Here is a 55,150-nt window from a genome sequence, read left to right on the forward strand (position 1 = left end):
TCACGCGGCTCGTGTCGCGCGCCGTGACGATCAGCGCCGCGCGCCGGTAGGCGGGCCGTTCGATCAGCGCGGCGGCCCGCTCGTCGTCGGCGGCGGGCAGGATCGTCCGGTGCACGACCACGCGCCGATCGAGCATCTGCAGCGAGCGCTGCAGCGCCAGCTGCAGCCGCTTGAAGAAAGCCGCGTCGGTATCCGGCAGCAGTACGTCGACGTGGAGCAACCCGTGTCGCGTGTCGGGCAGCTGGCGCGGCACGCCGAGCTGCCGCGCGGCCGCCACCACACGCTCGCGCGCCTGCGCCGAGACGCTGCCGCGCTCGTTCAGCACGCGGTCGACGGTGGTCGTGCTGACGCCGGCAAGCGCCGCGATCTCGTCGAAGCGTGCGGTGCGCTTGCGCCAGCGCGGCCCGGATTCGCCTGCCATGGTTGTCTCCATCGTGGGGTCGCCATCGAGACGTGGCGATGCGGGGAACGCTAAAGCGATGGCGAAATTTCGTCAACGTTTCGATTGAGCGGGGGAGGCCGCGGGCCTAATTTTGATTCCATGCCGAAGCGCTTGCCGCGCTTCCTACGAACAAGGAATCCAGGAGACGCACGTGGCTCATATCGACGACCAGGCGCACGACCGCACGGTGGCGCGCCGTCAGGCATACCGGATGATCGGCGGCGCCGGCGAGCGCGCGCAGGCGGCCGGGCTCGCCAACGCGGAGTGGTACCGATGCCCGGTGCCGCGGCCGCTGATGAAGCAGCTGATGCAGCGCGGCGACGCGCGCGCGATCCGCGACACGCTGATCTGGTACGCGGCGATCGCGATCAGCGGGGGGCTCGCATGGCTGGCGTGGCGCGCACATTCGGCGTGGGCGATCCCTGCGTTCTTCGTGTACGGCACGCTCTACTGCAGCCCGGCCGACTCGCGCTGGCACGAATGCGGGCACGGCACCGCGTTCCGCACGCGCTGGATGAACGACGTGCTGTACCAGGTCGCGTCGTTCCAGGTGTTCCGCCGCGCGACGGCGTGGCGCTGGAGCCATGCACGTCACCACACCGATACGCTGGTCGTCGGGCGCGATCCGGAAATCGCCGCACCGAAGCCGACCGACTGGGCCTCGCTCGCGCTGAACATCGTCGCGCTGAAGCACGTGGCCGGCGAGCTGCGCAAGATGATCGCGACTGCCTTCACCGGCCGGCTCGACGACGAGGAGTGCACCTACGTGCCCGAATCGGAGCGGCCGAAGGTGGTGCGCGAGTCTCGCATCCATCTCGCGGTGTACGCGCTCGTGACCGGTGCTTCACTCTACTGGCACACGATCCTGCCGCTGCTCTACATCGGGCTGCCGAGCCTCTACGGCGCGTGGCTGTACCTGTATTTCGGCCTCACGCAGCATGCGGGCATGCCCGAGAACGTGCTCGATCACCGGCGCAACTGCCGGACCGTGATGATGAATCCGGTGTTCCGCTTCCTGTACTGGAACATGAACTACCACGTCGAGCACCACATGTTCCCGATGGTGCCGTTCCACGCGCTGCCGAAGCTGCACGAGGCGGTGAAGGCCGACATGCCGCCGCCGTACCGCAGCACGCTGGCCGCGTATGCGGAGATCGTGCCGGCGCTGGTCCGGCAGACGCGCGACCCGACCGATTACGTCGTGCGGCCCGTGCCGGATGCCGCGCGCGCGTGACCGACATCGACGCTTCCAACCCAGGAGACATGCAACATGACGCAATGGATCGACACCGGCGCGCTCGACGACATCGATGACGAAGACGTCGCGCGCTTCGACCATGCCGGCCACACGTACGCGATCTACCGCATCGACGGCGAAGTCTATGCGAGCGACGGCCTGTGCACGCACGAGCAAGTACATCTCGCGGACGGGCTCGTGATCGACCACGTGATCGAATGCCCGAAGCACAACGGGCGCTTCGACGTGCGCGACGGCCGGCCGCTGTCCGCGCCCGCCTGCGAGAAGCTGCGCACGTACCGCGCGAAGATCGAAGACGGCCGCATCCTGATCGAGGTGTGACGCGATGACGAACGACCGGGTGATGGCGATCGTCGGTGCGGGCCACGCGGGTGGCCGCGCGGCGCAGGTGCTGCGCGAATCAGGCTGGGGCGGGCGGATCGTGCTGATCGGCGCGGAGGCGCACCTGCCGTACGAGCGGCCGCCGTTGTCGAAGGGCGTGCTGACCGGCGAACGCAGCGCGGCGCAGTGCCGGCTGCGCGATCCGGAAGCGTGGGCGGCCGATCGCATCGAGCCCGTCGTCGCGACGGTCGAGCGCATCGATCCGGGCGCACGCGAAGTGCGCCTGTCAGATGGCAGCGTGGTCGGCTACGACGCGCTGCTGCTCGCGACCGGCGGCCGCGCGCGTCGCTTGACGATTCCAGGTGCGAGGTTAGACGGCGTGTTTGCATTGCGCACGCTCGACGATGCGGCGGCGCTCGGCACGCGGCTCGTGCCCGATGCACGGGTCGTGCTGATCGGCGGCGGTTTCATCGGCCTCGAAGTCGCGGCGTCGGCGCGACTGCGCGGGTGCCGCGTGACGGTGCTCGATGCGGCGCCGCGCCTGCTCGGGCGTGCGGTGCCGGAAGCGATCGCGGCGCGCGTGCACGCGCTTCACGAACGGCAGGGCGTGGCCATTCGCGTGAAGCGGAAGCCGGTTGCAATCGAGCGAACGACGGGCGGCGCGCTGGCCGTCATGCTCGACGACGGCGACACGCTGATCGCCGACACGGTCGTCGCCGGCATCGGCATCGAGCCGGCCGACGAGCTGGCGCGTGAGGCGGGCCTCGCCGTCGAGCGCGGCATCGTCGTGAACGAGCGGCTCGAGACGTCGGCGCGCGGCATCTACGCAGCGGGCGACGTGGCGGTGTTCCCGAGTGCGTTGTCGGGCCGGCCCGTCCGGCAGGAGACGTGGCACGGCGCCGAGACCCAGGCACGCGTTGCCGCGCGCAACATGCTCGGCGCCGACGAGCCATATCGCGAGACACCGTGGTTCTGGTCGGATCAATACGACGCGCAGTTGCAGGTGGCCGGTGAGCCGGCGCTTGGCGAGCGATCGGTCGCGCGCGTGCTCGTCGACGACGCGGAAATCCATTTCCATTTCGACGCCGGAGCGCGGCTCGTCGCTGCAAGCGGTTTCGGCCGCGCGTCGGGGTTCGTCAAGGACATGCGGGTGGCGAGAATGCTGGTCGAGCGCGGGATCGACGTGAGCCCGTCGGCTGTCGCGGATACGGGGGTGAAGCTGAAGTCGCTGGTCTCGGCCGAGGATGACCGGTAGCGAAAACGAAGCGGCGAAGCGCGAGGGAAGGAGCGTAAAACGCGCGGCGAGGATCGCCGCGCGTTTCGGTCAAGCGACGATCAGATCGTCGTGTGCAGGTGCAGGTACAGGCCGGCCGCCGCGGCGCCGCCGAGCAGCGGACCGACGACGGGCACCCATGCATAGCGCCAGTCGCTGTCGCGCTTGCCGGGGATCGGCAGCAGCGCGTGCATGATGCGCGGCGACAGGTCGCGCGCGGGGCTCATCGCATAGCCGGTCGGGCCGCCGAGCGAGATGCCGATGCCGAGCACGAGCAGGCCGACGGGCAGTGCGTCGAGCGCGCCGAGGCCGACTTGCGGCGACGCGAGGTACAGCACGCCGAGGATCAGCACGAACGTGCAGATCGCTTCGGTCAGCACGTTGTGCGTGACGCTGCGGATCGCGGGCGCCGTGCAGAACACCGCGAGCTTCAGGTCCGCATCGGCTTCCTTCGCGAAGTGCTGGCGATAGGCGAGCCACACGAGCAGCGCGCCGGCCATCCCGCCGAGCATCTGCGCGAGGACGTAGCCGCCGACTTTCGACCACGCGAACTTGCCCGCGAGCGCGAGACTGATGGTGACGATCGGGTTCAGGTGCGCGCCGCTGAACGATGCGGTCACGTAGACGGCGACGAACACGGCCATCGCCCAGCCCATCACGATCACGATCAGGTCCGCGCCTTTGCCCTTGGTCTTTGCAAGCAGCACGTTGGCGACCGCGCCGTTGCCGAGCAGCACGAGGATCGCTGTGCCGATGAATTCCGCAATATAAGGTGACATGTTTGTCTCTCTTGAATCACGGCGGACTCGCGCAGAGCGCGGTCCGCCGGTGTTGTTGTATTTCGTCCGGATGCCTGACGGTTACTGCGCGTCGTCGGCCCATGCCTTCGCGGCACGCACCGCACGCTGCCAGCCCGACATGCAGCGTTCGACGTGCTCCTTCGGCATCGACGGCGAGAAGCGGCGATCGAGCTGCCACTGGTCGCGCACTTCGTCGAGGTTCTTCCAGTACCCGATCGCGAGGCCCGCGAGGTAGGCCGCGCCAAGCGCGGTCGTCTCGGTGATCTGCGGACGCACCGCGTCGACGCCGAGCAGGTCCGCCTGGAACTGCATCAGCAGGTCGTTCGCGCTCGCGCCGCCGTCCACGCGCAGCTCGCCGATGCTGATGCCCGAATCGGCTTCCATCGCGGCCAGCACGTCGAGCGACTGGTACGCGATCGAATCGAGCGCCGCACGTGCGAGGTGCGCGGAGGTCGTGCCGCGCGTGACGCCGAACACCGAGCCGCGCGCCCGCGCGTTCCAGTGCGGTGCGCCGAGGCCGGCGAACGCGGGCACCAGGTAGACGCCGTCGGTGTGCGGCACGCTCGCGGCGAGCGCTTCGATTTCAGCGGCCGACTTGATGATGCCGACGCCGTCGCGCAGCCACTGCACCACCGCGCCCGCGATGAAGATGCTGCCTTCGAGCGCGTACTGCACGTCGTCGCCGATCTGCCAGGCGATCGTCGTGACGAGGTTGTTCTTCGACTCGATCGGCTTGTCGCCGGTGTTCATCATCAGGAAGCAGCCGGTGCCGTAGGTGTTCTTCACCATGCCCGACGTCGTGCACATCTGGCCGAACAGCGCCGCGTGCTGATCGCCCGCGATGCCCGCGAGGGGGATCTTCGATGCGAACACGGTGGTCTTCGTGTGGCCGTAGATTTCCGACGATGCCTTCACTTCCGGCAGCATGCTGCGCGGGATGTCGAGCATGTCGAGCAGTTCGTTGTCCCACTCGCGCGTGTGGATGTTGAACAGCATCGTGCGCGACGCGTTCGTCACGTCGGTCACGTGCAGCTCGTGCTTCGTGAAGTTCCACACGAGCCAGCTGTCGACGGTGCCGAACGCGAGCTTGCCCTGCTTCGCCTTCTCGCGTGCGCCCGGCACGTTGTCGAGAATCCAGCGGATCTTGGTCCCGGAGAAGTACGAATCGATCGGCAGGCCGGTCTTCGCGCGCACCTTCGCCTCGAAGCCTTGTGCCTTCAGCGAATCGCAGAAGTCGGCCGTGCGGCGATCCTGCCAGACGATCGCGTTGTAGACGGGCTGGCCCGTCTCGCGATCCCAGACGATCGTGGTTTCGCGCTGGTTGGTGATGCCGATCGCGGCGATCGACGTGCCGTTCAGGCCCGTGCGCGTGACGGCTTCGGCGGCGACGCCGGCTTGCGTCGACCAGATTTCCTGCGGATCGTGCTCGACCCAGCCGGGTTGCGGGTAGATCTGCTCGAATTCCTTCTGGGCGATCGAAACGATATTGCCCTGGCGATCGAACAGCATCGCGCGGGAACTCGTGGTGCCCTGGTCAAGCGCGAGGATGTACTGATCCTGCATGTCTCTCATCTCCATCCGTGGATTTGGCTTAGTTGTGATGCGCGCCGCATGTGGGGCGGCGCGTCGGTGAGTCAACGTCGGTCAAGCAACTGCAACTGCATTCCGGTCAGGCGTGCGGCGCGTGCGCGGCGGCGAACCACGCGTCGACCGCGGCGGTCACCGCGTCGAGCGTGCCGGGCGCGACGTGCAGGCCGAGCTTCGAGCGGCGCCACAGCACGTCCTGCGCGCAGGTCGCCCATTCGGCGTCGCGCAGGTAGCGCAGTTCGGCGTCGTAGATGCCCGGTGCGATTTCGGTGCCGAGATCGGCGAGCGACTTCGCGCCGTCGATCACGCGTTCCGCGCGCGTGCCGTATGCACGGGCATAGCGGCGGGCGAGCGCGGCGGGCAGCCACGCATGGCGTTTGGCGAACGTATCGGCGAATGCGTCGAACTTCGCGTTCGCGATGTCGCCGCCCGGCAGCGCGACGCCGGCCGTCCAGGTCTTCGCGTCGCGGCCGAGTGCGCGGCACAGCATGTCGCCGGCTTCTTCCGCGAGCTTGCGGAACGTCGTGATCTTGCCGCCGAACACCGACAGCAGCGGGGCGCCCGCACCGTCGTCCAGCTCGAGGCGGTAGTCGCGCGTGACGGCCGATGCGTTCGCGGCGTTTTCGTCTTCCAGCAGCGGGCGCACGCCCGAGTAGGTCCAGTGCACGTCGGCCGGCGAGATCTTGCGCTTGAAGTAGCGGTTGATCGAATCGCACAGGTACTGCGTCTCGTCGCGATCGATCGCGACCTTCGCGGGATCGTTCGTGTATTCGACGTCGGTCGTGCCGATCAGCGTGAAATCGTGCTCGTACGGAATCGCGAAGATGATCCGCTTGTCCGGGTTCTGGAAGATGTACGCGTGGTCGTGATCGAACAGGCGGCGCGTGATGATGTGGCTGCCCTTCACGAGCCGCACGCTGTGGTGCGCACCGCGGCCGAGCGCGCCTTTCAGCACGTCGCCGACCCACGGGCCGGCCGCGTTCGCGATCGCGCGGGCATGCACGACGCGGATCGAGCCGTCGGCGTGCTGCAGTCGCGCTTCCCATTCGTCGCCGCGGCGTTCGGCGGACACCAGCTTCGTGCGCGTCAGGATCTGGGCGCCGCGCTCCTTCGCATCCATCGCGTTCAGCACGACGAGGCGCGCGTCGTCGACCCAGCCGTCCGAATAGACGAAGCCGCGCTTGATCGAATCGATCAGCGGCGCGCCGGCCGCATGGCGGCGCATGTCGATGCCGCGCGAGCCGGGCAGCAGCTCGCGTTTCGCGAGGTGATCGTAAAGGAACAGGCCGATGCGGATCAGCCAGGCCGGACGCAGGTTCGGCATGTGCGGCATCACGAAGCGCAGCGGCCACATGATGTGCGGCGCCGCGCGCAGCAGCGTCTCGCGCTCCTGCAGCGCCTTGCGCACGAGCCCGAACTCGTTGTACTCGAGGTAGCGCAGGCCGCCGTGAATCAGCTTCGTGCTGGACGACGACGTGTGCGACGCGAGATCGTCCTGCTCGCAGAGCATGACCGACAGGCCGCGGCCGGCCGCATCGCGCGCGATGCCCGCGCCGTTGATGCCGCCGCCGACGACGAGCAGATCGTAGCGATTCGGTTGGGTCACCTGCTGTCCTTATCGTCTGAGGGAAAGGGTTGAACAGAAAATGTTCGAATTCGAAATTTAACGAACGAAATCGAAAAAGTAAAGTTCGATAAAGCGGGGCCAGTAGCGCGCGGCGCGATCCCGGACGATACTGGCGAAATCGACCGTTTCACGAGGTGAATCATGCGTATTGGGATGTGGGCCGGCGTATGCGCCGTCCTTCTGGCGGGGTGCACTGCCGGGATGCCGCCGCTCGCCGGCAACTGGCGCACGCCGTCGTTCGTCGACCTGCAGACGTCATGCGGAGGCACGGCGCGGGACTGGGGCGCGGACGCGCAGCCGGTCTACGCGACGCTGTATGACGCGTACGTGGCGAAGCGATATCGCGGGCTGACCGATGCGAACTATTGTGCGTTCGTAAACGAACTTTCGACGCACTATGCGGCACCGGACGCGGCGGCGCGTGCCGGCTGGATCGCGTATTTCAACGGCGCGCGTGCACAGGCCATCAGCTGGCGGGCGGCGGTCGATCCGACGCTGCGCGGCGGCTGAAGCAGGCTGCGGCGGGGCGGTGGGCGGGAAGCGGGAATGGCCGCGCGGCCCGGCATCCGGGCGGCGCGGTCAGGTCAGGAACGGTGTGGTTTTACGAATAGCGGTACTTGATGGATCGCAGCGCGGCGTCGCCGGTTTCGGTCACGCAGTATTTGCGCCCCGAACCGAGTCCTTCCAGACGGACGAGCTGCTGTTCGAGCAGTGCGTCGATTTCGTCCCGATCCATGTGGGTTTGATCGGGAGCGTCCTTCACAAGCAATAGCGTGGCGAATTCATGCGGACTCAGCATCGTTCTCTCCATGGCGACCAGTCAGCCCGCGCGGCCGGCGCACGGGCCGACGCGCGATACCCATCGGGGTATGGCTTGGGGGGAAAGCTGTATTCGCCGGCCATGCCATTCGTCCGCGCCCTGGCACAGGCGGAACGGTCGAAATGGGCCGGGGAACTGGAGTCTAGTCGAGCGCGCGGGCAACGACAAATCGGGCCCCGTTAATTTTCCGTTTGACAGCCGGGCTACGCGCAAGCGGTTTGCTCGCGACGCCAACTTCTTGATTTCACTTGAAGTTTCGGGTGCGGTGCAGCATCGGAATCGTCACTCGGCGACGTACACCTGGGTGCCGGCGGCCGCCACGGTGTCGGCCATCTCGGGCGGCAGCGGCTTGTCGGTGAAGAGCGCGTGCACCTGGCTCAGGTGGCCCTGGCGCACCAGCGCGGGACGGCCGACCTTCGAATGGTCGGTCACGAGATAGACGGTGCGCGCATGCTGCATGATCGCCTCGGCCACGCGCACCTCGCGCGTGTCGAAGTCGCGCAGCGTGCCGTCGGCCTCGATCGCCGACGTGCCGATGATCGCGTAGTCGACCTTGAACTGGCGGATGAAGTCGATCGCGAGTTCGCCGACGATCCCCTTGTCCCACGGCCGCACGATGCCGCCCGTGATCAGCACCTCGCAGTCGGGGTAGCCGCTCATCATCGACGCGACGTTCAGGTTGTTCGTGATCACGTGCAGCCCGTGGTGGCGGTTCAGCGCGCGTGCGACTTCCTCGGTGGTCGTGCCGAGGTTGATGAACAGCGACGCCTGGTCGGGGATGTGCGACGCCGCGAGCGCCGCGATGCGCCGCTTCTCGTCGTGGAACATCCGCTGGCGCGCGGTGTACGACACGTTCTCCGAGCTGGTCGGCAGGCTCGCGCCGCCGTGGTAGCGGCGCAGCAGGTTCAGGTCCGCCAGCCAGTTCACGTCGCGGCGGATCGTCTGCGGCGTCACCCCGAAGTGCGCGGCGAGATCGTCGACGGTCACGAAGCCGTCGCGCTGCACCCATTCGAGCAATTCCTGCTGGCGCGCGTTGAGGGTGAGGCGGGGATCTCGGGTCATGGCTCGATGGTCGTGTCGTGAGACGGAGCGGGTATTGTAAGGGCGGCAACGGCGTTAGGCCGGCCCGGCCCGCAGGGTTGCCTGATATTCATGCGGAGATTGCATGGATTCATGTGACAAATGAATTTGTGCGATTGAGCCGATCGCGCTGCAATGGCGGATTGCCGCGCGCTCGCGAGGGCGCGGCCGGCGCGATCATTCAGCTTTCGACGAGGTGGAACCGATGACTGGCTTCAACTGGCACAACCCGTATCCGACGACCCGCATTCCGGTGTTCGCGCGCAACGTCGTGTCGACGTCGCACCCGCTCGCCGCGCAGGCGGGGCTGCGGATGCTGTGGAAGGGCGGCAACGCGGTCGACGCGGCGCTGGCCGCCGCGGCCGCGATCACGGTCGTCGAGCCCGTGTCGTGCGGGCTCGGCGGCGATGCGTTCGCGCTCGTGTGGGACGGCGAGCGGCTGTCCGGGCTGAACGCGTCGGGCGTCGCGCCGGCCGCATGGAACGTCGACTATTTCCGCCAGCGCCACGGCGAGGCGGGCAACGGCATCGCGAACAAGCCGACGCGCGGCTGGGACACCGTCACCGTGCCGGGCGTGATCGCGGGCTGGGAAGCGCTGCATGCGAAGTTCGGTTCGCTGCCGTTCGCGGACCTGCTCGAACCGGCGATCGAGATCGCGGAGCGCGGCTATGCGGTGCCGCCGATCGTCGCGCACAAGTGGGCGGCCGCGGTGCCGGAACTCAAGGGGTTGCCGGGTTTCGCGGACACCTTCATGCCGCATGGCCGCGCACCGCAGGTGGGCGAGCGCGTGTGCCTGCCGGGCCATGCGCAGACGTTGCGCACGCTGCAGAAGGAAGGTGCGCGCGCGTTCTACGAGGGGGCGCTCGCCGAGCGCATCGCCGCGTTCTCCCGCGAAGGCGGGGGCGCGCTGGCCGCAGCCGACCTGCAGGCTTACCGGCCCGAATGGGTCGAGCCGCTCGGCAAGCGCTTCGGCCGTCACACGATCCACGAGATTCCGCCGAACGGGCAGGGCATCGCCGCGCTGATCGCGCTCGGGATTGCCGAGCACGCGGGCGTGACCGAGTGGTCAATCGATTCGGTCGACTCGCAGCATCTGCAGATCGAGGCGATGAAGCTCGCGTTCGCCGATGTCTATCGCTACGTCGCCGATCCGCGCGCGATGGAAGTCACGCCCGAGCAGATGCTCGACGACGCGTATCTCGCCGAGCGCGCGAAACTGATCGACCCCGCGCGCGCGACGCACTTCGCCGCCGGCCGGCCGCATTCGGGCGGCACGATCTACCTGTCGGCGGCCGACGAGCGCGGGATGATGGTGAGCTTCATTCAGTCGAACTACATGGGCTTCGGCTCGGGGCTCGTCGTGCCCGGCACCGGCATCGCGCTGCAGAATCGCGGGCACGGCTTCTCGATGGATCCGGCTTCGCCGAACGTCGTCGCGGGCGGCAAGCGGCCGTTCCACACGATCATCCCGGCGTTCGTCACCGAGGAGGTCGAAGGCCGGACCGAGGCCGTGATGAGCTTCGGCGTGATGGGCGGCGACATGCAGCCGCAAGGGCACCTGCAGACCGTCGTGCGGATGCTCGGCTACGGGCAGCAACCGCAGGCGGCCTGTGATGCGCCGCGCTGGAAGGTCAACCGCGACTTCACGCTCGACGTCGAGGCAACGATGCATCGCGCGACCGTCGATGGGCTGGCCGCACGCGGCCATACGATCAAGTCGATCGACGATCCTTACATGGATTTCGGTTCGGGGCAGTTCATCTGGCGTCTCGATCGCGACGATCGCGAGCGTGGCTACGTGGCCGCGAGCGACAGCCGGCGCGACGGTCTGGCGGCCGGTTTCTGACGGATTCCCGGCGGCTTTCGCCGGCATGTCGTGTGCTTCGCGGGCGGCCGAATGGCCGCCCGTTTCGTTTGCGGCAAGCCGTATCACCGCGCGGGCGCAAGCGGTTTGAAGGACTCGTCTAACGAACGGCAACAGACGCCGTGGAACTGCGCTTGTCGGGTATGGTCAGTGCTTTGAAGCATGAACATCAAAGTCCGGCTAAGATGCCAGCATGGTTCGGCCGGACCAATCCACTATAAACGCAAGTAAAACGCCGCCTGCGGGATGGCCGGCGCCTGTGCCGAAGGCATGGGCCGGCCCCCGCGCGACGACTGGGAGCGCACCACCATGGACACCAAAACGACGCATGTGATGCCGTGGCGAATCGAGGACATCGACCTGAACCGGATCGATCGTCAACGTGCCGCCGCGAACGAGGATCTGTTGCTGCTGCTGTGCGCGTCGTCGTTCATCGAAAGCGGCTCGGATCTCTACACGAGCAACCTGAGCCAGTTCTTCAACGACGATCCGGAAGTCTCCGCATGGCTCAACAATGCATGGGAGCACGAAGAATTGCAGCACGGGCGCGCGCTGAAGGCGTACATCGCGCACGTGTGGCCGGAGTTCGACTGGGATACCGCGTTCGCGAACTTCTTCGCCGAGTATTCGCAGACCTGCAAGGTCGAGGCGTTCGAGAAGACCCGCGCGCTCGAGATGGTCGCGCGCTGCGTCGTCGAGACGGGCACGGCCACGCTCTATCGCGCGATCAACGAGTGCTCGGACGAGCCCGTGCTGAAGGAAATCACCGACAACATCCGCACCGACGAAGTGCGCCACTACAAGCACTTCTTCAAGTTCTTCAAGAAGTACAACCAGGTCGAAGGCAATGGCCGCCTTGCGGTGCTCGGCGCGCTGGCGCGCCGCGTGATGGAAATCAAGAACGAGGATTCGGAGATCGCGCTGCGCCACGTGTTCGCGGTGCGCTATCCGGATCGTGTCGGCGACAGCCAGTACAACCGCGAACGCGCCGCGCGCATCAGCACGCTCGTGCGGCGCAACCTGTCGGCCGACATGTGCGTGAAGATGCTGCTCAAGCCGCTCGACCTGCCCGCGAAGATCCAGCCGGGCGTCCACTATCCGCTCACGAAGATCACGCGGCACGTGTTCCTGCGCTGAGCGCCCCGGCGCGGCCCGACGCGCGTATGCTGCGGCTCTTCATCCGCTTATCCACCGGGGCCACGCCATCATGACCGATACCCATCGCCACGCGCTCGAACAATGGACGTTCGATGCGTGGCCGCCGGCCGTCGTCTCGTTGTTCGACGGTACCGCGCTCGAGCGTCATGCCGATTTCGCCGCGTCGCTGATCGTTGCGACCGACGATGGCCAGTTGCGCACGACGCTGCTCGGCGTCGGCGAAATCTATGCACACGATGCGCGCACGCTGCTGCTGGCGCTCTGGCCGCAATCGCGTGCGGCGCGCGCGATCGTGCAACGGCGGTCGGCCGCGTTGACGCTGGTCGCGGACGGCGCGTTCTTTCAGGCGCAATTGAGGATGGCACCGCTCGAAGGAGATTTCGGCGGACTGGCCGGATTCGCTGCGACGATCGCGCACGGCGATGCGCAGCGGGTCGGCTATGCGCGTCTCGCGACAGGTGTCACGTTCACGCTGGAAGGGGAGCGCACCGAGGTGCTCGCGCGCTGGCAACGCCAGGTCGAGCACCTGCGGCGCGCAGCCGCACGGCTTCAGTGACCGCGCTGGCCGCTGCGCGACGAGCGGTTGCGGTTCGCGTGCGCGGCATTGCCGTTCGCCGGGCGCGCGCTGTTGCCGCCACCGGCCGGACGCCCGCCGTTGCCGCCGGCGCCGCCTTGCCCTTGCGTGCGCGGCTTCGCGGCCTTCTGCTGGGTAGCCTTCGGTTGCGCATTGCCGTCGCGTTTCGCGGCCGGCTGGCCTGAGCCGCCTGCGCGCGGCTGGCGATTGCCACCGCCGCCGCCACCGCCGCGCGGCTGTTGCTGCCCGCGGCGCTGCTGGATCGGCTCCGGCTTCGCGTTCGGATCGGGTTCGAAGCCCGCGATCACTTCCTGCGGAATCTCGCGCTTGATCAGCCGCTCGATGTCGCGCAGCAGCTGCTTCTCGTCGACGCACACGAGCGACACGGCTTCGCCGGTCGCACCCGCGCGGCCCGTGCGGCCGATCCGGTGCACGTAGTCTTCCGGCACGTTCGGCAGGTCGAAGTTGACGACGTGCGGCAGCTGGTCGATGTCGATCCCGCGCGCGGCGATATCGGTCGCGACGAGCACCTGCAGCGTGCTGTTCTTGAACTCCGCCAGCGCGCGCGTGCGGGCCGACTGGCTCTTGTTGCCGTGGATCGCCATCGCGCTGATGCCGTCCTTCGTCAGTTGCTCGGCGAGCCGGTTCGCGCCGTGCTTCGTGCGCGTGAACACGAGCACCTGGAACCAGTTGTGTTCGCGGATCAGGTGCGTGAGCAGTTCGCGCTTGCGGTCGCGGTCGACCGGGTGGATCTTCTGCGCGACGCTTTCGGCGGTCGTGTTGCGGCGTGCGACCTCGATCAGCGCGGGCGAGTCGAGCAGGCTGTCGGCGAGCGCCTTGATCTCGTCGGAGAAGGTGGCCGAGAACAGCAGGTTCTGGCGCTGCGGCGGCAGCTTCGCGAGCACGCGCTTGATGTCGTGAATGAAGCCCATGTCGAGCATCCGGTCGGCTTCGTCGAGCACGAGGATGTCGAGGTCCGACAGGTCGATCGTCTTCTGCTGCATGTGATCGAGCAGGCGGCCCGGCGTCGCGACGACGATGTCGACGCCGCGCTTGAGCGCATCGATCTGCGGATTGATGCTGACGCCGCCGAACATCACGGTCGAACGCAGCTTCAGGTACTTGCTGTACGCACGGACGCTTTCCTCGACCTGGGCGGCGAGTTCGCGCGTCGGCGTGAGGATCAGCGCGCGCACCGCGCGCTTCGCGCCGCGATGTTCCGCGTAGAACGTATGCAGGCGTTGCAGGATCGGCAGCGTGAAGCCGGCGGTCTTGCCGGTGCCCGTCTGCGCGCCGGCGAGCAGGTCGCCGCCGCCGAGGACGGCCGGGATCGCCTGTTGCTGGATCGGAGTCGGCGACGTGTAGCCGAGCTCGTTGACCGCCTTGACCAGCGGTTCGGCCAAGCCGAGAGATTCGAAAGACATAGATACCACTCTTCAGTTTTATGATCGGCGACGTCGCGCGCGGCCCGCGCGGGAGGTGACATCGCAAAATGCAAAATGCAAAAGGGCGCGGCCGCGGTTTCCCGCAGCCGCGCCCCGTGTGTGTCAGCCGCTTCTTAGTCGAGCGGCGCGGAACGCAGGTCGCTCACCTGTTGCGGCGAGATCGGCGTACCGTTGTTGCCCCACGATACCCGGATATACGTGACGACCGCCGCAACTTCCTGGTTCGACAGCGACTGGGCGAACGGCGGCATCCCGTACGGACGCGGATTCTTGAACGTGCTCGGCGGATAGCCACCGTTCAGCACCATGCGGATCGGGTTGACGGCCGATTCCATCATGATCGAGTGGTTGCCCGCGAGCGGCGGATACGCCGGCGGCTTGCCCGCGCCGTTTTCGGCGTGGCAGGTCGCGCAGTTGTCCGCGTAGATCTTCTTGCCCTGGTCGAACAGCGCGTTGCCGAACTGCTTCGACGGCTCGTACTGCATGTTCTTCGGCGCTTCAGCCTTCTGCGGGATCGACTTCAGGTACGTCGACATTGCGCGCGTATCTTCGTCGGTCATGTACTGCAGGCTGTTGTGGACCACGTCCGCCATCGGGCCGAACACCGCGCCCTTCTGCGACACGCCGGCCTGCAGCAGGTCGGACAGCTCCTGCACGTGCCAGTCGCCGAGGCCGAGTTCCTTGTCGTTCGTCAGCGACGGCGCATACCAGTTCTGCAGCGGGATCAGGCCGCCGGCGAATGCCGAGCCCGTCACCGGGCCGCCCATCATGTTGATCGACGTGTGGCACATCGAGCAGTGGCCGAGGCCTTCGACGAGGTACGCGCCGCGGTTCCATTCGACCGACTTGGTCGGATCCGGCTTGTATTCGCCTTCCTTGAAGAACAGCGTGCGCCAGCCGATCAGCAGGTTGCGGTTGTTGAACGGGAACTTCAGTTCATGCGGACGGCTGGGCACCGACACCGGCGCGACCGAACGCAGGTACGCGTAGATCGCGTCCGAATCCGCACGCGTGACCTTCGTGTAGCTCGCGAACGGGAAGCCCGGGTAGAGCAGGCTGCCGTCCTTCGAACGACCGGTGTGCATCGCGCGGTAGAAGTCATCCGACGTCCACTTGCCGATGCCATCCTTGTCGTCCGGCGTGATGTTCGGCGTGTACATCGTGCCGAACGGCGTCGCCATCGGCAGGCCGCCCGCGAACGACTTGCCGCCGCGCACGGTGTGGCACGCGATACAGTCGCCGACGCGCGCGAGGTATTCGCCCTTCTTGATCAGCGCGGCCTGGTCGGCCGGCGTGGCCGCGACGGCGGAAGCGCCGTGCAGCGTGTCGTTGCCCGGCCACAGGACCGGCACGAGAGCGGCAGCCGCGACGATCGCGACGGCCGAGAGTGCAAACAGGGACTTGCGTTTCATTGTGTCTGTCTCCCTTGCCTTATTGCGGTTCGCTGCCGCAGGCGAGCGGAGTCTTCATCGAACGCGCCGGAGCCGGCACGGGGTTGGCGGGCGCCGGTTGCGCGGCAAGCCATGCGGTCACGGCCGTCACGTCTTCGTCGGAAAGCTTCGACGCGACTTCATGCATGCAGTCAGGTGCCTTCGCGTGACGGTTGCCCGAACGCCATGCACCGATCTGCGCGCTCAGGTAGTCGGCGTGCAGGCCGACCAGGCCCGGGATCGCCGGCTGCATGCCGGTCAGCGTCGCGCCGTGGCAGGCCACGCAGGCCGGCAGCTTGCGGGACGGGTCGCCTTGCGTGACGAGCTGCTTGCCGCGCGCGAGCGTCGCGGCCGGCAGCGTCGGCTTCGCCGGCGCCGGGTACGGCGGGCGTTCGGCCGAGAAATGCTCGGCCATTTCACGCAGGTAGTCGTCGTTCAGGTACGTCAGCAGGTAGTTCATCGGCGGGTACTTGCGCCGGCCGTCACGGAAGTTGACGAGCTGGTTGTACAGGTACTCGGCCGGCTTGCCGGCAAGACGCGGGAAGTAGTCGTTGTCCGTGCCCTGGCCGTGGACGCCATGGCAGGCCGTACAGCCGCGCACACGCTCGGCCATGGTATCGGGTGCCTTGAGCGGCGCCTGCTGGGCGTGCGCTTGCTCCGTGGGCTTGGTCTGCGCTTGGGCAGCGCTCATAAGGCCCGCGCTGCCGAACATCAGTACGGCGAGCAGCGGACGGAAGAGGCGTCTTGAAGACACACGAGACTCCATGTTTATTCGACGGGGACCTGTTGTCCGGGCTACGATCGGCTCGGCGCATGACGGCAGGGCAGCCGGGCTGCTGCGACGCGGCATTCTATCATCGATGGGTAATGACGGCTATTTGGCAAAAGGACATCGGTTCCTGTCCGTTTGCGACTTGCGACAATTTGACGCGCATTGCGACGTGGCGGTGTGAACCGGCGTGCGTTTTCACCATCGAAGACCGTACACTCGCGGGTCGCGCGGCGCCGCCTCCGCCGCAGGTCCAGTCATTTCTCCCGTTTCCGGATTCATCGATGACGTTTTCTACCGTGCCGTTGCCTTCCTCACGCTGTCCATCCCGTTGCTGCCACCTCGCCGGCCTGCCGCTGTCGGGAGGGTGTACGCGATGAAGTTCGACAGCTTGTGGATCGGTCAGGTCGCGCTCGCGGCGCTGATGGACGCGGCGTTCGCGATGGCGGTCGGCTCGGCGCTGCTCAAGGCATGGCTTGGCAAGGACGGTGCGCGTCCGGTCGTCGCGCCGTCGCATTCCGCGTGGCTGCGCGCGCAACATTCGCTGGTCGCGGCGACGCTGGCGCTGGTGCTCGCGGAGCTCGGCTGGCTCGTCTACGAGGCCGCGACGATGAGCGGGGCGGGGCTCGGCGGCGCGTTCGCCGCGATTCCCGTGATGCTGATGCAGACGCATACGGGCTTCGCGTGGAGCGTCGCGTTCGCCGGCGCCGTGGTGCTCGCGATCGTCGCGCTGGCGAAGCCGGAGGGCCCGGCCGCGCACGCGGTGCTGTGGCTCGCGGTGATCGTGGTCGCGGCCGGCAAGGCGTCGCTCGGCCATGCGGCCGATACGGGTGCGCTGTCCGCGGCGGTCGGCGTGCAGACGCTGCACCTGCTCGCGACGGCCGTGTGGGGTGGCCTCGTGCTCGCGGGCGGGCTCGCGGTGCTGCCGGCGCTCGGGTCGTCGGTCGCGCGCGGCGCGCTGATCCGCATCGGCCAGCATCTGTCGCGCACGTCGATCATCGCGGTCGTCTTCGTACTCGGCACCGGCGCGCTCAATGCGATCCGCGGCCTTGGCGGTTCGCTCGCGCCGCTCGACGGCAGCACGTGGGGGCGCGTGTTGCTGCTGAAGCTGCTGCTCGTCGCGCTCGCGCTCGTGCTCGGCGGCCTGAACCGCTTCGCGGCGCTGCCGCGCCTGCGCCGCACCGCGTCGACCGAGGATGCACACACGTTCCGCAACATCCTGCATCTCGAGGCGCTGACGATGATCGGCGTCTTCGTCGCAGCCGCCGTGCTGTCGTTCAGCGTGCCGGGGTTCGCGGCGATCGGCTGACGGCAGGGCGCGCGCGGCGCGGCGCAAGGCCGCCGTCGCGCACCCGCACGTGCCGGGCACCGCACTGCGCATGCAAAAACGGCTGCCCGTCGGGCAGCCGTTCTCGAATCGATACTTGCCGCGCGGGTCGAAGCCGCACGCCGCGCATCGCGCTCACCACTCGGCGACGCTGCCGTCCTCGTGACGCCACACCGGGTTGCGCCAGCGGTGCCCCGTCTTCGCCATCTCGCGCACCTTCTCCTCGTTCACGTCGATGCCGAGCCCCGGGCCCTGCGGGATCGCGACGAAGCCGTCCTCGTAGCGGAACACCTCGGGGTTGCGCAGGTAGTCGAGCAGGTCGTTGCCCTGGTTGTAGTGGATGCCGAGGCTCTGCTCCTGGATGAATGCGTTGTAGCTGACCGCGTCGAGCTGCAGGCACGCGGCGAGCGCAATGGGCCCAAGCGGGCAGTGCAGCGCGAGCGCGACGTCGTAGCTCTCCGCGAGCGTCGCGATCTTGCGGCACTCGGTGATGCCGCCCGCGTGCGATGCGTCGGGCTGGATGATGTCGACGTAGCCGCCCGCGAGGATGTGCTTGAAATCCCAGCGCGAGTAGAGCCGCTCGCCGAGCGCGATCGGTGTGTTGGTCTGGTTGACGATGTCGCGCAGCGCCTCGGCGTTCTCCGACAGCACCGGCTCCTCGATGAACATCAGCTTGTACGGATCGAGCTCCTTCGCGAGCACCTTCGCCATCGGCTTGTGCACGCGGCCGTGGAAGTCGACGCCGATCCCGACGTGCGGGCCGACCGCGTCGCGCACCGCCGCGACGTTCGCGATCACCTGCTCGACCTTGTCGTAGGTGTCGACGATCTGCAGCTCCTCGGAGCCATTCATCTTCACGGCCTTGAAGCCGCGCTCGACCACCGCGCGCGCATTGTTCGCGACGTCGCTCGGCCGGTCGCCGCCGATCCACGAATACACCTTGATGCGATCGCGCACCTGGCCGCCGAGCAGCGCGTGCACGGGCACGCCGTGATGCTTGCCCTTGATGTCCCACAGCGCCTGGTCGACGCCCGCGATCGCGCTCATCGTGATCGGGCCGCCGCGGTAGAAGCCCGCACGGTACATCACCTGCCAGTGATCCTCGATCAGCAGCGGATCGCGGCCGACGAGGTAGTCGGCCAGCTCCTGCACGGCAGCCTCGACGGTGTGCGCGCGGCCTTCGACGATCGGCTCGCCCCAGCCGACGATGCCCTCGTCGGTTTCGATCTTGAGGAACAGCCAGCGCGGCGGGACGACGAAGGTTTCGAGGCGGGTGATTTTCACGGTGCGAGTCTCCAGGGTTGACCGGCGCGGGCAGTCGGGCGCGGCGCACGGTCGCGTGCTTTCGCGGTTATCCTAGCGCAGCCCGATAAAAAATAGTATTAATAGCACTATTGTGCAGATAGTGGGCAGCCGGCACGCCCGGGTACTCGCATAACGGAGAACGATCATTCGACGCGACCTGCATGGACAAACGGCCTTCCGGCTCGCCACGGCGATCCTGCGCGGCGACTACCCGCCCGAGTCGCTGCTGCCGAGGGAACCCGACCTGATGGTGATGTACGGCGTGAGCCGCACGGTGATGCGCGAGGCGCTGCGTACCCTCACGTCGAAGGGGCTCGTCGAGTCGCGGCCGAAGATCGGCACGCGCGTGCGGCCGCGCGGCGTCTGGAACCTGCTCGACGCCGACCTGCTCGACTGGTACGCGCGTGTCGCGCCGCCGATCGCGTTCGCGCTGAAGCTGCAGGAGATGCGCGAGATGGTCGAGCCGTACGCGGCCGCGCTTGCCGCGCGCATGCATACGCCGGAGACGTTCGACGCGATCGACGGCGCGGCGCGCGCGATGGCCGTCGCGCGCAACGTCGACGAATGGGTGCGCGCCGACCTGCGCTTTCACCTGAGCGTGCTCGAGGCCGGCGGCAACGAACTGCTGGTGCCGCTCGGCACGCTGATCGATCGCACGCTCGAGGCGCAACTGCAGCTGAATGCGCGCCGCGCGGACGTATACAACGCGTCGCTCGCCGAGCACATGGCCGTCAGCGACGCGATCCGCGTGCGCGACGAGGACGGTGCGCGCCGCGCGATGGCCGCGCTGCTCGCGGTGACGCGCGCACGGATCGAGATGTCGTGACGGGAGGGCGGGGCAGTGCGGCGCCGTCAGGCGTTCGCGCAGCCGCCCGGCTTGTGGATGCGTTCGGTGGACGCCGGGTACTTCGCGAGCAGGCTCGCCGGCCGCCGCGGGCGCGCGACCAGGTCGCCGCCGCAGTTCGGGCAGCGGCCCTTCAGCACGTCGTCGGCGCAGGTCGCGCAGAACGTGCATTCGAACGTACAGATGCGTGCATCGGCCGAATCGGGCGGCAGGTCCTTGTCGCAGCATTCGCAGCCGGGGCGCAGTTCGAGCATGACGGTTTTCCTTGGTTTGGACAGGGTCGGGACGGGCGCCGCACGGACATTGCGTGCGGCGCATGTGCGCGCTACTGTACCCGCTTGGATCGGCCCGGCCAACGGTGTTCCGCCGGGGCGCCGTCGATGCGCACGGGCCGCACCGGGAGACGACCATGCTTTATCGCGGAAGCTGTCACTGCGGTGACGTGAAGTTCGAGGCGGAAGGCGACCTGCAGGGCGTGATGGCGTGCAACTGCTCGATCTGCCGGCGCAAGGGCGCGCTGATGTGGTTCGTGCCGCGTGACCACATGACGCTCCTCACGCCCGACGACCATCTCGCCACCTACACGTTCAACAAGCACGTGATCCAGCACCGCTTCTGCAAGCGCTGCGGGATTCACACGTTCGGCGAGGGCGTCCACCCGAACGGCACCGCGATGGCTGCGATCAACGTGCGCTGTCTCGACGATGTCGATATCGACGCGCTGCCGGTCACGCACTACGACGGCCGCTCGCATTGAGCGGCGCGCCGGCGCATGAACGGACGCACGGCCGTCAGGACGGTTGCGCGGTCGCGGCGCCCGGCGCGGGCGTTTCCGCCTGCGGGGCGGGGCCCGCGGTGCGTGCGCCGGCCGGGCGTTCGATCAGCGGCGCGAGCGCCGGCGCCATCGACTTCAGCAACTGCACGGCCATCGCGCTCGTGAAGTCGTAGCGTGCCGCATACGGCTCGTGCGCCGTTGCGGTCAGGACCCCGAAGAACCGGTCGCCGAGCACGAACACGAAGGTGCCGCTGCGGTTCACCTTGCGCGACTCGATCAGCCGCGCGCCGCGCGCATAGACGTTGAAGCGCTGGTCGCCCGTCCCCGTCTTGCCGTACACGTCGAGCGTCTTGCCGTCGGGCAGCGTGAAGCCGCCCGCGAGGCGGCGCGCGGTGCCGTTGAGCACGACGTCGCGCAGCAGCGTGTGCGCCACGTTGACGATCTCCGGCGACAGCATCGGCTGCGGCTGGGCGGCCGCGCGCACGAAGCGCGTTTCGTACGGCGTGCCCTTCGCGAAGTCGAGCCGCGTGATCGTCTCGGTCGGCGCCTTCTGGCCGCCGTTCGCGATCAGGCCGATCAGTTTCGCGAGTGCGTCGGGCTGGTCGCCCGATGCGCCGATCGCGGCCGCGTACGACGGCGTGACTTCCGCGAACGGGTAGCCGAGCGCGCGCCACGACTTCGTGATTTCAGCGTACGCGCGCAGCTCGACCATGCGGCGGATGCGGCGGTCCTGGGTCGCGTGGTAGCGCGTCTTGTACAGCCACGAGTACGTGTAGAAACGCGCGTCGCGGCTCTCGCGCTGGACATCGGCGAGCGACGCTGCCGGGTGCGCGCGCAGGTAGTTGAGCGTCCAGAGCGCGAGCGGATGCACGCTCGCGATATAGCCGCGATCGTTGAGGTTGAAGCGGTCGATCGCGTACTTCGCGTAGAGCCTGGCGAGATCGTCGTCGGACAGCGTCGCGGCCGGCGTGCCCTTCAGTTGCACGCGCATCTGCGCATCGAACCACGCGAGCGATTCGTTCGGTGCGACGCTGCGCAGCACCGTCGCGATCTTCGGCGGCGATTTGCGCACGTCCTTCAGCATCAGCGCGAGCGCGTCGTCGGGCGCCTTGCCCGCATAGCGCGTGTAGTAGCGCTTCACGTAGACCTGGCTTTCGCCGTCGACGAACTGCTGCAGGTAATGCCGGCGCTGCTCCGGATCGCCGAGCCACGATGATGACGGGCCGGCCGCCTGCAGCGTCTCGTAGTGGACGATGTCGCGCATCAGCCGCACGAACACGAGGTTGACTGAATGCTCGAACGCCTTGTGCAGCGTCAGGATGCGGCCGTTGTCCGACTTCTCGAAGTTCGAGAACACCTGCGCGCCGCCGCCCGTGTAGAACACGTCCGGGCTCGCCGAATACTTGCGTTCGACGGCCGCGTCGAGCATCGCCTGCAGCGAGCGGTCGCGCGTATGCGACAGGTAGTCGAGCGCCCAGCGCGACAGCCCGTCGATCGGGTCGGGCTTCACGCGCGCCAGCTCCGCGTTCGACAGGTTCGCGTAGCGCGCATGCAGGTCGGACACGATCTGCAGGTACGTGATCAGCGTGCGCAGCTTCGCGGTCGAGCCGAGGTTGATGCGGCCGCCGCGATTCACGTCGAACGGCTCGTTCACGCTGTCGGTCTGCACGCGCAGCAGGTTCGCGCCGTTACGGTGTTCATACAGCGTGAAGCTGTACGTGAGGTGCGACGGGTCGTCCTTCGGCGCGAGCATCTCGAAACCGTACAGGCCGGCCTTCTGCGCCCCGTCGCGCGTCGACGCCTGCGCGAGCCGTTCGGCGACCGCCTGCTGCACGCCGTTGTCGAGCGTGCTGGTTGCCTGCAGGTCGAACTGGTCGAGCTGGTACAGGTCGCTGATGCCGAGCGCCGACAGCAGCGACGCGCGCGCGGACGTCACGGCCTTGCGCGACACGAACGACTGCACGTGCGCGGCGGCCGGCGGCGCGCTGCGTTCGATCTGCGCGGCAAGCGCGGCGTCGCGCAGCGCGGGCGAGATCACGCCGCCGTTCGACAGCAGCCGCAGGTAGCTGTCGGTCAGCTTCTGCAGCGCCGGGTAGCCGCGGTTGAGAAAGTACGACGGCGCGCGCTGCGCGATGATCAGCGACAGCACCTCGCGGAACGTCTTGCCTTGCTCGTCGACGTTGTCGCCGGTCGTCGGCGCGGACAGGATCCGGTTCACGTCGTTGAAGTCGCGGCCGTACCACGCGGCGAGACCGTCGCCGATGCCGGTGATTTCGCCGATATGCGGCCGTGCGGCGAGCGGCACCGAGTTCAGGTAGCGCACGACGATGGTGCGGCGTGCGAGCATCGTCTGCGGGCCGTTCAGGTACGCGCGCACCGACGCGGACGCGATCTGCCGCAACTTCTCGGGCGGCGTCGCGGTGCGGCCCTCGGGCGAATGGCGGAACTTCTCGATCTGCGTCGCGAGCGTGCTGCCGCCCGGGCGCGCCTGATGGCGGTTGACGACGTGCAGCGCCTGGTCGGCGACCGCGCGGCCGAAGCGCCCCCAGTCGATCGCCGGGTTGCGGTTCGGTTCGTTCGCATCGAGCAGGTAGCGATCCTCGATGAACAGCAGCGAGTCGGCCACCACGCGCGGCACCAGATCGAAGTCGGCGTAGACGCGCTGCGGGAACACGGTCGCGAACAGCGGCGCGCCGGTCGAGTCGAACAGCATCAGGCCCGCCTGGTCCTTTTCTTCAAACGGGAGGAACAATCCGCGCTCGCCGAGCGACAGCATTCGCTGCGAATCGCGCGCCTGCTTGCTGACGACGAAGCCGCGCGAGAGCAGCCGCTCCTGGAACGCCGGAATCATCGCGTAGCCGAGGCGCTGGTCGTAGGGGCCGTTCGCGGGGAAGCGGATGTGATCGCTCGGGCCCGTCTCGACCGTGTAGCCGACATCGCGGGTGAGCTCGGACAGGTAGTGCGCCTGCAACCGGGACGTTTCGATCTCGCTCTGCACGAGTCGCGCAATGATCGCCACGGCGATCAGCAGCGCGGCCAGCAAAGACCACTTGACCCACGTCCAGACCGATGCGGGACCGGTCACGCGCGGCAGGATACGATTCAGCGGCCGATTCATGGCGGCGTCTCCCTGAAGGCGCGGGCTCCGGCCGCACCCCATTAAGGATTAGTGTAGTCCTCCGCAGCGGGCTGCCAAGGACGTTCACTACCGAGATGCGTCGACGCAACGCGCATGCCTGCGACGCGCTGTAACCCGCGTTGCGTTGCGATGGTGCATGCCGTCGCATGCGTAACGTTTGCGCGTTTCGTGCCGCGGGTGTCCGTGTGCTGGGGTGAGTCGGCGGGCAGGCCCGGACGGCGGGGCACGCGGGGGCAATGCACCGGTTTCGGGCGGTGCGGCGGCGCGACAATTGGGATCGGAACCCGACCGTAAAAATGTGTCCGGCGCCCGACGATGCTGCGGGTTTCCGTGATGGTCGCGCGTGTCGGTCACGGGTACGATCATTGGCTATGCGGCGCATTTCCGCTTTTGCCGGGAGTCCCATGCCGATCCACCCCGTCGCGCTCGTTTGCACGGCCATCCTCGGGCTGCTGCTGTTCGGGCTCGGGCTCGTCGTGTCCGTCACGCGCTTCCGGTGCACCACCGGTTCCGGGTGTGCGGCCGATCCCGCGAACGGGTTGCACAAGATCGTGCGCGCGCACGGCAACACGGCCGAATACGCGCCGTTTCTCGCGGTGCTGTTTCTCTACTTCGGTACACACGATCCATCGCGCGCGATCCTGACGCTGATCGTCGCGGCGACCGCGTGCCGCTGCCTGCTCGTGATCGGCCTGCTTGCCTGGCCGACGATGGCCGACCCGAATCCCGCGCGTTTCGTCGGCGCGCTCGGCACGTATCTGTGCGGTGCCGCGCTGTGTCTCGCGCTGTTCGTCTGAATGGCGGCGCCGGCAGCATACGACACGGACCCTGATCCGGGAGGCGGCTGCGGCGCGCGGTGATATGCTCGCGGGACGCCCGCGATCGACGGGCAGATTCCGACTGCCTGCGCGCTGCCGCGTTGCACGGCATTTCCGAGGGAAGAACCGACAACATGAGCCGCAAATTCATTCTGAAGGGCGACACGACCGACCACGGCGGCGTCGTGCTCGAAGGGATCGCCAATTCGTCGTTCGACGGACGCGAACTCGCCTATCTCGGCGCGGCGGTATTCTGCGCCGCCTGCAAGTCGCCGGGCGTGATCGTGTCCGACGGCGGCGAGCGGACGATGACCGTGATGGGCAAGGTCGTCGCGCTCGAACACGACCTGTGCCAGTGCCTGTGCACGCCGCAGCCGAAGCTGATCGCGTCGCAGGCCACCGGGACGATCACCGGGTGAAACCCGCCGCGCGGAGGCGGTTGCCATCCGCGCGGCATCGACTCCCGGCCGCGGGCCGTCAGACGCTGCCTTCGGTTTCGATCACGAGGATGCGTGCTTCACCGAGCGGATGCGCGACGTGCTCGGTGCCGGCCGATGCGTGGAACACGTCACCCGTTTCGAGCACCGTCGCGTGCTCGACGCCTGCTTCTCGATAGCGCATCTCGACGCGACCGTCGAGCACCGCGAACACTTCCTCGCCGTCGTTGACGTGCCACCGATACGGCTGGTCGGTCCAGTGCAGGCGGACCGTAATGCCGTTCAGGTTCGCGATGTCGAGCGCGCCCCATGCGCGGTCTGCCGTGAACGCGGCGCTGCGGATGATGTTCATCGATGGGTTCTCCGGCGCGAATGCGCGTCGTTTTCGTCTTCCAGTCTTCGAGCGTTCAAGTCGATTGTCCGGCGTCGGCATTCAGCGCGACCTCGCGCGCAGCGCCTGTTCGATCGTCGCCTTGCGCGTCGCGAAACCCGCCGCCGACCGTTCGGTGACGCGCTTCACGACCGCTGCCGGTGCGGTGTCGGGCGAACCGGCGTCGAACGGCGGTGCCGGCGCGTATTCGAGTTGCAGCTGGATCGCCTGCGCTTCTTCCTCGCCGGCCAGCTCCGCGGCGATCGTCAAGGCGAAGTCGATGCCGGCCGTGACGCCGCCGCCCGTGATCAGGTTGCCGTCGCGCACCACGCGCTCGCGCACCGGCACCGCGCCGAGCGGTTCGAGCAGCGAGTGGAACGCCCAGTGCGTCGTCGCGCGCCGCCCGTGCAGCAGGCCGGCCACGCCCAGCAGCAGCGCACCGGTGCACACCGACGTCACGTAGCGCGCGGCGGCCGCGCGCTGCTGCACGAACGCGATCGTTTCGGCATCGAGCAACAGTGCGTTGATCCCGATCCCGCCCGGAATGCAGATCACGTCGAGCGGCGGACAGTCGTCGAACGTGCAGGTCGGCGCGAGCGCGAGTCCGCTGCTCGATGCGACGGAGTCGCGCGACTTCCCGACCAGATGAACGGTGGCGTCGGGCAGCGACGCGAGCACGTCGTGCGGGCCGGTGAGATCGAGTTGCTGGACGCCTGGAAACACGAGAAAGCCGATATGCAGGGTCATGCGAAGACTCCGATTGGATGGGGGCGGGCCGTAGCCGGTACGGGATGGACAGGTCGATTCTAGGCGCGTAGTGTTTGGCGAAATTGCCATATCACCCACGTTTTCAGCCAATCGCCATGCCTGCCACCCCGCGTTCGATCCTGATCCTCGCGTTCCCTCGTGCCCAGCTGCTCGACGTAACGGGGCCGCTGCAGGTGTTTGCGTCCGTCAACGAGCTGGCGCAGGAGCGCGGCCAGCCGGCGCCGTATGCGCCGCGCGTCATCGCGGCCGAGGCGGGGCCCGTCGAGACGTCGTCGGGCCTCGTCGTGATGGCGGAATCGCTGCGCTCGGCGGCGCGCCATCCGGACACGCTGATCGTCGCCGGCGGCAAGGGCGTGCATGCGGCATCGAAGGATGCGCGGCTGGTGCGCTGGGTGCGGCAGCAGGCGGCACGCACACGGCGCGTGGCATCGGTCTGCACCGGCGCGTTCCTGCTCGCCGAGGCCGGCTTGCTCGACGGGCGGCGTGCGGTCACGCACTGGGCGCGCTGCGAAGAATTCGCGGCACGCTATCCGAATGTGCGCGTCGAATCCGACCCGATCTTCATCCGCGAAGGTGCGTTGTGGACGTCGGCCGGCGTGACGGCCGGCATCGATCTCGCGCTCGCGCTGGTCGAGGAGGATCTCGGGCGCGCGACCGCCCTCGACGTCGCGCGCGAACTCGTCGTGTTCCTGAAGCGTCCGGGCGGGCAGGCCCAGTTCAGCACGATGCTGTCGATGCAGCGCACCGACGACCGGTTCGGCGAACTGCACGCATGGATGGCCGAGCACCTGACGGGCGACCTGTCGGTGCCGGCGCTGGCCGAGCGCGTGCGCATGAGCGAGCGCAGCTTCGTGCGCCACTATCGCGCCGGAACCGGCCGCACGCCCGCGCGCGCGGTCGAGCAGATCCGCGTCGAGGCCGCGCAACGCCTGCTCGGCGAAACGGCGTGGCCCGTCAAGCGGATCGCCGCGCGTTGCGGCTTCGGCTCGGAGGAGACGCTGCGCCGCTGTTTCGTGCGCGTGCTGGGCGTGTCGCCGCAGGGGTATCGCGAGCGATTCGTGCGGTGATGCGCGGCGTGCGACCGGCGGGGCCGGAACGATCGCCGCGTGGGACTGAACGGAAATCAATCGATTTCCAGTCCGAAACGCCGAAACTATTCAGGATCGGAGAACAATGGGTGGGGACTTGTGCCGCGCCCGTCGCGCGCTCTATTCTATTCTGTTGGCGATTCGAAGGGGGGCAGCATGGACCGAATCCAGGCAATGGAAGTTTTTACCCGCGTGGTCGACGCGAACAGCTTCACGCGCGCGGCCGACACGCTCGCGATGCCGCGCGCGTCGGTGACGACCATCATCCAGAATCTCGAGGCGCTGCTCGGCGTGCGCCTGATGCACCGCACGACGCGCCGGCTGTCGCTGACGCCGGAAGGTGCGGCGTACTACGAGCATTGCATGAAGATCATCTCGGAGATCGCGGAGGCCGACGCGAGTTTCCAGACCGGCAACCGCAAGCCGAGCGGCGTGTTGCGCGTTCACATGCCGAGTTCGCTCGGGCGGCGCATCGTGCTGCCGTCACTGTCGATTTTCCGGCAGCGCTACCCGGACATCACGCTCGAACTGGGGCTCTCCGACCGCTACGTGGATCCGGTCGAGGAGGGGATCGACTGCATGATCCGGGTCGGGCCGCTCGAGGATTCGTCGATGGTCGCGCGGCGGATCGGGATGCTGAAGCGCGTGACTTGCGCGTCGCCCGACTACCTCGCGCGTCACGGCGAGCCGCACGAGATTGCTGATCTCGCCGACCACCACGCGGTGAATTTTCGATCGAGCCACGGTGCGCGGGCGATTCCGTGGGTGTTCATGATCGACGGCAAGCCGTTCGAGGTGCGGATGAACGGGAGCGTCACGGTCAACGATTCGGATGCCTACGTGACGTGCGGGCTCGAAGGGTTCGGGATGATCCAGCCGACGCTGTTCATGGTGCTGCCGCACCTGCTCGACGGCTCGCTGGTCGAGGTGCTGCCGGACTGCAATCCGAAGCCGAAGCCGATTTCGATCGTCTATCCGCACAACCGGCATCTGTCGCAGAAGGTGCGCGTGTTCGCCGACTGGATCGCGGAGGTGTTCGAGTCGACGCCGTCGCTGGAAGGGGGGGAGAACTGGCGGGGGCGGGTGGGGGCGCAGGCGGTCCGAGAGCCGCGCAGCTCGGTGGCGGCGTAGCCTTGCGCGGCGAGACCGGCCGAGCGAGTCGCGCCCGATCAGGTCGGGAGCATGCCGATGCGCGGATTCAGGCACGCATAGACGAGACTGAGGGCGAGCAGCGCGAACAGCAGCGACGTGACGATGCGGGCGACCGTGCGTGTGCGTTCGATCCGGATGAAGAGCGTGCCGCCGACGAGCATCAGCGCCACGCCGATGTAGAAGCTGTTGGCGAATTCGCCTAGGTCGCGTTCGACGAGGCTGTCCGCGAAGCTCATGTAGTCGTAGCTCAGCAGGCGATGCAACTGGTCGGGCGTCGACAGGTTGACGAATGTGCCGGCCACGAACACGAGCCCGATCAGCGTGAGCAGCGTGGCAATGACGATCATGATGCGTCGCTTCATCGGTCAGCCCACGTTGTAGAACGCCTGGATCTGCGCGTTGACGAGCACGATCAGCATGACGAAGGCCCAGCCGAGCACGAGCGCGAAGCGCCTGCGGCTGCGATGGGCGTCAAGTGCAAACAGCGCGGCCATGGCGTTGAGCGAGGCCAGCGCCAGCACGTAGAAGCGGCTGGCGAACAGGTCAGCCTCAGGGATCGCGCGGTCGACGTGATTGACCCAGTGATAGGTGATCGGCTTGAGGGCGAGGCCTTCGCCGATCACGGCGGGGTCGAGCAGGCGCGAGAGGGTCGGCGCACCGGCAGCGGCATAGCAAAGCACGACGGCCGCGAGTGCGAGAGCGGCGGTGCGCCATGGCTTGTCGGGGGTGGTCGGGATCATCGGGTGACGTCGGCCGTGTAATGGACGGCGTCATTGTGCCTGCGAAGCAGGGCGGCGTTGATGCACGACTGAGGTGGTGCGAAGGCTGGCTCGTGAAAGCGGAACCGGCGCATCGGAAGATGCAAATGAAAAAGCCGCTGTTTCTTTCGAAACAGCGGCTCTCGCATTTGGTGGCGAATCAGGGATTCGAACCCCGGACCTGCGGATTATGATTCCGTCGCAATGCCCCGCATTGAACCTGCTTTATCCAGCAAATCAATGAGTTACGGATTTTTTGTCAGTATTGCATCGGCACTGGCCAGCAATGCCGTTGACACTTGGTTGTCGTGCGATGCTAAGGCAGGGCGTCGACTTCCCGCTTGAATGCGAGCATGAGCGCCGAAATGCGCTCACCCTCGACCTGGTCCGGAATCGATTCACCGCATTCTGGGCAGAAGTCGGCTGTGATGGATCGGATATTCGTCGTATGCCCCTTGTACGAAAACGCAACGTCACGTGTGTCTCTAAGGAGTTCAGCGGCACCGCACGCCGGGCATTTCATATCCGTTCCTCACTAGGGTATCTGTCTAGGCTATGACCCTTTGGGTCCGCGAAGCACATAGTATCGAGCCGTGCCAATGTTTCGCGGTTCCTTCGAGCTTCCGCGAGCATTACGCAACCCGGAACCTATATTTTCCTTACTTCGAGAATGAGCACAATCTCAGTCTGATCTCGGGACGTGCTGTGACCGCTCGCCCACCTCGGTAAGAACGAAAGTCCAGATCTCGACGACGAATCGTGGGACTGAAGTAGTCCGCCGATCACAGCGATATCGCCATCTTGCATGGAGGTAACCGTTTGCAGCCTCCGCGTGTTCTTTGTCGGTGACGTATTGACGCCCGTCGACGTCCGCACAAAGTCTGAGATTTCCTCTTGGATTGCAAGCTCGATGCTGTCACGCATGACCGTCGGCAGAACGTCGAAAATTACCCCTGCGTCCTGATACACGACTGACTGTACGGGCGTTCCACTTGGTCCCTGATAGCTAACCTGTCCCTGTGTTGGTACGAGCTGTCCGGCATTCAGACGGGCGGACTCACCCGATAGAACCGTAACGTTCGGTCGCGTCAGCACCTTGAACCGGCTATCCGCATCCAGTGCTTGGATGCCCAAATTCAAGGCATTACCCGCATGCAACTGTATAACAGCCGCTGCTGGATCGGACAGCCCGCTGTTGATACCTAGTGCTGCGCCTAGCACGTTGACAGCCAGAGAGAACCCTGACTGATCTTGCATCGTGTTGTTGACCTCATATACCCATGCTCGAAGGTTGACCTTGTCGCGAGCTACATCGATCATCGGCAGCACCTCGCGTAATGACTCAACCTCTGCCTGGGTGCCAAAAAACACTAACCGGTCAGTGGCCTGGTCGACATATGAAGCGGCCGATCCTTGGGGGACGTCATGCGATAGCTCCCCAGCAGTCGCGGCAGGCTTCGACTGCGTCGTGGAGGCTGATACTGGCGATACCCCCCGTTGCGTCGTGAATCTTCCTCCGACAAGCGGTTGAACCATGCGCATCAGATAGTCAGCCTTCCGGTACCTCGGCAGGTATACGAATGGCTCGCGTGTCTCTTTTGGGTGAGCCGTTTCCAGCTTCTTCCCGATGAAGTCCACACCATCACGTGGTGTGACCTCGTAACCGAGCGAATCGAGAAACGTCGATAGGAACCGACGCAAATCGCTGTTACTCGACTCATAGCGGAACGAAACTTGTCGCTGATCGGCGAGAACATCTGGGCCGAGTACGTGCGGTGTTTTTACCGCGTTCTCGTATACAAAATCCACGACAAACGAAACTGTCCCGAAACGCAGGTCGAACGAATTTCCCTTTGAGTGTTGCACCATCGGGTGCTTGGGTTCAGCCTGCACGGACGGTGGCAATGGCGGATCAGATTGACCACCGACGAGCGACGATAGCGCCGGCAGCGGTGGCACCATCGGCGCAGACGCCGATTTTTCGGCCACTGCTAAGGCAGGCCACAACGCAGCTGCTATGAGCAGATATTTGACGTTCATTTCGACGTGCTCCCCGAGAGAAGGGAGGGCGAAGAAAGCGCCTTGGCCCCTGACCACATCGACACGCGTTCACCATCAACGCGGCCAACAGTCGCCGACCCCAACCCGTTGAATGCCGCTGGGGAGTCGACGCGCATTCGACCGGAGCTATCTGCAAGCACAACATACTGCGTCTGATCGGATTCGAAGCGACCGAGTACGCGCCAGGTATCCGAGAAATCGATAGATTTCGTGGAAGGCGCGGCATTGGGGGCAGGCATACCCGCCGTTCCAGCGGTCGCTATGCTCGATGTCTGATTCGTGATGGTACCCGTGCTACTCGCCATTTTTGCATTGGGCTGATGCGTGAAGTACCTAAATAGCAGCCAGCCTCCACCGAGCAATAGAAACAGCACAACTGCGGCGAACGTCGCAATCTTGCGACCGCTGAACAGATTCTGCCGTCGATCGACTACTGCCTCCTGCCCGGTACCTCCTGCATAGCTTTTGTAGAGCGGAAAAATCTCAGCTTTGTAGGACCTGTAGTACGTCGCGACGCGTGTTTTCGCATTCTGCTTCCATCCATCATATTGCTCGACGCGATATTGGTTGGGTCGCCCTAACGACTTTAGTTTGTGCATCACAAACGAAAGCTCGATCACCGGCCGCAACATCCGATGCAGGTCGCCGATCGACTGAACCATGATAACCACGTCGCACGAGAGCTTCGTTATCGGGTGCACGAAATGCCGATGCATCCGGAAGAACGCAACATGCTCCGCTGTCATCTTCTCGCCGAACGCCCAAAGCTTCCAACCTTCATCGATCGCGACTAAATCGCCGGGCTCAACGAGTCCTGGAGTCACCGTCGACCCCAGCGATGACTCAACTTCGACCGGAAAGAAGCCATCTTCTCGCACACGTTCTGTGGTGACGTGCACGATCCGACCAAGCTTCGTCGGGTCGATTTGCCGCGTCTCCGCTAAATACGCATGCACTGCGTCTTCCTTGATCCCATCGATGTTCGTTACGACGCGCCGTCCGCGAGAGATAGCCTCAAGCAGCGGGCCGGATACGACTTCGTACGATTTGCCAGACCCCATAATTCCGCAATATGCGTTGATCGACATAGCTAGCTCACCCGATCAACGGAATGCGACGCACGATGAAGCGTGCTGCGTAAGCAGAAACAACCAGTTTGGCACCGTAGCTAAACGAGCAAAGATCGAGGAAGTACCAAACACCGGCACCGACTCCACCGAGTGCTGCGGACAAAGACGATGCGCTTGGCAAAATACCTGTGCCCTGGAGATACGTAACTGCCTCCGTAACGAAGAAGTACAGCGCGAAATAAAAGACGAACTTCACGAGGACTGACCGGAACAGCCATGTCATCGCCGACCAAACGGCCGACATCAATATTGCGTACATAGATCACCTCACGCAGTCAAAACGATGAACACCGATGCCATCAGGAACACGACAGCGAATGCCGTACTAATCGCGGTGCGGTTTTCCTCGAAAATGATGCAGTGCTGATCCATCGTGAAGCTGTGGTCGAATAGTGAGAACGTAGGCGTCGGACATGCTGATTCGTGATTCGGAACTGCGAACGACGAGAAGCCCGGCAGCATATTTATGATCGGTCCGAGAATCATTTGGATCGTCGGTGTATTTTCTAGGGACGGCTGCGGAACGCTCGGATTAGGTCCGAGGTCGATTGCACACGGTGGCTGTCCTGGTGCACCGCATTGCGGTCCGGTGCCGGTGCCGGTGCCAGTGCCAGTGCCAGTGCCGGTGCCAGTGCCAGTGCCAGTGCCAGTGCCAGTGCCAGTGCCAGTGCCGCCGCCTGTTCCTGCACCACTACCAGGGGTTGGATTGACACCTGGTGTCGAGTCCGAAGAGCCAGGCGTGTTATGAATTGGGAGGGAGCCGACCGACCCACCGGCGCTGGATTGCCCTTGACTGCCGGACCCCGAGCCAAATCCAAGCCCGTCACCAACCGTTGGTGTATAGCTAGGGTTTGCCTTCTGCCAGTCTGTCGCATCCTGTGTCGTAACCGGACTGCTTGGGTTGTACGGTATGCCTTGGTACCCCGGCAACTGCGAAGCAGCTTGCCACAATCCATTGACAGTATTAGCCATCAGCTCGGGATTGATCGGCTGAGATTTCTCTGAATCAGGTACATTTTTGGCCGCAGTCGCAATGTCGGTAGATACCGGATTCCCGTAATCAAAGTCCCCGCCGGACGACAGCTGAAGGTTCGGCGGAGAGCCGAACTGAGGCGGGAAGTAAACCGACGTCGGGCCCGCGCTGCCAGAGACCATGTACGTGCAGTGTCCGATGCCGTCGCAGCTACCCGCCGATTCGGTGCTCGACCTCGTAACTCCATAGCATGCTTGGGGCGCTTGATTGTCTCGGTCGACGAAAGCTTGAAGTGCTTCGCTATCCGTCAGATAGTCCTTCTCAAGACTGCGACCACAGGTTTCCGGGAACTCGCCCCACACAAAGAAGTACGAGAAGGAGCCAGCCGGGGGAGCAGTAATGGCGGTGGTCGATGTGACTGCGTCGCCGGAATCGAATAGCCACTTCACCATCTTGTCTAGGCCGAGCCCAATGGCCCAGTTCGCTACAGCACCAATGACTGCGCCAACGACGATGCCGACAAAGCCGCCCCCGAAACCAGCTCGAGCACCGTTTGCTGCGCCGGTCGCAACAGTCTCGACCGCCTGAATGGTCCTTGTAACCTTTACGTCCGTGACTTCCAGCCCCATCGAGCCTAGCTTCTTGTAAAGGAGCCCCGATGTTTCCTGTTGAATCTTTCCGTAGCTATATGGCGTAGTCGGATCTACGTAGGTTGAAACGATATTTCCGACTTTGTCGAAAACCAATACAGTTCCTGCGTGAGTTTGAAAGGCGACACACATTGCCAGCGCTGAGCACAAGATCTTTCTCTTCAGCATTGTTATCCCCTCAGGCCGGTTACACATGCCCAACCGCATACGATGCCCCAGGCGAATACCACTACGTACCAGACGTCCGTCACAGTCATCATTCATCCCCAAAAAAACAAAAGGGGAGCTCAGCGGCTCCCCCTAAAACAGCGGCCGCGCTAAGTTACAGACCGCGCAGCGCACGCAGAGCGAACTTCGCTCCACGGAATGCGACGTACACGCCAGCCATAACGACGGCCACGGAAATGATTGCGGTGATCACCGAGCTGAAGTCGACTGCCGACGTGATCTGGCTGAAGTCGGGGGCAGTTGTCGCTGCCTGCGCATTCGTGACGACTGCAAGCCCCGATGCCGCAGCACAAGCAATTTGGACACCGAAGTTTTTGACAGTTTGAAGCTTAGATTTCATTGCTCGATACCTCTTTCGAAGAAACACCGGGGAGCGCCCGGCACGCTTGTTTACCCTCGCCGTATGAACGCGAGAATGCTTCCCGCACTAGCGCTCACCATCCAGATGCTGACCACCATAGTGAACGCTAACGCGAAGAATCCAGACGCAGCCGTGTAATCGAACGGAACCGCGAGCGCATCGATATAGCCAACGCTTGCGGGATCAATGACATATGCTTGCTGCGCCTGAAGATGAAAATACTGAGTGCCCGAAGACGGGCACACCTGCTGATCGAGCGCCGATGACTGATCCGACGTAACGGGCATACACAGCAAGACGTTCTGAACAGTGCCGACCGACACGGTTAATTTCCCTTCCGAACGAAGATCACCGGCACGACGTCGAATGACCCGTCGCAATGGTCAACTCCGGCTTCATATGCTGCGCCGATATCCTCGAAACCGACTGCATCACGCAGGCGCTCGGTCTGGCCCACGTCCCCGGAATCGGGCCGCAGAAAGCCGCCGGATACAAGGTCCTGCACCACGTACACGACCCCGCCGTCCACGATCAGCCTGCCTTGGCCGGCCGCGACATTTCCATCGGCTTCAGCGAATGCATCACAGTTTTCTGCGACTTCCCGTTCGTCACGAGCTCCAGCTCCGCAGCGGCCTCGAAGGGGAAGGGCAGATGCTTGTACTTGTCGAATTCGACGGACGTGCCGAGAGTGAACTCTGCGACCGCGAAGCCCTTAGCCGTGCCTTTCGAATCGTCAAGCGGCGTTTCGGTGTAGACCTTCGTGCTGTCGAAGGTCGTTCCGTTTTCCATTTGGCCTTTGCTCGCCTTCATCCCCGTTACCTTCACATTGCTCGTGAATCGCATAGTTCGTTTCCCGTAGTAGCGGCTGGTGCAAAGACCGTTTCCTCTGCCCAGCCATCGCCAGAGGGGTCTAAATCGTTGTATGGATTCGTGATGCCGTAGACGTGCACCGGAACTGCACACGTCTCGTAGTCGGGCACTTTCAGGCGTTCGGGCCAATCGCCCGAGTTATTCGTGATCGCATCAAGAAATTCGGCGTCGCCCAGCAGGTTGCGCAGAACGAACGCGTACTTCCCATAGCTCGTACGGATGTTCTTCAGGCTCGCGTCAACGTTGATCTCTGCCGCCTTGCGTTTGATCTCAATCTTTTCCGGCGTACGCGAGGCATCGAGGAAACGAAGGCACGGATAAGCACCGACGAAGTAACTAGAGGGATCGAGCAGTACGTCGAGCGGGATAACACGCTTCTTGTTGTGGAACTCGACCTCAATTCGCACCCATTCCGAATGCGCGTCGCCTTGCTCTCGTCCCTTCTCATAGGCTCGACAAAGCTTTCCATTGCCTCGCACGCCGATGTACACGCTACGTCCCTTGCCGATCGGGTTCTTCCAATCGCCCTTGTATTCATGGCGCGGCGCATTCACGGAGCAAGTAAACAGGCCATCGTCGTACCAACCATCGATCTGATCGACGGTGTATTCACCCTGCATGCAGTCATGCGCGAGGTCGATGCGCGTGATCGTCGGTCGAGCTGCCGTATCGACAAGAAAATCGTGCAAACGGGATTCCCACCCGGCCTTAGCTGCAATGCAACCTTGACCGTTCAGGTTGATAAGCATGGTCTGGCGCTGGCTAGCTCCACCCAGAGCGACGTGACCATAGTTGTCGCCGAGTTCCCACGCGTTCGTATAGAAGTCACGCATCTTTTTCAGATCGCGCGTGATGCCAAAGCCGAAGATTTCCGTTAGATGCTTGCTCGCTTCTAAGATGAACGCCTCATCTGCTACGAGCTGAATGCCAGCCGTCCGACTCCACGTTTCCTCGCCCACCGTGAAGCGAAGCGTGTCGATCATCGCAACCTGTTCGTTGACCGGCCGGCGCATCAGGATGGTTTTCAATTCACCCGTATCCGTCATGACCATCTGCAATTCCTGCACCGTCGCGATGGCCGGCCTTTCCGTTCCCCCCCTGTTAGTCGAGGGGGGGGCATCGACCGGAGCGCCGCCGCACGTTGCGGCCGAGCCGGCCGCGTGTCCGTCCTCGCTCACGCTGCGGGCGGGCAGGCGGCCGGCTCGGCCGCCGGTTTGGACGCCAAGGAGTTGCGATTTGACTCGGCTCACAGGGCGAACTCCTTTTCGAGCGCGCGCTTGCGTACCAATTCGACGTTGATAAATACACGCTTTCCCACTCGGATTTCTGGCCAGTAGCCTCGCTCTGCCTGGGCGACCAGCACTGTCACCGGCAAGCCGATTGCCGCAGCAAACGCTTCGCGCGTCATGACGGGTACACTGATAGGTGACGTCGCTTCCGACATATCGAACATTCTCAGCTTCTGTCGTGTATATTGATCTCGTGGTGTGTATTATTAACACCGTGAGGTGACTATATGACCTAGACTCGCAAATTGTCAAGCACTATGGAAACCCTTGCAGATCGCCTTAAGCTCGTAATTGCTGCGCATGTTTCGCAGACCCGTCGATTCGCGGAGCTACAGGAACTCAGTGCCAACGCAATCTCTGCGGATTCGTGGAAAAACGTATGGCATGGCCGCCAGCGTCCAACCATGGAGATGGTTGAACTAGCTGCGCGGACGTGGCCGGAGCATGCGTTTTGGATGGCGACGGGTGTGCCACACCCGGAGACTGGACACGAGGAACCAGGCGCAGCAGGCGCTGACTGGCTTGTTGACCTGAACGTCGGCGAGCACGTGTATGCAAAGCGCGCGCTGAAACAGCGCATTCAAATCAAGGCCGCGGTCGAGTCACTTTTGCAACAAGGTGATGAGGCAATGACCCGCCAAGATGCAGTGCGGGTGCTGATGCACAAGCAACCAGAGCTGTGGCGCGAAGCAGGGATGTTGGAGCAAATGGCGATGTCTGAGCGCCAGCTACTGAGCGAAAAACTACTGAATGACGATAAAAAGAAACGGCGATAAATGGCTTGTAGATGTGCAACCTGGCGGGCGAGGGGCTAAGCGCTTCCGAAAGTCGTTTAAAACTGTGGCTGAAGCAAAAGCGTATGAGGCTTGGCTTCAGACGCAGGTGTTGACTACGCCAGAATGGCAGCCGGCGAAGAAGGACGCACGGAAACTATCTGAGTTGATCGGCCTTTGGTTCACTCATCATGGCTCTGGTTTGCGCTCGGGCGAAGATACTCATCGCAGACTACTCGCTATTGCCAAAAGTATCGGCGATCCCCACGCCGACCGATTTTCGGTTGATATGTTCGCGCAGTATCGAACCAAGCGTCTTGCTGAGGGGGTGTCGGCGAACAATCTGAACCGCGAGCATTCATATATGCGAGCAGCGTTCAACGAACTCGCTCGACTAGGGTATTGGACTAAGGACAACCCGCTCGGCAAACTTCGTCAGTTCAAGATTCAGGAAAACGAACTATCGTTTTTGACAAAAAGCCAGATCGTTGCTCTGTTGCGTGCGCTACAGGTTGCTCGAAATCCGCACGTTCTCCTAATTACGAGAACGTGCTTGGCGACCGGAGCCCGCTGGAGCGAAGTTGAGGAGCTTAGGATCGGTCAAGTGCGCGGCGGCCTTGTTCAGTTCGCGAGAACGAAATCGGGGAAAACTCGGGCAGTTCCAATAGATGAGCGGCTGGCGGCGGAATTGATGGAGCACCATCGGGACGAAGGGCATGGTGACAGGGTATTTGGATACGCCTGGTCTGCGTTCAGGGAAGGTATTGAGCGCGCCGGAATTGTCCTTCCAGACGGGCAAATGACGCATGCGTTGCGACATACGTTTGCCTCGCATTTTATGATGAATGGCGGCAACATCTTGACGCTCCAGCGCATCTTAGGCCATCAAAGTCTCACCATGACCATGCGCTACGCTCACTTGTCACCTGACCACTTAATGGAAGCAAAGCGACTGAATCCACTTTCAACAATCGAGGAATTCCATGCTTAATCGACTCAAGCAAGAGGTGCTGGATCGCGGCCCCGAGGCCTGTTTGCCAACTAGGCTAAGCGATGAGTGGCTGTCGACACTGGCGAAGTCTGCGGACACAATGCTAGGTAACGCCGAGGACGGGTCCGATGGGACTGGCGCCGAGTGCCTGGCAGTCCTCTTGTGTCTACTTCAGGCTAAGACGGACTGCGAGGGCAAGCGCATCGAGATACCATTCGAGCAGATGCGCGAATACTTCGTAAGATACCGGATCGAACTAGGGCTTGAAGAAGTGCGTCGACGCACCAACACGAATTACGAACCGGCAACGCTCGACACCATATTTACCGACCGCGCTGTGTGACCTCAAGTCGGCGTCGAAGGAGTCTTTAGCGGCTGAAATTCATATCAAAGATTGACGAAATTTAGCCGCTAAATTCCTGCTTCCTACCAGTTCGATTGTGAGCTGGCAGACATTCTGCCTGTCGCAGGGAGCAACGACGCATGCGTAAGCTTGGGGTCGCAAGAGGTCAAGCGACTCGTGCATCGAGGCAAGACGCGTCTCTCTTTAGCTTAAACCGCTGCACCGGGGTCAATATGGAGTGCTCAAGATGCTCTAGGTGCGATGCGTAGAAGCGAAGACAAAAGTGCTGCGTGGCTATGTCGAGATGAGATGCCGACAACACTTTGAATGACGAGCGCTTCAAGTGCTCGCCATCAAACTCGCCTACAAAGAATCTGCGTGAAGTCATCCCATTGCAGGCCAACGTGTCCACAAGAATTGTTCCTCGGAACGACTTCTTCTTGAGCTCACGCTCAACCTTCGGCAAAAACTCCTCCGGCCGCTCACTGCTGAGTGAGAAGCTTATGATGGGAAAGGTCTTTGAGGGACCTTTCTGGAGGGAGTAGCCTTTATGGGCGCTCATCAGGTTTTCCGGGGTATTGCTGCGTAGGTAGTTTCGATCGTACGAAGAACCTCGTAGACAATGTCGACAGCCTGTTGTTTATCATCGATGACTCGTGTCATGGCGGGAACTTGGCCGTCCGCATGAAACAAGCTGTTCCGATGCTGATTGTGCAGGGCGTACGACTTTTCCAGCGCACGTACGGTTGGCATGCAGCCAATTTTGGTTGCACATCCCGATAGCAACGCTCCCTGCGAGGTAAAGTATTCTCCGAGGCCTCGCTTGGGTGACACCGGATACTCGTTGTCTACCAAATGTTGCTTCATATAGAACTCAAGTCCACGAAGCGCAGGAAAGGCTACGGATGAGTAATCTGGAAGCTCAACGGCAATTTTTGCCAGAGCAAGCGCTGGTGCAATGATTGCGCATCCCGTATCGCCCAGATAGTCCGCTGCCGTTGGAACATGCTGCCGGAGCTCGTCATACAGGCCTTCGACTGTCGTGTGCACCGGTACGACTTCGAGCTGCGCTTCCAGAACCTCACGCTTGTCGCCGTGCAATTCACAAAGTGTCGACGCAACCATAGCATAGACTGCCATGGGACGCCCCTGCATCATGAACTTCCCGGTGTTGTAGCGGTGCAAGTACACCTGGTCGCGTTGAGGCCCTACAACCTTGATTCTTACGCCATGATCCAACGGCTCATCGGTGATCTTGCATTCCTTCTCTGCCAAATACTCACGCAGGAAGTCCCACGTATCCGATGACAGGTTCCCCAGCGTCAGAGGTTTATTCGTGACTGGTACGCGAGTCGTCATGCTCGCTACATGCTCCGCGAGGCGCTCTGACAGTTCCTGGTTCTGCCCGACCTTCGACATTAGAGTCGTACTGCCGTCGTTCTTCTTGTAGACGTGCAGCAAGGCAGGCTTGTGACCATCGACAATCAATTGGTACTCGTCGAAGCGAGCCTTCGCGGTCGGCCCAGCGACCTCTCCGCCGCAGTCGCGTGCAAACTCATGAATAGCAGCTTCGATCGCTGCTTGATCGAGATTAAGTGATTTTGGCGGCATAGAGCGTCACGTCGTCGCCCTGCGGGATTGGGGCGAACGATTCGTGCAAGTGTAAATCAGGAGATTGTACGAGCCGCTGGCCGTATCTGCTACCTGCACGATAAAACGACGAACGGCGTATCGCCGTTGACACTTCGTTGACGGATGCCGCAAAACAAAAGGGGTTAGCTTGCGCTAACCCCTTGATAATGCTGGTGGCGAATCAGGGATTCGAACCCCGGACCTGCGGATTATGATTCCGTCGCTCTAACCGACTGAGCTAATTCGCCGAAGACTTGAATTATGTCGATCGGGCGGTCCGCTGTCAATACCTTTTTCCATCTTTCCCGAAAAAAGTTGCCGGCGGCCCGTGCCGACCTTCATTGCGGGCGGGAGCCGGTCCCCGGAAGGAGACCTTCCGCCGACCGTCCCCGCTGCGCACCCGCCATCAATCCTGCGCGTAGATGTTCGAGTCCTTCGTCTCCTTGACGAACAGCAGGCCGATCACGAACGTGGCCAGCGCGATCACGATCGGATACCAGAGGCCCGAGTAGATGTTGCCCTTCGCCGCGACGATCGCGAACGCGGTGGCCGGCAGGAAGCCGCCGAACCAGCCGTTGCCGATGTGATAGGGCAGCGACATCGACGTGTAGCGGATCCGCGTCGGGAACATCTCGACCAGCATCGCCGCGATCGGGCCGTAGACCATCGTCACGTAGATCACGAGGATCGTCAGGATCACGATCGTCATCGGCCAGTTGAGCTGCGCCGGGTCTGCCTTCGCCGGGTAGCCTGCCGATTTCAGCGTCGACGCGAGCGTCTTGTCGAACGCCGCGCCCTGCGCCTTCGCGTCGGCCGCCTTGCCTTCATAGGCGGGGATCACCGTGTCGCCGACCTTGATCTGGGCCGTCGCGCCAGCCGGTGCCGCGACGTTCTCGTAGTTCAGGCCGGCCTTCGCGAGCGCGCTCTTGGCGACGTCGCACGAGTTCGTGAACTTCGACGTGCCCACCGGGTTGAACTGGAACGAGCAGGCGGCCGGGTCGGCGATGACCGTGATCGGCGCCTTCTGCGTCGCGATCTCGAGCTGCGGGTTCGCGTAGTGCGTGAGCGCCTTGAACAGCGGGAAGTAGGTCAGTGCCGCGATCAGGCAGCCCGCGAGAATGATCGGCTTGCGGCCGATCTTGTCCGACAGCGAACCGAAGAACAGGAAGAACGGCGTGCCGATCAGGAGTGCGATCGCGATCAGGATGTTCGCGCTCGCACCATCCACCTTCAGTGTCTGCGTGAGGAAGAACAGCGCGTAGAACTGGCCCGTGTACCACACGACGGCCTGGCCGGCGGTCAGGCCGACGAGCGCGAGGATCACGATCTTCAGGTTCTTCCACTGGCCGAACGCTTCGGTCAGCGGCGCCTTCGACGTCTTGCCTTCCGCCTTGATGCGCAGGAACACCGGCGATTCGTTCAGCTGCATCCGGATCCACACCGACACCGCGAGCAGCAGGATCGACGCGACGAACGGCACCCGCCAGCCCCAGCTGCCGAACGCTTCCTCGCCGATGAACGTGCGCACGCCGAGGATCACGAGCAGCGACAGGAACAGGCCGAGCGTGGCGGTCGTCTGGATCCACGCGGTGTAGAAGCCGCGACGGTTGGCCGGCGCATGCTCGGCGACGTAGGTCGCCGCGCCGCCGTACTCGCCGCCGAGCGCGAGGCCCTGCAACAGCCGCATCGCGATGAAGATCACGGGTGCGGCGATGCCGATCGACGCGTAGCCGGGCAGGAAGCCGACCACGAACGTCGAGATGCCCATGATCACGATCGTCACGAGGAACGTGTGCTTGCGGCCGACGAGGTCGCCGAGGCGGCCGAACACGATCGCGCCGAACGGCCGCACCGCGAAGCCGGCCGCGAAGCCGAGCAGCGTGAAGATGAAGGCGGCGGTTGGATTGACGCCGGAGAAGAAACTCTTGCTGATGTAGGCCGCGAGCGAGCCGGCCAGGTAAAAGTCGTACCACTCGAACACGGTGCCGAGCGACGACGCGAAGATCACTTTCTTCTCTTCGCCCGTCATCGGCGAGTGGGAAATTTGCCCGCCTAACGTTGCCATGAGTCGTCTCCAAGTCCCTTGATATAGATGTGCGGCCGCCTTGGGTGGACGGGCCTGTCGAGGATTATTGGTACGGAAACTTACGGCCGACTGACTCGCGCGTGCAAAACGACTGCAGGTTAACCCGCGCCGAATCGGTGGTTTTGTGCGCCCATCGTGCTGCGAAGTGCTTTGATTGTCTGGTAAATCGTCGATTTCGACTCAATCGCGGCGTGCTGCGGCGGCGCCCATCAGGGTTAATCCGGGGCGGTTTCGGCCAGCGGCAGGCTGACCCGCACGAGCGTGCCGGCGAGGCGCGGTGCGTGCTGGTAGACGTGATCGTCGAGCGTCAGCGTGCCGCCGTGCTGCGTGGCGATCTCGCGCACGATCGCGAGCCCGAGGCCGCTGCCGTCGCCTTCGCGGCCGAGGATCCGGTAGAAGCGCTCGACGACGCGCTCGCGTTCGGCGGCCGGGATGCCCGGCCCCGTGTCCTCGACTTCGAGATGCACGAGCCGCGCCGCGGGCTCGGCGCGCACGCGCACCGTGATGCGGCCGCCGTCCGGTGTGTAGCGGATCGCGTTGTCGATCAGGTTGCCGAGCATCTCGCGCAGCATCACCGGATTGCCGTCGACGTCGAGCGGCCCGTCGTCCGGCGGGTCCGGCGGGCCTTCGTAGCCGAGATCCATCCGTTTCGCGAGCGCGGCCTGCACCCAGTCGCGCACCGCGCGCCGCGCGAGCGTGGCGATCTCGACCGGCTCGAACGTCAGCCCGCTCGCGCGGTTCTCGGCGCGCGCCAGCGCAAGCAACTGCGTGACGAGCCGCGCGGCCTGCTCGGAGCTCGTCGCGATCTGCTCGAGCGAGCGCTGCACGTCGGGCGGGACGGGGTGGCGCAACGCGAACTCGGCCTGCGTGCGCAGGCCCGCGAGCGGTGTCTTCATCTGATGGGCGGCGTCGGCGATGAAGCGCTTCTGCAGCGCCATGTTCTGTTCGAGGCGGGCGAGCAGGTCGTTGAACGACGTGACGAGCGGCTCGATCTCGGGCGGCGCGCGCTGCGCCTCGACGGGCGACAGGTCGTCGGGCCGCCGCGCGCGGATGTGCGCCTGCAGCGCGTTGAGCGGCGCGAGCCCGCGCGACAGCCCGAACCAGACCAGCAGGATCGCGAGCGGCAGGATCACGAACTGCGGCAGGATCACGCCCTTGATGATGTCGTTCGCGAGCGCGTTGCGCTTGTCCAGCGTTTCGCCGACCTGCACGAGCACGGGCTGCGGGCTGCCCGCTTGCGGCAGCGCGACGGTCGTATACGCGACGCGCACGTCGTTGCCGCGCAGCAGGTCGTCGCGGAACATGACGACGCCTGGCGGCGGGCGGTCCTCGTCGCGCGGCAGCGGCATGTCGGCTTCGCCCGCGACCAGCTCGCCGCGTGTGCCGAGCACCTGGAAGTACACGCTGTCGACGTTGTCCGCGCGCAGGAAATCGCGGGTCTGCTCCGGCAGTGTCAGCTCGGCGACGCCGTTCACCGGATGGATCTGCCGCGCGAGCACATAGGCGTTGGTCTCGAGCGCGCGGTCGAACGGGCCGTTCGCGATCGTCTTCGCGACCAGATAGGTGACGGCGATGCTCATCGGCCACAGCAGCAGCAGCGGCGCGAGCATCCAGTCGAGGATTTCGCCGAATAGCGAGCGCGGGCGCGGCGCCTCGGGCGCATCGGTTTCGTCGGGCGGCGCGAACGGGTTCTCGTAGCGCGCGTCGCGCGCCTCGTCGGCGGCCGACGACGGCGCGCCGGTCGGATGGCGGGGATGGGCCGGCGTGGCCATCGCGGCGACGCCCGGGTTCAGCGCAACGGCGTGCCGGCCACCGCGGGCTGGGGCGCTGCCGTGTCGGCCGGCGCGGCGGGCGCGACCTTCTCGAGGCAATAGCCGAGGCCGCGCACGGTCGAGATCCGTACGCCGCTGGGTTCGATCTTCTTGCGCAGCCGGTGCACGTAGACTTCGATCGCGTTGTTGCTGACTTCCTCGCCCCATTCACAGAGATGGTCGACGAGCTGCTCCTTCGACACGAGCCGGCCGATCCGCTGCAGCAGCACCTCGAGCAGGCCGAGTTCGCGGGCGGAAAGGTCGAGCACGTGATCGTTCGCATACGCGATGCGGCCGACCTGGTCGAACGCGAGCGAGCCGTGGCGCACGACGGTCGGGCCGCCGCCCGCGCCGCGCCGGGTCAGCGCGCGCACGCGCGCCTCGAGCTCGTTGAGCGCGAACGGCTTGGCCATGTAGTCGTCGGCGCCGAGGTCGAGCCCCTTCACGCGCTCGTCGACGCTGTCGGCGGCCGTCAGGATCAGCACGGGGAGGTTGGAATTGCGGGCGCGCAGGCGCTTGAGCACGTCGAGCCCGGGCATTTTGGGGAGCCCGAGATCGAGGATCAGCAGGTCGAATGTCTGCATCGACAGCGCGGTATCGGCGTCGACACCGGTCTTCACGTGGTCGACCGCATAGCCCGATTGGCGGAGTGACCGGGTGAGGCCGTCCGCGAGTATGCTGTCGTCTTCCGCGATGAGAATTCGCATGGTGCTGACCGATGGCCGGCGGGGCGTTCGCGCCGGCCGGCTGTCTCCGAAGTTATTCGTGTACAACGCTCTGCATTGCGGGCTTGCACAAAACACTGTTTTTTTATACAGTGTCTGCATTCGTGGGCAGCGCTTGAAAGTGGGCGCGCCTCTAACAGACGCTGCTCATCATAGCAAAGGACGATTCATGGAAGATAGCAAGAAGGGCTCCGGGATGACCGCCGAGAAGAGCAAGGCGCTGGCCGCCGCGCTTGCCCAGATCGAAAAGCAGTTCGGCAAGGGCTCGATCATGCGCATGGGCGACGGCGAGGCGACCGAGAATATCCAGGTCGTGTCCACGGGCTCGCTCGGTCTCGATATCGCGCTCGGCGTCGGCGGCCTGCCGCGCGGCCGGGTGGTCGAGATCTACGGTCCGGAATCGTCCGGTAAAACCACGCTCACGCTGCAGGTCATTGCCGAACTGCAGAAGATCGGCGGTACGGCGGCGTTCATCGACGCCGAGCACGCGCTCGACGTTCAATATGCGGCGAAGCTCGGCGTGAACGTGCCGGAGCTGCTGATCTCGCAGCCGGACACCGGCGAGCAGGCGCTTGAAATCACCGACGCGCTGGTGCGCTCGGGCTCGATCGACATGATCGTCATCGACTCGGTCGCGGCGCTCGTGCCGAAGGCCGAAATCGAAGGCGAGATGGGCGATTCGCTGCCGGGTCTGCAGGCCCGCCTGATGTCGCAGGCGCTGCGCAAGCTGACCGGCACGATCAAGCGCACGAACTGCCTCGTGATCTTCATCAACCAGATCCGGATGAAGATCGGCGTGATGTTCGGCAACCCGGAAACCACGACGGGCGGTAACGCGCTGAAGTTCTACTCGTCGGTGCGTCTCGACATCCGCCGGATTGGCTCGATCAAGAAGAACGACGAGGTGATCGGCAACGAAACCCGCGTGAAGGTCGTCAAGAACAAGGTGTCGCCGCCGTTCCGCGAAGCGATCTTCGACATCCTGTATGGCGAAGGCATTTCGCGTCAGGGCGAGATCATCGATCTCGGCGTGCAGGCGAAGATCGTCGACAAGGCCGGCGCCTGGTACAGCTACAACGGCGAGAAGATCGGCCAGGGCAAGGACAACGCGCGTGAATTCCTGCGCGAGAATCCGGAAATCGCACGCGAGATCGAGAACCGCATTCGCGAATCGCTTGGCGTGGTCACCATGCCCGATGGGGCAGGCCAGGACGAAGCCGAGGCGATGGACGAAGAAGAGTGATGGTCGGGCGCCGAGGTCAGGCTGGCGAGCCGGAGGAGAGCGACGCGCCCGAAACGGCGGGTCGCTCCGGCCGGCGAGCCGGATCCTCGGGCGCCGATCGGCGGGGCGCAGGCAGCAATGCCGCGAACCGCACCGCGACGAGGGCATCCGACGATGCCCTCGTTTCATTTGAGATTGCCGCACCGGACGATCCGTTCGACGACGATGAATCGTTCGATGCGCACGACCGCTCCCGCCGTCGTGTTTCCGGTGTCAGCTTCCCGGGTGATCGCGCAGCCGATGTATCGGCGCCGGCCAGGGAAGATGTCTATACGCGCAGCAGCCAGCATCCGCGCCGCACACGTCGCGCGCCGGGTGCTTCTTCCAGCACTGCATCAGGTGACGCTCCGGGCGCGACCGAGCGCAAGTCATCGAAGCCTCTGCGATCGCTGAAGGGCCGCGCGCTCGGCTATCTATCCCGCCGTGAATACAGTCGCACGGAACTCGCGCGCAAGCTCGCGCCCTACGTCGGCGAAGACGAATCCGTCGATCCCGTGCTCGATGCGCTGGAACAGGAAGGCTGGCTGTCCGATGCGCGCTTTGCCGAGAGTCTCGTGCATCGTCGCGCGTCGCGTGTCGGCGTCGCACGCATCGTCAGCGAGCTGAAGCGTCATGCGGTGGGCGACACGCTCGTCGAAGAGGTGAATGCGCAGCTCCGCGAGACCGAATGGGCGCGTGCACAGGCGGTCTGGCGCAAGAAATTCGGTGCACTGCCGCAAACGCCGGCCGAGCGTGCGAAGCAGGCGCGCTTTCTCGCCGCGCGTGGCTTCTCGAGTGCGACCATCGTGAAGTTGCTGAAGGTCGGCGACGATTTCCTGGTCGACGACTGACCGCGCCGATCGCGCGCGTGGCGCGCGATTTTGCTGCATCGCAACCGCTTCCGGACAGGCGGGAATACCCGCCGTTGCGTCAAACTGTCTCAAATACCCAATATGCTAAAATCCTTGGGTTTTCCTCTTCGGCCTCAACCTCCAGCATGCCGCTATCCGAGCCCGTGCCCCGTCAGTTGCGACATCAACGCGCAATCCGAGCGGAAGCTTACGAGCGCGGCGACGGCTTGTGGGACATCGAAGCCTGCCTGACCGACCACAAGCCGCGCGATGTCGCGCTTGCGTCGGGCATCCGGCCCCAGGGCCTGCCGATCCACGAACTCTGGCTGCGCGTGACTATCGATCGTGACCTCAATGTCGTCGACGCCGAAGCGTCTTCGGAATGGGTTCCCTATCCCGGTCACTGTCAATCCGCCTCTCCCGCCTATCGGGCCCTCATCGGGCTCAATCTCTTCCGCAATTTCCGCCGCAACGCGAACCGGCTGCTCGCCGGCGTCGCAGGCTGCTCCCATCTCACCGAACTGTGCGCCGTGCTGCCGACCGCAGCGATCCAGGCGTTCGCCGGTGACGTGTGGAACGTGCGCGAGGAGGGGGGCGAGGGGCCGGACCATGGCGGCGTGCACGACGAAGCGCCTTTCCAGCTCGGCCGCTGCCGGGCGTTGCGGTTCGACGGCGAGGTCGTGCGGCAGTACTACCCGCGCTGGTATGGCGCGAGCCGGCCGGACGTGCCCGGTGAAGGCAGCACGAAGGAATGAACGGAAATCATTCGAAGAAGCGTCTAAAGCGACTTTTCATCCAACTCTCAGACTGAAGGGAATCACGCATGAAGATTCACGAGTACCAGGGTAAGGAAATCCTGCGGAAATTCGGAGTCGCGGTACCGCGCGGCAAGCCGGCGTTCTCGGTGGACGAGGCCGTCAAGGTGGCAGAAGAGCTCGGCGGCCCGGTATGGGTCGTGAAGGCTCAGATTCACGCAGGTGGCCGTGGCAAGGGCGGCGGCGTGAAGGTGGCGAAGTCGATCGAGCAGGTCCGCGAATACGCGAACCAGATCCTCGGCATGCAGCTCGTCACGCACCAGACCGGTCCGGAAGGCCAGAAGGTCAACCGTCTGATGATCGAAGAAGGCGCCGACATCAAGCAGGAACTGTATGTCAGCCTCGTCGTCGACCGCATCTCGCAAAAGATCGTGCTGATGGGCTCGAGCGAAGGCGGCATGGACATCGAAGAAGTTGCCGAAAAGCACCCGGAACTGATCCACAAGGTCATCGTCGAGCCGTCGACGGGCCTGCTCGACGCGCAGGCAGACGACCTCGCCGCGAAGATCGGCGTGCCGGCTGCTTCGATTCCGCAAGCGCGCGCGATCCTGCAAGGCCTGTACAAGGCATTCTGGGAAACCGACGCATCGCTGGCTGAAATCAACCCGCTGAACGTCTCCGGCGACGGCAAGGTCATCGCACTCGACGCGAAGTTCAACTTCGACTCGAACGCGCTGTTCCGTCACCCGGAAATCGTCGCGTACCGCGATCTGGACGAAGAAGATCCGGCGGAAATCGAAGCGTCGAAGTTCGACCTCGCGTACATCTCGCTCGACGGCAATATCGGCTGTCTCGTGAACGGCGCGGGCCTGGCAATGGCGACGATGGACACGATCAAGCTGTTCGGCGGCGAACCGGCGAACTTCCTGGACGTCGGCGGTGGCGCGACCACCGAGAAGGTCACGGAAGCGTTCAAGCTGATGCTGAAGAACCCGGATCTGAAGGCGATCCTCGTGAACATCTTCGGCGGCATCATGCGCTGCGACGTGATCGCGGAAGGCGTGATCGCCGGTTCGAAGGCCGTGAACCTGAACGTGCCGCTCGTCGTGCGCATGAAGGGCACGAACGAGGACCTCGGCAAGAAGATGCTGGCCGATTCGGGCCTGCCGATCATCTCGGCAGACAGCATGGAAGAGGCTGCGCAGAAGGTCGTCGCGGCTGCCGCAGGCAAGTAAGCGCGCGCTAATGAACACGCATGGCGGCGCGGTTCATACGCGACGCCAATCGAACAGAGGTCAAAATACATGTCGATTCTGATCAACAAGGACACGAAGGTCATCACGCAGGGCATTACCGGCAAAACCGGTCAGTTCCATACGCGCGCCTGCCGTGAATACGCAAACGGCCGCGAAGCATTCGTCGCGGGCGTGAACCCGAAGAAGGCCGGCGAAGATTTCGAAGGCATTCCGATCTACGCAAGCGTCAAGGAAGCGAAGGCGGAAACCGGCGCGACCGTGTCGGTCATCTACGTTCCGCCGGCAGGCGCAGCGGCTGCGATCTGGGAAGCGGTCGAAGCCGACCTGGATCTCGCGATCTGCATCACGGAAGGCATTCCCGTCCGTGACATGATCGAAGTGAAGGACCGCATGCGTCGCGAAGGCCGCAAGACGCTGCTGCTCGGGCCGAACTGCCCGGGCACGATCACGCCGGACGAACTGAAGATCGGCATCATGCCGGGTCACATCCACCGCAAGGGCCGCATCGGCGTCGTGTCGCGTTCGGGCACGCTGACGTATGAAGCGGTTGCCCAGCTGACGGCACTCGGCCTCGGCCAGTCGTCGGCAGTCGGTATCGGCGGCGACCCGATCAACGGTCTGAAGCACATCGACGTGATGAAGATGTTCAACGACGATCCGGACACGGACGCAGTCGTGATGATCGGCGAAATCGGTGGTCCGGACGAAGCCAATGCGGCAGAGTGGATCAAGGACAACATGAAGAAGCCGGTGGTCGGCTTCATCGCTGGCGTCACGGCGCCTCCGGGCAAGCGCATGGGCCACGCCGGCGCGCTGATCTCGGGCGGTGCGGATACGGCCGAAGCGAAGCTGGAAATCATGGAAGCGTGCGGCATCACCGTCACGCGCAACCCGTCGGAAATGGGCCGTCTGCTGAAGAAGGCGCTGTAATATTTCCCCTGGGTTCGTCCTGCAGAAAACGCCGGCTTTGCCGGCGTTTTTTGTTATGCTCGCGCAATGAATTCGTAAGCACCGGGCATGCATCGCGCATGTGCCGGCAATGAACCGGGTCGCCCGAGGGCGGCCGCCGTCCTGCCCGTCACGCCATGCTCGAATTCCTGACGTCGCTCCACTGGGGCGCCGTTCTCCAGATCGTCATCATCGATATCCTGCTCGGCGGCGACAACGCCGTCGTGATCGCGCTCGCATGCCGCAACCTGCCCGCGAACCAGCGGCTGCGCGGCGTCGTCTGGGGCACCGCGGGGGCGATCCTGCTGCGTGTCGCGCTGATCACGTTCGCGGTCGCGCTGCTCGACGTGCCGTTCCTCAAGCTTGGCGGCGGGTTGCTGCTGCTGTGGATCGGCATCAAGCTGATGGCGCCGGCCGGCGACGCGCACGACGACATCAAGCCGGCCAGCCGGCTGTGGGACGCCGTGAAGACGATCGTGATCGCCGATGCGGTGATGAGCCTCGACAACGTGATCGCGATCGCGGGCGCGGCCGAACAGGCCGATCCGTCGCACCGGATCGCGCTCGTGATCTTCGGCCTCGTCGTCAGCGTGCCGATCATCGTGTGGGGCAGCACGCTGGTGCTGAAGCTGCTCGACCGTTTCCCGATCTTCGTGGCATTCGGCGCGGGGCTGCTCGGCTGGATCGCGGGCGGGCTGATCGTGAATGACCCGGTCGGCGACCGCTGGCCGGTGCTCGATACGCCCGAGGTCCTCTACGGCGCGAGCATCGCGGGCGCGCTGTTCGTCGTGGCGATCGGTTACACGCTCAGGAAGCGCCGCGACGTACCGCACGCGCACTGACATTGGCCGTCCGGCCGACTGCCGGATTCACGGCCCGCTGGCTACGATCGAGACGCCTGCCTTTACGGCAGGCGTTTTTCGTTTCCGGAGCCTGCCATGTTCGAAGCCTTTTCCGTTTCCCTGTTCCGTCGCGTGGCCGCCGATCTGCGGCGCGCGAACCGGCCGTCGCCGCGCTGGCGGCCGGCCGGCTTCACGCTGATCGAACTGATGATCGTGCTGGCGATCGTCGGTGTGATCGCGGCCTATGCGATTCCTGCGTACCAGGATTACCTTGCGCGCTCGCGCGTCGGCGAAGGGCTCGCGCTTGCGTCGTCCGCGCGGCTCGCCGTCGCCGACAACGCCGCAAGCGGCGCGAGCCTCGACGGCGGCTACAGCCCGCCGGCCGGCACCCGCAACGTCGAATCGGTTGTGATCGATGGCGAGACCGGCCAGATCACGGTCGCGTTCACCACGCGCGTCACCGCGGCCGGGGCCAATACGCTGGTGCTCGTGCCGTCCGCGCCCGACAAGGCCGATGCGCCCACCGCCCGCGTGCCGCTCAAAAAGGGCGCGATGCAGGCCGGCGCGATCGCGTGGGAGTGCTTCGCCGCCGGCAAGGCGGCGTCGTCGCTGCCCGCGCCGGGGGCCGGGCCGCTACCGGTCGATGCGGCGACGCTGCCCGCGAAATATGCGCCGGCGGAGTGCCGCGCGTAGCGCCGGAGGCGAAGCAGGGCGGCGCGGGCAGCATGCCGGCCGCCGCTTCAGCCGGCCGGGGCGGCCGCGCCGTGTCGGATCGTGGCGCGAAGGCCCCGCACAGAGGGGGGAAAGTTTTGTATAGTGCGCCGGTTGCTGACATCCGGTTCGCTCATGCCTTCTACTTTTTCCCGTTCGTTGCCGCTCGTTGCGCTGGCTGTCGCCCTGATCGTGCCGTACGCGATCACGAATCACACGTATCCGATCCCGACCTTCTATTCCGAGTTTTCGGCACTGGTGCTGTATCTGCTGGTCGGTGTGTCCGTCGTGCTGCTCGCGCGCACGGGCCGCCCGGCCGAGCCGTTTGCGGCGCCGGCCGCGTTCGTCGCGCCGCTCGGGTTCGCCGTGGTGCTCATCGCGCAGGTCGCGCTGATCCCGCTCAAGGTGCCGTCGATGAACTGGCTGGCGGTCGGCTATCTCGCCGCCGCGCTGGTCGCGATGCAGGCCGGCTATGCGCTCGCGCGCGACGGCCTGGCCGAGGCCGTGTCGCGGATGATGGCCGGCGCGCTGCTCATCGGCGGCGTGTTCGCGGTCGGAACGCAGATCGTGCAGCTGTTCCACCTCGAGTCGGCGCTGTCGCCGTTCGTCGTGATATACAACGTCGCGGTCGATCGCCGTCCGTACGGCAACATGGCGCAAGCGAACCATCTGGCCAGCTACATCGCGTTCGCGCTCGCGGGCGCGCTGTATCTCGTGCAGACGCGCCGGCTCGCGGTATGGGCGTGGCTCGTGCTGTCGATCGTGCTGTCCGCCGGTCTGGCGCTGACGGTGTCGCGCGGGCCGTGGCTGCAGGTCGCGGTGATGGTCGTCGCGGGTTTCTGGATGGCGTGGCTCGAATCGCGCCGCGCGCCGGGCAATGCGCGTGCGTGGGCGATCCCGGTCGTGCTCGCGGTGGCGTTCATCGCGGTGAACGTCGCGGTGCGCTGGGCGAACGTCCATTACCACCTGGGTCTCGCGGAATCCGCGGCCGACCGGATGCGTGACGCGGGGCAGATCGCACCGCGCCTCGCGCTGTGGAAGTACGGGCTCGCGATGTTCCGCGAACATCCGCTGCTCGGTGTCGGCTGGGGTGAATTCCCGTCGCACCAGTTCGCGCTCGTGCGCTCGCTCGGCGGTGTCGAGATCGCGAACAACTCGCACGACATCTTCATCGACCTGCTCGCGAAGTCCGGCCTCGTCGGCCTGGGCGTGCTCGTCGTCGCGCTCGTGACGTGGTTCGTGCGCGCGGTGCGCGCGCCGCAGTCGAGCATGCGCGTGTTCGGCTTCGCGCTGATCGGCATCCTGCTGATGCATGCGCTGGTCGAGTATCCGCAGCAGTACATGTTCTTCCTGTTGCCGGCCATGTTCGTGATCGGGCTGCTCGAGGTGAAGTCGCTGCGCATCCTGCCGGGGCGTGCCGCATTCGGGCTGTTCGCGGTGCTGTCGGTCGGCGGCGTGCTGGCGGCGGTGCCGGTGCTGCGCGACTACCAGCGCGCGGAAGTGCTGTATTACGGCAGCGATCCGGCTGCGCAGTACCGCGATGCGCCGTCGCTGCTGTTCGGCGCGTGGGGTGAATACGGTGCGGCCACGCTCCTCCCGATTTCGGCGGACGACCTGCCGGCCAAGCTCGCCGCGCATGAGCGCGCGATCGCGCTGCTGCCCGGCGAGACGGTGCTGCGCCGCTATGCGGCACTGCAGGCGCTGGCCGGCCGCGAGGCCGACGCGCTCGACACCGTCGCACGCCTGCACGTGTTTGCGAAGGAGTTGAAGGACTGGCCGCAACAACTGGCCGCGCTGTACAAGCTGTGCGATCAGCAGCCGGCGCTGAAGCCGTTCAAGGCGGCGGTCGTCGCGAAATACGGCGAAGTGCCGGCCGATGCGGCCGACGACGAGGACGACGACGAATCGGATTGATGCGTGCAGCGCCTGCCGGAACGGGGAATTCCGGCATGTGCCGCGCCGTGAGGGAGCGGCGGTGCGCGTCGGGTGTTAGCGCCCGGCGCGAACCCGACGATTCCGGCCGCGCATCGATTACCTCGCGGATTGCATGGATTCCGGCTGAAGGCCCGGCGATTCGCGTCAACCATTGTCAAATCGCCGCCGCTCGCCGGGGAGGGCGTGCACAATGCGCGAAAGCGCTCGCGTGCCGACCCGTGTGAGGCGAGGGCAGCGCGAACACAGGCAACACCCCGGTCACCCGGGAAGTCCGCCACGCAGGATCGCGGCCGAGCATCGATCGGCCGTGCGGCCGTAACGGGGCGCCGGTCCGATGGCCGCGGCGCAGTGTGATGCATGCGATGCGGCCGGGCGACGTGTTCCGGTGCGCGGTGCGTGTGTCCGGAACAGTGCTGAAGAACGATATTCGACCATGGCTATTCGCTCGACCTACCTGATCCTGCCCGCCGTCGCGATGCTGTTTTCCGGCTGCGCGATGCTGTCGTCGTCGCAGGAAAGCAAGCTGACCTGTCACATTCCACGCGCCGTCTATCCGGATTCCGCGAAGCCGCTCACGCGCCCGGCGACCGTGCTCGTGCGTGCGCTGATGACGACGTCCGGCGAAGCGCAGAACGTCACCGTGACGACGAGCAGCCGCAATGCGGCGGCCGACCGCGCGGCCGTCGACGCGATGACGCACGCGAGCTGCGTGCAGACGGGCGCGACCGCGAACCCGTTCCTGCTGACCCAACCGTTCGTGTTCGAGCCGCAGCGCGGCCAGTGAGGCGTGGGCGGTGTGACCCGCGTAGAGGTGCCCGCCGCCTCGTTGTGCATGGCAGCCGACAGTCGATGCGCACGGCCGTTACGGCACGCGTGTCCAACGTTCAGTGCTGCGGCATCAGGTTCGCGCCGCGGCAAGCCGGCTCGGCCGCGGTACTCAGCCCGAGCAGCGTGAATCCGTAGCGCTCCTGGCGAATCAGCGCATAGTGCCGCGCGACCGTTTCCCCGGTGGTGCCCGTCAGATCGAGTTCCACTTGGAAGCGATCCTTGCTGTCCGAGCAGCCGCGCACCGGGCCATACGCGAACCCCCTGCCGGCCACCTTGCTGGCCTTGTCGAACGCCTGCCGGCCTTTCAGCGCGGCCGCTGCTGCGGCGGGCTCGCTTCAGTCGCGCGCGAGCGCATCATCTGCCTTCAGCCATTCATCGACGAAATCGCGGCCGTTGAGCGCGACGGGCTGTACGCGCTGCACGGTGTCGCCGTCGACGCGGTAGCGGAAGATGCCCGCCGCGTCATCACGTCGCTGTCCATCGAGCCGACCGTCGCGCGCACCTCGAAGCCGTCGGGGCGCACCTTGAACCGGATTGGGTTGTCGTCGAGCACGTAGCTGTTCTCGGAATGACCGCAAACATCATCAGCAGTTGAGGATGTAGCCGTCCGC

58 protein-coding genes, 1 tRNA gene and 1 pseudogene (1 of these 60 cut by a window edge) are annotated in these 55,150 nt (G+C 64.9%); 26 read left to right on the forward strand and 34 right to left on the reverse strand.

The window, feature by feature from the left end; genetic code table 11:
• A partial coding sequence (locus G3N98_RS12880; RefSeq protein WP_206148374.1) for a LacI family DNA-binding transcriptional regulator occupies positions 1–421 on the reverse strand: 421 nt, incomplete at its 3' end.
• 172 nt (positions 422–593) lie between these two features.
• Between G3N98_RS12880 and G3N98_RS12885 the strand changes: the two genes are divergently transcribed.
• The 3 genes from G3N98_RS12885 to G3N98_RS12895 are packed head-to-tail and all read left to right on the forward strand — an operon-like array spanning position 594 to position 3,276.
• Positions 594–1,676 (forward strand): fatty acid desaturase family protein, encoded by a 1,083-nt coding sequence (locus G3N98_RS12885; RefSeq protein WP_206148375.1) that lies wholly within the window; start codon positions 594–596, stop codon positions 1,674–1,676.
• A 36-nt stretch (positions 1,677–1,712) separates the two neighbouring features.
• Positions 1,713–2,021: a non-heme iron oxygenase ferredoxin subunit gene (locus tag G3N98_RS12890; RefSeq protein ID WP_089495585.1), complete on the forward strand. Its 309-nt coding sequence runs from the start codon at positions 1,713–1,715 to the stop codon at positions 2,019–2,021.
• Positions 2,022–2,025: 4 nt separating this feature from the next.
• A complete protein-coding gene (locus G3N98_RS12895) occupies positions 2,026–3,276 on the forward strand; it encodes an FAD-dependent oxidoreductase (protein ID WP_206148376.1) in 1,251 nt (416 codons plus the stop codon).
• 80 nt (positions 3,277–3,356) lie between these two features.
• On the opposite strand, the gene G3N98_RS12900 is transcribed toward G3N98_RS12895, so the two are convergent.
• From G3N98_RS12900 to glpD, 3 genes are all read right to left on the reverse strand, one after another.
• Complete coding sequence (locus tag G3N98_RS12900; RefSeq protein WP_006484467.1) at positions 3,357–4,073, reverse strand: MIP/aquaporin family protein; 717 nt, start codon at positions 4,071–4,073, stop codon at positions 3,357–3,359.
• 81 nt (positions 4,074–4,154) lie between these two features.
• On the reverse strand, positions 4,155–5,657 hold the full coding sequence (gene glpK / locus G3N98_RS12905; protein WP_089431661.1) for a glycerol kinase GlpK: 1,503 nt from the start codon (positions 5,655–5,657) through the stop codon (positions 4,155–4,157).
• Between the two features lie 106 nt (positions 5,658–5,763).
• A complete protein-coding gene (gene glpD, locus G3N98_RS12910; protein ID WP_089431660.1) occupies positions 5,764–7,287 on the reverse strand; it encodes a glycerol-3-phosphate dehydrogenase in 1,524 nt (507 codons plus the stop codon).
• Between the two features lie 162 nt (positions 7,288–7,449).
• On the opposite strand from glpD, the gene G3N98_RS12915 reads away from it, so the two are divergent.
• Positions 7,450–7,818 carry a hypothetical protein gene (locus tag G3N98_RS12915; RefSeq protein WP_206148377.1) on the forward strand — a complete coding sequence of 123 codons (369 nt, stop codon included), beginning with the start codon at positions 7,450–7,452 and terminating at the stop codon, positions 7,816–7,818.
• Positions 7,819–7,909: 91 nt separating this feature from the next.
• Here the strand turns inward: G3N98_RS12915 and G3N98_RS12920 are convergent, their stop codons facing one another.
• Both G3N98_RS12920 and G3N98_RS12925 read right to left on the reverse strand, forming a co-directional pair.
• Positions 7,910–8,107 (reverse strand): hypothetical protein, encoded by a 198-nt coding sequence (locus tag G3N98_RS12920; RefSeq protein ID WP_011353109.1) that lies wholly within the window; start codon positions 8,105–8,107, stop codon positions 7,910–7,912.
• A gap of 303 nt (positions 8,108–8,410) precedes the next feature.
• On the reverse strand, positions 8,411–9,190 hold the full coding sequence (locus tag G3N98_RS12925; RefSeq protein WP_089473513.1) for a DeoR/GlpR family DNA-binding transcription regulator: 780 nt from the start codon (positions 9,188–9,190) through the stop codon (positions 8,411–8,413).
• 223 nt (positions 9,191–9,413) lie between these two features.
• On the opposite strand from G3N98_RS12925, the gene G3N98_RS12930 reads away from it, so the two are divergent.
• From G3N98_RS12930 to G3N98_RS12940, 3 genes are all read left to right on the forward strand, one after another.
• A complete protein-coding gene (locus tag G3N98_RS12930; protein WP_206148378.1) occupies positions 9,414–11,054 on the forward strand; it encodes a gamma-glutamyltransferase family protein in 1,641 nt (546 codons plus the stop codon).
• Positions 11,055–11,381: 327 nt separating this feature from the next.
• Positions 11,382–12,209: a ferritin-like domain-containing protein gene (locus G3N98_RS12935; protein ID WP_039360322.1), complete on the forward strand. Its 828-nt coding sequence runs from the start codon at positions 11,382–11,384 to the stop codon at positions 12,207–12,209.
• A 70-nt stretch (positions 12,210–12,279) separates the two neighbouring features.
• A complete protein-coding gene (locus G3N98_RS12940; protein ID WP_206148379.1) occupies positions 12,280–12,786 on the forward strand; it encodes a hypothetical protein in 507 nt (168 codons plus the stop codon).
• Here G3N98_RS12940 and G3N98_RS12945 read toward each other — a convergent pair.
• From G3N98_RS12945 to G3N98_RS12955, 3 genes are all read right to left on the reverse strand, one after another.
• Positions 12,780–14,228 carry a DEAD/DEAH box helicase gene (locus tag G3N98_RS12945; protein ID WP_089426269.1) on the reverse strand — a complete coding sequence of 483 codons (1,449 nt, stop codon included), beginning with the start codon at positions 14,226–14,228 and terminating at the stop codon, positions 12,780–12,782. The genes G3N98_RS12940 and G3N98_RS12945 overlap by 7 nt on opposite strands.
• A gap of 134 nt (positions 14,229–14,362) precedes the next feature.
• Positions 14,363–15,661 (reverse strand): cytochrome c, encoded by a 1,299-nt coding sequence (locus tag G3N98_RS12950; RefSeq protein ID WP_089426268.1) that lies wholly within the window; start codon positions 15,659–15,661, stop codon positions 14,363–14,365.
• A gap of 19 nt (positions 15,662–15,680) precedes the next feature.
• Positions 15,681–16,445: a c-type cytochrome gene (locus tag G3N98_RS12955; protein WP_046544481.1), complete on the reverse strand. Its 765-nt coding sequence runs from the start codon at positions 16,443–16,445 to the stop codon at positions 15,681–15,683.
• A gap of 379 nt (positions 16,446–16,824) precedes the next feature.
• Between G3N98_RS12955 and G3N98_RS12960 the strand changes: the two genes are divergently transcribed.
• The gene (locus tag G3N98_RS12960; protein ID WP_206148380.1) at positions 16,825–17,757 is read left to right on the forward strand and encodes a CopD family protein; all 933 of its coding nucleotides are present in this window, start codon (positions 16,825–16,827) and stop codon (positions 17,755–17,757) included.
• A 153-nt stretch (positions 17,758–17,910) separates the two neighbouring features.
• Here the strand turns inward: G3N98_RS12960 and dgoD are convergent, their stop codons facing one another.
• The gene (dgoD, locus tag G3N98_RS12965) at positions 17,911–19,059 is read right to left on the reverse strand and encodes a galactonate dehydratase (protein ID WP_089426266.1); all 1,149 of its coding nucleotides are present in this window, start codon (positions 19,057–19,059) and stop codon (positions 17,911–17,913) included.
• Positions 19,060–19,222: 163 nt separating this feature from the next.
• Here dgoD and G3N98_RS12970 point away from each other — a divergent pair, with 163 nt between their 5' ends.
• Entirely contained in the window at positions 19,223–19,906 is a 684-nt protein-coding gene (locus tag G3N98_RS12970) for a FadR/GntR family transcriptional regulator (RefSeq protein ID WP_089473510.1), read from the forward strand.
• Positions 19,907–19,932: 26 nt separating this feature from the next.
• On the opposite strand, the gene G3N98_RS12975 is transcribed toward G3N98_RS12970, so the two are convergent.
• The gene (locus G3N98_RS12975; protein ID WP_039359973.1) at positions 19,933–20,178 is read right to left on the reverse strand and encodes a DUF1272 domain-containing protein; all 246 of its coding nucleotides are present in this window, start codon (positions 20,176–20,178) and stop codon (positions 19,933–19,935) included.
• Between the two features lie 155 nt (positions 20,179–20,333).
• On the opposite strand from G3N98_RS12975, the gene G3N98_RS12980 reads away from it, so the two are divergent.
• Entirely contained in the window at positions 20,334–20,681 is a 348-nt protein-coding gene (locus G3N98_RS12980) for a GFA family protein (RefSeq protein WP_206148381.1), read from the forward strand.
• 34 nt (positions 20,682–20,715) lie between these two features.
• Here G3N98_RS12980 and G3N98_RS12985 read toward each other — a convergent pair whose 3' ends face one another.
• Positions 20,716–23,817 carry a transglycosylase domain-containing protein gene (locus G3N98_RS12985; RefSeq protein WP_206148382.1) on the reverse strand — a complete coding sequence of 1,034 codons (3,102 nt, stop codon included), beginning with the start codon at positions 23,815–23,817 and terminating at the stop codon, positions 20,716–20,718.
• Between the two features lie 425 nt (positions 23,818–24,242).
• Between G3N98_RS12985 and G3N98_RS12990 the strand changes: the two genes are divergently transcribed.
• Positions 24,243–24,635 carry an MAPEG family protein gene (locus G3N98_RS12990; RefSeq protein WP_241025892.1) on the forward strand — a complete coding sequence of 131 codons (393 nt, stop codon included), beginning with the start codon at positions 24,243–24,245 and terminating at the stop codon, positions 24,633–24,635.
• A gap of 155 nt (positions 24,636–24,790) precedes the next feature.
• Entirely contained in the window at positions 24,791–25,075 is a 285-nt protein-coding gene (locus G3N98_RS12995) for a PAAR domain-containing protein (RefSeq protein ID WP_039359956.1), read from the forward strand.
• 58 nt (positions 25,076–25,133) lie between these two features.
• Here G3N98_RS12995 and G3N98_RS13000 read toward each other — a convergent pair whose 3' ends face one another.
• Both G3N98_RS13000 and G3N98_RS13005 read right to left on the reverse strand, forming a co-directional pair.
• Entirely contained in the window at positions 25,134–25,445 is a 312-nt protein-coding gene (locus tag G3N98_RS13000) for a cupin domain-containing protein (protein WP_089446345.1), read from the reverse strand.
• An 81-nt stretch (positions 25,446–25,526) separates the two neighbouring features.
• Positions 25,527–26,210, reverse strand: coding sequence for a DJ-1/PfpI family protein (locus G3N98_RS13005; protein WP_206148383.1), 684 nt, complete (start codon positions 26,208–26,210; stop codon positions 25,527–25,529).
• Between the two features lie 116 nt (positions 26,211–26,326).
• Between G3N98_RS13005 and G3N98_RS13010 the strand changes: the two genes are divergently transcribed.
• Positions 26,327–27,298 carry a GlxA family transcriptional regulator gene (locus tag G3N98_RS13010; RefSeq protein WP_206148384.1) on the forward strand — a complete coding sequence of 324 codons (972 nt, stop codon included), beginning with the start codon at positions 26,327–26,329 and terminating at the stop codon, positions 27,296–27,298.
• A 177-nt stretch (positions 27,299–27,475) separates the two neighbouring features.
• A complete protein-coding gene (locus G3N98_RS13015; protein WP_089431654.1) occupies positions 27,476–28,450 on the forward strand; it encodes a LysR family transcriptional regulator in 975 nt (324 codons plus the stop codon).
• Between the two features lie 38 nt (positions 28,451–28,488).
• Here G3N98_RS13015 and G3N98_RS13020 read toward each other — a convergent pair whose 3' ends face one another.
• The 12 genes from G3N98_RS13020 to G3N98_RS13080 form a co-directional block, all read right to left on the reverse strand.
• Positions 28,489–28,833, reverse strand: coding sequence for a hypothetical protein (locus G3N98_RS13020; RefSeq protein ID WP_206148385.1), 345 nt, complete (start codon positions 28,831–28,833; stop codon positions 28,489–28,491).
• 3 nt (positions 28,834–28,836) lie between these two features.
• The gene (locus tag G3N98_RS13025; protein ID WP_206148386.1) at positions 28,837–29,211 is read right to left on the reverse strand and encodes a hypothetical protein; all 375 of its coding nucleotides are present in this window, start codon (positions 29,209–29,211) and stop codon (positions 28,837–28,839) included.
• Positions 29,212–29,877: 666 nt separating this feature from the next.
• Positions 29,878–31,269, reverse strand: coding sequence for a type II secretory pathway protein (locus tag G3N98_RS13035; protein WP_206148388.1), 1,392 nt, complete (start codon positions 31,267–31,269; stop codon positions 29,878–29,880).
• On the reverse strand, positions 31,266–32,378 hold the full coding sequence (locus G3N98_RS13040) for a zonular occludens toxin domain-containing protein (protein ID WP_206148389.1): 1,113 nt from the start codon (positions 32,376–32,378) through the stop codon (positions 31,266–31,268). Before G3N98_RS13040 ends, G3N98_RS13035 begins: the two co-directional genes overlap by 4 nt.
• A gap of 7 nt (positions 32,379–32,385) precedes the next feature.
• Positions 32,386–32,679, reverse strand: a complete 294-nt coding sequence (locus tag G3N98_RS13045; RefSeq protein ID WP_206148390.1) for a DUF2523 family protein — start codon at positions 32,677–32,679, stop codon at positions 32,386–32,388.
• 8 nt (positions 32,680–32,687) lie between these two features.
• Positions 32,688–34,211 (reverse strand): hypothetical protein, encoded by a 1,524-nt coding sequence (locus G3N98_RS13050; protein ID WP_206148391.1) that lies wholly within the window; start codon positions 34,209–34,211, stop codon positions 32,688–32,690.
• A 154-nt stretch (positions 34,212–34,365) separates the two neighbouring features.
• Complete coding sequence (locus G3N98_RS13055; protein WP_206148392.1) at positions 34,366–34,611, reverse strand: hypothetical protein; 246 nt, start codon at positions 34,609–34,611, stop codon at positions 34,366–34,368.
• A 50-nt stretch (positions 34,612–34,661) separates the two neighbouring features.
• Positions 34,662–34,955, reverse strand: coding sequence for a hypothetical protein (locus G3N98_RS13060; protein ID WP_241025893.1), 294 nt, complete (start codon positions 34,953–34,955; stop codon positions 34,662–34,664).
• A gap of 2 nt (positions 34,956–34,957) precedes the next feature.
• Positions 34,958–35,161, reverse strand: a complete 204-nt coding sequence (locus tag G3N98_RS13065; protein ID WP_206148393.1) for a hypothetical protein — start codon at positions 35,159–35,161, stop codon at positions 34,958–34,960.
• Positions 35,162–35,163: 2 nt separating this feature from the next.
• Positions 35,164–35,442, reverse strand: a complete 279-nt coding sequence (locus G3N98_RS13070; protein ID WP_330772104.1) for a hypothetical protein — start codon at positions 35,440–35,442, stop codon at positions 35,164–35,166.
• 11 nt (positions 35,443–35,453) lie between these two features.
• Complete coding sequence (locus G3N98_RS13075; RefSeq protein WP_346779083.1) at positions 35,454–36,752, reverse strand: replication initiation factor domain-containing protein; 1,299 nt, start codon at positions 36,750–36,752, stop codon at positions 35,454–35,456.
• Positions 36,749–36,955: a hypothetical protein gene (locus tag G3N98_RS13080; protein WP_206148409.1), complete on the reverse strand. Its 207-nt coding sequence runs from the start codon at positions 36,953–36,955 to the stop codon at positions 36,749–36,751. Before G3N98_RS13080 ends, G3N98_RS13075 begins: the two co-directional genes overlap by 4 nt.
• A gap of 93 nt (positions 36,956–37,048) precedes the next feature.
• Between G3N98_RS13080 and G3N98_RS13085 the strand changes: the two genes are divergently transcribed.
• The 3 genes from G3N98_RS13085 to G3N98_RS13095 are packed head-to-tail and all read left to right on the forward strand — an operon-like array spanning position 37,049 to position 38,898.
• A complete protein-coding gene (locus G3N98_RS13085; RefSeq protein WP_206148394.1) occupies positions 37,049–37,567 on the forward strand; it encodes a hypothetical protein in 519 nt (172 codons plus the stop codon).
• Positions 37,542–38,555 (forward strand): tyrosine-type recombinase/integrase, encoded by a 1,014-nt coding sequence (locus tag G3N98_RS13090; RefSeq protein WP_206148395.1) that lies wholly within the window; start codon positions 37,542–37,544, stop codon positions 38,553–38,555. The genes G3N98_RS13085 and G3N98_RS13090 overlap by 26 nt, the downstream gene beginning before the upstream one ends.
• Positions 38,548–38,898 (forward strand): hypothetical protein, encoded by a 351-nt coding sequence (locus tag G3N98_RS13095; RefSeq protein WP_206148396.1) that lies wholly within the window; start codon positions 38,548–38,550, stop codon positions 38,896–38,898. The genes G3N98_RS13090 and G3N98_RS13095 overlap by 8 nt, the downstream gene beginning before the upstream one ends.
• 166 nt (positions 38,899–39,064) lie before the next feature.
• Here G3N98_RS13095 and G3N98_RS13100 read toward each other — a convergent pair whose 3' ends face one another.
• From G3N98_RS13100 to G3N98_RS13125, 6 genes are all read right to left on the reverse strand, one after another.
• Positions 39,065–39,460, reverse strand: a complete 396-nt coding sequence (locus G3N98_RS13100) for a type II toxin-antitoxin system RnlB family antitoxin (protein ID WP_206148397.1) — start codon at positions 39,458–39,460, stop codon at positions 39,065–39,067.
• A complete protein-coding gene (locus G3N98_RS13105; RefSeq protein WP_206148398.1) occupies positions 39,460–40,509 on the reverse strand; it encodes a type II toxin-antitoxin system RnlA family toxin in 1,050 nt (349 codons plus the stop codon). The genes G3N98_RS13100 and G3N98_RS13105 overlap by 1 nt, the downstream gene beginning before the upstream one ends.
• A gap of 192 nt (positions 40,510–40,701) precedes the next feature.
• A tRNA-Met gene (locus G3N98_RS13110) sits at positions 40,702–40,778 on the reverse strand.
• 158 nt (positions 40,779–40,936) lie between these two features.
• The gene (locus tag G3N98_RS13115) at positions 40,937–42,595 is read right to left on the reverse strand and encodes an MFS transporter (protein ID WP_206148399.1); all 1,659 of its coding nucleotides are present in this window, start codon (positions 42,593–42,595) and stop codon (positions 40,937–40,939) included.
• 236 nt (positions 42,596–42,831) lie between these two features.
• Positions 42,832–44,388, reverse strand: a complete 1,557-nt coding sequence (locus tag G3N98_RS13120) for a sensor histidine kinase (protein WP_206148400.1) — start codon at positions 44,386–44,388, stop codon at positions 42,832–42,834.
• A 17-nt stretch (positions 44,389–44,405) separates the two neighbouring features.
• Positions 44,406–45,134: a response regulator transcription factor gene (locus tag G3N98_RS13125; protein ID WP_041492943.1), complete on the reverse strand. Its 729-nt coding sequence runs from the start codon at positions 45,132–45,134 to the stop codon at positions 44,406–44,408.
• Positions 45,135–45,321: 187 nt separating this feature from the next.
• Here G3N98_RS13125 and recA point away from each other — a divergent pair, with 187 nt between their 5' ends.
• The 9 genes from recA to G3N98_RS13170 all read left to right on the forward strand — a co-directional run bounded on the left by recA (position 45,322) and on the right by G3N98_RS13170 (position 54,495).
• On the forward strand, positions 45,322–46,395 hold the full coding sequence (recA, locus tag G3N98_RS13130) for a recombinase RecA (protein WP_089473500.1): 1,074 nt from the start codon (positions 45,322–45,324) through the stop codon (positions 46,393–46,395).
• Positions 46,395–47,264, forward strand: coding sequence for a recombination regulator RecX (gene recX / locus G3N98_RS13135; protein WP_206148401.1), 870 nt, complete (start codon positions 46,395–46,397; stop codon positions 47,262–47,264). The genes recA and recX overlap by 1 nt, the downstream gene beginning before the upstream one ends.
• Positions 47,265–47,410: 146 nt before the next feature.
• Positions 47,411–48,019 carry a DUF2889 domain-containing protein gene (locus G3N98_RS13140; RefSeq protein WP_041492941.1) on the forward strand — a complete coding sequence of 203 codons (609 nt, stop codon included), beginning with the start codon at positions 47,411–47,413 and terminating at the stop codon, positions 48,017–48,019.
• Positions 48,020–48,087: 68 nt separating this feature from the next.
• Positions 48,088–49,254 (forward strand): ADP-forming succinate--CoA ligase subunit beta, encoded by a 1,167-nt coding sequence (sucC, locus tag G3N98_RS13145; protein ID WP_006755512.1) that lies wholly within the window; start codon positions 48,088–48,090, stop codon positions 49,252–49,254.
• Between the two features lie 69 nt (positions 49,255–49,323).
• On the forward strand, positions 49,324–50,205 hold the full coding sequence (gene sucD, locus G3N98_RS13150) for a succinate--CoA ligase subunit alpha (protein ID WP_006477916.1): 882 nt from the start codon (positions 49,324–49,326) through the stop codon (positions 50,203–50,205).
• A 155-nt stretch (positions 50,206–50,360) separates the two neighbouring features.
• Complete coding sequence (locus G3N98_RS13155) at positions 50,361–51,065, forward strand: TerC family protein (protein ID WP_089473497.1); 705 nt, start codon at positions 50,361–50,363, stop codon at positions 51,063–51,065.
• 96 nt (positions 51,066–51,161) lie between these two features.
• On the forward strand, positions 51,162–51,758 hold the full coding sequence (locus tag G3N98_RS13160; RefSeq protein ID WP_206148402.1) for a pilin: 597 nt from the start codon (positions 51,162–51,164) through the stop codon (positions 51,756–51,758).
• Between the two features lie 153 nt (positions 51,759–51,911).
• On the forward strand, positions 51,912–53,690 hold the full coding sequence (locus tag G3N98_RS13165; protein ID WP_206148403.1) for a Wzy polymerase domain-containing protein: 1,779 nt from the start codon (positions 51,912–51,914) through the stop codon (positions 53,688–53,690).
• Positions 53,691–54,144: 454 nt separating this feature from the next.
• Positions 54,145–54,495: a TonB family protein gene (locus tag G3N98_RS13170; protein ID WP_089473494.1), complete on the forward strand. Its 351-nt coding sequence runs from the start codon at positions 54,145–54,147 to the stop codon at positions 54,493–54,495.
• A 100-nt stretch (positions 54,496–54,595) separates the two neighbouring features.
• On the opposite strand, the pseudogene G3N98_RS13175 reads toward G3N98_RS13170, so the two are convergent.
• Both G3N98_RS13175 and G3N98_RS13180 read right to left on the reverse strand, forming a co-directional pair.
• Positions 54,596–55,110 (reverse strand): annotated as a pseudogene (locus tag G3N98_RS13175) (hypothetical protein); the annotation flags it as partial.
• A gap of 13 nt (positions 55,111–55,123) precedes the next feature.
• Positions 55,124–55,150: the 3' portion of a hypothetical protein gene (locus G3N98_RS13180; protein ID WP_206148404.1), read on the reverse strand. The gene runs 696 nt beyond the window's last position; the window shows 27 of its 723 coding nt (coding positions 697–723); its start codon lies beyond the right edge, outside the window — the gene reads right to left on this strand; the stop codon is at positions 55,124–55,126.

The organism is Burkholderia sp. Tr-20390 (genome assembly GCF_017104595.1).
Taxonomy (GTDB): Bacteria; Pseudomonadota; Gammaproteobacteria; order Burkholderiales; family Burkholderiaceae; genus Burkholderia.

What these genes read in the sequence shown, in the direction of transcription:
- G3N98_RS12890 (WP_089495585.1), top strand. Translation starts at nt 1,713, where the DNA reads ATGACGCAATGGATCGACACCGGCGCGCTCGACGACATCGATGACGAA.
- G3N98_RS12895 (WP_206148376.1), top strand. Translation starts at nt 2,026, where the DNA reads ATGACGAACGACCGGGTGATGGCGATCGTCGGTGCGGGCCACGCGGGT.
- G3N98_RS12900 (WP_006484467.1), bottom strand. Translation starts at nt 4,073, where the DNA reads ATGTCACCTTATATTGCGGAATTCATCGGCACAGCGATCCTCGTGCTG.
- glpK (WP_089431661.1), bottom strand. Translation starts at nt 5,657, where the DNA reads ATGCAGGATCAGTACATCCTCGCGCTTGACCAGGGCACCACGAGTTCC.
- G3N98_RS12915 (WP_206148377.1), top strand. Translation starts at nt 7,450, where the DNA reads ATGCGTATTGGGATGTGGGCCGGCGTATGCGCCGTCCTTCTGGCGGGG.
- G3N98_RS12920 (WP_011353109.1), bottom strand. Translation starts at nt 8,107, where the DNA reads ATGCTGAGTCCGCATGAATTCGCCACGCTATTGCTTGTGAAGGACGCT.
- G3N98_RS12925 (WP_089473513.1), bottom strand. Translation starts at nt 9,190, where the DNA reads ATGACCCGAGATCCCCGCCTCACCCTCAACGCGCGCCAGCAGGAATTG.
- G3N98_RS12930 (WP_206148378.1), top strand. Translation starts at nt 9,414, where the DNA reads ATGACTGGCTTCAACTGGCACAACCCGTATCCGACGACCCGCATTCCG.
- G3N98_RS12935 (WP_039360322.1), top strand. Translation starts at nt 11,382, where the DNA reads ATGGACACCAAAACGACGCATGTGATGCCGTGGCGAATCGAGGACATC.
- G3N98_RS12940 (WP_206148379.1), top strand. Translation starts at nt 12,280, where the DNA reads ATGACCGATACCCATCGCCACGCGCTCGAACAATGGACGTTCGATGCG.
- G3N98_RS12945 (WP_089426269.1), bottom strand. Translation starts at nt 14,228, where the DNA reads ATGTCTTTCGAATCTCTCGGCTTGGCCGAACCGCTGGTCAAGGCGGTC.
- G3N98_RS12950 (WP_089426268.1), bottom strand. Translation starts at nt 15,661, where the DNA reads ATGAAACGCAAGTCCCTGTTTGCACTCTCGGCCGTCGCGATCGTCGCG.
- G3N98_RS12955 (WP_046544481.1), bottom strand. Translation starts at nt 16,445, where the DNA reads ATGGAGTCTCGTGTGTCTTCAAGACGCCTCTTCCGTCCGCTGCTCGCC.
- G3N98_RS12960 (WP_206148380.1), top strand. Translation starts at nt 16,825, where the DNA reads ATGAAGTTCGACAGCTTGTGGATCGGTCAGGTCGCGCTCGCGGCGCTG.
- G3N98_RS12975 (WP_039359973.1), bottom strand. Translation starts at nt 20,178, where the DNA reads ATGCTCGAACTGCGCCCCGGCTGCGAATGCTGCGACAAGGACCTGCCG.
- G3N98_RS12980 (WP_206148381.1), top strand. Translation starts at nt 20,334, where the DNA reads ATGCTTTATCGCGGAAGCTGTCACTGCGGTGACGTGAAGTTCGAGGCG.
- G3N98_RS12985 (WP_206148382.1), bottom strand. Translation starts at nt 23,817, where the DNA reads ATGAATCGGCCGCTGAATCGTATCCTGCCGCGCGTGACCGGTCCCGCA.
- G3N98_RS12990 (WP_241025892.1), top strand. Translation starts at nt 24,243, where the DNA reads ATGCCGATCCACCCCGTCGCGCTCGTTTGCACGGCCATCCTCGGGCTG.
- G3N98_RS12995 (WP_039359956.1), top strand. Translation starts at nt 24,791, where the DNA reads ATGAGCCGCAAATTCATTCTGAAGGGCGACACGACCGACCACGGCGGC.
- G3N98_RS13000 (WP_089446345.1), bottom strand. Translation starts at nt 25,445, where the DNA reads ATGAACATCATCCGCAGCGCCGCGTTCACGGCAGACCGCGCATGGGGC.
- G3N98_RS13005 (WP_206148383.1), bottom strand. Translation starts at nt 26,210, where the DNA reads ATGACCCTGCATATCGGCTTTCTCGTGTTTCCAGGCGTCCAGCAACTC.
- G3N98_RS13010 (WP_206148384.1), top strand. Translation starts at nt 26,327, where the DNA reads ATGCCTGCCACCCCGCGTTCGATCCTGATCCTCGCGTTCCCTCGTGCC.
- G3N98_RS13015 (WP_089431654.1), top strand. Translation starts at nt 27,476, where the DNA reads ATGGACCGAATCCAGGCAATGGAAGTTTTTACCCGCGTGGTCGACGCG.
- G3N98_RS13020 (WP_206148385.1), bottom strand. Translation starts at nt 28,833, where the DNA reads ATGAAGCGACGCATCATGATCGTCATTGCCACGCTGCTCACGCTGATC.
- G3N98_RS13025 (WP_206148386.1), bottom strand. Translation starts at nt 29,211, where the DNA reads ATGATCCCGACCACCCCCGACAAGCCATGGCGCACCGCCGCTCTCGCA.
- G3N98_RS13035 (WP_206148388.1), bottom strand. Translation starts at nt 31,269, where the DNA reads ATGAACGTCAAATATCTGCTCATAGCAGCTGCGTTGTGGCCTGCCTTA.
- G3N98_RS13040 (WP_206148389.1), bottom strand. Translation starts at nt 32,378, where the DNA reads ATGTCGATCAACGCATATTGCGGAATTATGGGGTCTGGCAAATCGTAC.
- G3N98_RS13045 (WP_206148390.1), bottom strand. Translation starts at nt 32,679, where the DNA reads ATGTACGCAATATTGATGTCGGCCGTTTGGTCGGCGATGACATGGCTG.
- G3N98_RS13050 (WP_206148391.1), bottom strand. Translation starts at nt 34,211, where the DNA reads ATGCTGAAGAGAAAGATCTTGTGCTCAGCGCTGGCAATGTGTGTCGCC.
- G3N98_RS13055 (WP_206148392.1), bottom strand. Translation starts at nt 34,611, where the DNA reads ATGAAATCTAAGCTTCAAACTGTCAAAAACTTCGGTGTCCAAATTGCT.
- G3N98_RS13070 (WP_330772104.1), bottom strand. Translation starts at nt 35,442, where the DNA reads ATGAAGGCGAGCAAAGGCCAAATGGAAAACGGAACGACCTTCGACAGC.
- G3N98_RS13080 (WP_206148409.1), bottom strand. Translation starts at nt 36,955, where the DNA reads ATGTTCGATATGTCGGAAGCGACGTCACCTATCAGTGTACCCGTCATG.
- G3N98_RS13085 (WP_206148394.1), top strand. Translation starts at nt 37,049, where the DNA reads ATGGAAACCCTTGCAGATCGCCTTAAGCTCGTAATTGCTGCGCATGTT.
- G3N98_RS13090 (WP_206148395.1), top strand. Translation starts at nt 37,542, where the DNA reads ATGACGATAAAAAGAAACGGCGATAAATGGCTTGTAGATGTGCAACCT.
- G3N98_RS13095 (WP_206148396.1), top strand. Translation starts at nt 38,548, where the DNA reads ATGCTTAATCGACTCAAGCAAGAGGTGCTGGATCGCGGCCCCGAGGCC.
- G3N98_RS13100 (WP_206148397.1), bottom strand. Translation starts at nt 39,460, where the DNA reads ATGAGCGCCCATAAAGGCTACTCCCTCCAGAAAGGTCCCTCAAAGACC.
- G3N98_RS13105 (WP_206148398.1), bottom strand. Translation starts at nt 40,509, where the DNA reads ATGCCGCCAAAATCACTTAATCTCGATCAAGCAGCGATCGAAGCTGCT.
- G3N98_RS13115 (WP_206148399.1), bottom strand. Translation starts at nt 42,595, where the DNA reads ATGGCAACGTTAGGCGGGCAAATTTCCCACTCGCCGATGACGGGCGAA.
- G3N98_RS13120 (WP_206148400.1), bottom strand. Translation starts at nt 44,388, where the DNA reads ATGGCCACGCCGGCCCATCCCCGCCATCCGACCGGCGCGCCGTCGTCG.
- G3N98_RS13125 (WP_041492943.1), bottom strand. Translation starts at nt 45,134, where the DNA reads ATGCGAATTCTCATCGCGGAAGACGACAGCATACTCGCGGACGGCCTC.
- recA (WP_089473500.1), top strand. Translation starts at nt 45,322, where the DNA reads ATGGAAGATAGCAAGAAGGGCTCCGGGATGACCGCCGAGAAGAGCAAG.
- recX (WP_206148401.1), top strand. Translation starts at nt 46,395, where the DNA reads ATGGTCGGGCGCCGAGGTCAGGCTGGCGAGCCGGAGGAGAGCGACGCG.
- G3N98_RS13140 (WP_041492941.1), top strand. Translation starts at nt 47,411, where the DNA reads ATGCCGCTATCCGAGCCCGTGCCCCGTCAGTTGCGACATCAACGCGCA.
- sucC (WP_006755512.1), top strand. Translation starts at nt 48,088, where the DNA reads ATGAAGATTCACGAGTACCAGGGTAAGGAAATCCTGCGGAAATTCGGA.
- sucD (WP_006477916.1), top strand. Translation starts at nt 49,324, where the DNA reads ATGTCGATTCTGATCAACAAGGACACGAAGGTCATCACGCAGGGCATT.
- G3N98_RS13155 (WP_089473497.1), top strand. Translation starts at nt 50,361, where the DNA reads ATGCTCGAATTCCTGACGTCGCTCCACTGGGGCGCCGTTCTCCAGATC.
- G3N98_RS13160 (WP_206148402.1), top strand. Translation starts at nt 51,162, where the DNA reads ATGTTCGAAGCCTTTTCCGTTTCCCTGTTCCGTCGCGTGGCCGCCGAT.
- G3N98_RS13165 (WP_206148403.1), top strand. Translation starts at nt 51,912, where the DNA reads ATGCCTTCTACTTTTTCCCGTTCGTTGCCGCTCGTTGCGCTGGCTGTC.
- G3N98_RS13170 (WP_089473494.1), top strand. Translation starts at nt 54,145, where the DNA reads ATGGCTATTCGCTCGACCTACCTGATCCTGCCCGCCGTCGCGATGCTG.